At 69.5% G+C, this 56,223-nt stretch carries 52 protein-coding genes (2 of these 52 running past the window's edge); 39 read left to right on the forward strand and 13 right to left on the reverse strand.

The window, feature by feature from the left end; all coding sequences use genetic code 11:
* The 3 genes from LR948_RS15045 to LR948_RS15055 all read left to right on the forward strand — a co-directional run.
* On the forward strand, positions 1–1,681 hold the 3' portion of the coding sequence (locus LR948_RS15045; RefSeq protein ID WP_232754903.1) for an ATP-binding protein. The gene continues 398 nt to the left of window position 1, outside the view; the window shows 1,681 of its 2,079 coding nt (coding positions 399–2,079); the start codon falls outside the window, past its left edge; the stop codon is at positions 1,679–1,681.
* Entirely contained in the window at positions 1,659–2,024 is a 366-nt protein-coding gene (locus LR948_RS15050; protein WP_232754904.1) for a response regulator, read from the forward strand. The genes LR948_RS15045 and LR948_RS15050 overlap by 23 nt, the downstream gene beginning before the upstream one ends.
* Positions 2,025–2,554: 530 nt before the next feature.
* Positions 2,555–3,661 (forward strand): TauD/TfdA family dioxygenase, encoded by a 1,107-nt coding sequence (locus tag LR948_RS15055; protein ID WP_232754905.1) that lies wholly within the window; start codon positions 2,555–2,557, stop codon positions 3,659–3,661.
* Between the two features lie 286 nt (positions 3,662–3,947).
* Here LR948_RS15055 and LR948_RS15060 read toward each other — a convergent pair whose 3' ends face one another.
* On the reverse strand, positions 3,948–4,448 hold the full coding sequence (locus LR948_RS15060) for a toxin-activating lysine-acyltransferase (protein ID WP_232754906.1): 501 nt from the start codon (positions 4,446–4,448) through the stop codon (positions 3,948–3,950).
* 88 nt (positions 4,449–4,536) lie between these two features.
* Here LR948_RS15060 and LR948_RS15065 point away from each other — a divergent pair, with 88 nt between their 5' ends.
* The 3 genes from LR948_RS15065 to preA all read left to right on the forward strand — a co-directional run bounded on the left by LR948_RS15065 (position 4,537) and on the right by preA (position 7,635).
* A complete protein-coding gene (locus LR948_RS15065; RefSeq protein ID WP_232754907.1) occupies positions 4,537–4,686 on the forward strand; it encodes a hypothetical protein in 150 nt (49 codons plus the stop codon).
* Between the two features lie 288 nt (positions 4,687–4,974).
* Positions 4,975–6,303 carry an NAD(P)-dependent oxidoreductase gene (locus tag LR948_RS15070; RefSeq protein ID WP_232754908.1) on the forward strand — a complete coding sequence of 443 codons (1,329 nt, stop codon included), beginning with the start codon at positions 4,975–4,977 and terminating at the stop codon, positions 6,301–6,303.
* Positions 6,304–6,327: 24 nt separating this feature from the next.
* Complete coding sequence (gene preA, locus LR948_RS15075) at positions 6,328–7,635, forward strand: NAD-dependent dihydropyrimidine dehydrogenase subunit PreA (protein ID WP_232754909.1); 1,308 nt, start codon at positions 6,328–6,330, stop codon at positions 7,633–7,635.
* A 338-nt stretch (positions 7,636–7,973) separates the two neighbouring features.
* Here preA and LR948_RS15080 read toward each other — a convergent pair whose 3' ends face one another.
* On the reverse strand, positions 7,974–8,210 hold the full coding sequence (locus LR948_RS15080) for an N-(5'-phosphoribosyl)anthranilate isomerase (protein ID WP_232754910.1): 237 nt from the start codon (positions 8,208–8,210) through the stop codon (positions 7,974–7,976).
* Between the two features lie 36 nt (positions 8,211–8,246).
* Entirely contained in the window at positions 8,247–8,924 is a 678-nt protein-coding gene (locus LR948_RS15085; protein ID WP_232754911.1) for a TetR family transcriptional regulator C-terminal domain-containing protein, read from the reverse strand.
* 184 nt (positions 8,925–9,108) lie between these two features.
* Between LR948_RS15085 and LR948_RS15090 the strand changes: the two genes are divergently transcribed.
* From LR948_RS15090 to LR948_RS15160, 15 genes are all read left to right on the forward strand, one after another.
* Positions 9,109–10,359 carry a Zn-dependent hydrolase gene (locus LR948_RS15090; RefSeq protein ID WP_232754912.1) on the forward strand — a complete coding sequence of 417 codons (1,251 nt, stop codon included), beginning with the start codon at positions 9,109–9,111 and terminating at the stop codon, positions 10,357–10,359.
* Positions 10,356–10,580 carry a hypothetical protein gene (locus LR948_RS15095; protein WP_232754913.1) on the forward strand — a complete coding sequence of 75 codons (225 nt, stop codon included), beginning with the start codon at positions 10,356–10,358 and terminating at the stop codon, positions 10,578–10,580. Before LR948_RS15090 ends, LR948_RS15095 begins: the two co-directional genes overlap by 4 nt.
* Before the next feature lie 77 nt (positions 10,581–10,657).
* Positions 10,658–12,118: a dihydropyrimidinase gene (gene hydA / locus LR948_RS15100; RefSeq protein ID WP_232754914.1), complete on the forward strand. Its 1,461-nt coding sequence runs from the start codon at positions 10,658–10,660 to the stop codon at positions 12,116–12,118.
* A 45-nt stretch (positions 12,119–12,163) separates the two neighbouring features.
* Complete coding sequence (locus tag LR948_RS15105) at positions 12,164–12,946, forward strand: ABC transporter ATP-binding protein (protein ID WP_232754915.1); 783 nt, start codon at positions 12,164–12,166, stop codon at positions 12,944–12,946.
* The gene (locus LR948_RS15110) at positions 12,943–13,944 is read left to right on the forward strand and encodes an ABC transporter permease (RefSeq protein WP_232754916.1); all 1,002 of its coding nucleotides are present in this window, start codon (positions 12,943–12,945) and stop codon (positions 13,942–13,944) included. Before LR948_RS15105 ends, LR948_RS15110 begins: the two co-directional genes overlap by 4 nt.
* Positions 13,945–14,047: 103 nt before the next feature.
* Entirely contained in the window at positions 14,048–14,893 is an 846-nt protein-coding gene (locus LR948_RS15115) for an ABC transporter permease (protein ID WP_232754917.1), read from the forward strand.
* 41 nt (positions 14,894–14,934) lie between these two features.
* Positions 14,935–15,936, forward strand: a complete 1,002-nt coding sequence (locus tag LR948_RS15120; protein WP_232754918.1) for an ABC transporter substrate-binding protein — start codon at positions 14,935–14,937, stop codon at positions 15,934–15,936.
* A 276-nt stretch (positions 15,937–16,212) separates the two neighbouring features.
* On the forward strand, positions 16,213–17,826 hold the full coding sequence (locus tag LR948_RS15125; protein WP_232754919.1) for a thiamine pyrophosphate-binding protein: 1,614 nt from the start codon (positions 16,213–16,215) through the stop codon (positions 17,824–17,826).
* Positions 17,810–19,024, forward strand: a complete 1,215-nt coding sequence (locus LR948_RS15130) for a CaiB/BaiF CoA-transferase family protein (RefSeq protein ID WP_232754920.1) — start codon at positions 17,810–17,812, stop codon at positions 19,022–19,024. The genes LR948_RS15125 and LR948_RS15130 overlap by 17 nt, the downstream gene beginning before the upstream one ends.
* Positions 19,025–19,139: 115 nt before the next feature.
* The gene (locus LR948_RS15135; protein WP_232754921.1) at positions 19,140–20,498 is read left to right on the forward strand and encodes a tetratricopeptide repeat protein; all 1,359 of its coding nucleotides are present in this window, start codon (positions 19,140–19,142) and stop codon (positions 20,496–20,498) included.
* A gap of 22 nt (positions 20,499–20,520) precedes the next feature.
* Positions 20,521–21,744 carry an OpgC family protein gene (locus LR948_RS15140; RefSeq protein ID WP_232754922.1) on the forward strand — a complete coding sequence of 408 codons (1,224 nt, stop codon included), beginning with the start codon at positions 20,521–20,523 and terminating at the stop codon, positions 21,742–21,744.
* 7 nt (positions 21,745–21,751) lie between these two features.
* Entirely contained in the window at positions 21,752–23,299 is a 1,548-nt protein-coding gene (locus LR948_RS15145; RefSeq protein ID WP_232754923.1) for a glucan biosynthesis protein, read from the forward strand.
* A complete protein-coding gene (mdoH, locus tag LR948_RS15150; RefSeq protein ID WP_232754924.1) occupies positions 23,296–25,182 on the forward strand; it encodes a glucans biosynthesis glucosyltransferase MdoH in 1,887 nt (628 codons plus the stop codon). The genes LR948_RS15145 and mdoH overlap by 4 nt, the downstream gene beginning before the upstream one ends.
* Positions 25,183–25,701: 519 nt before the next feature.
* Positions 25,702–26,223, forward strand: coding sequence for a YHS domain-containing (seleno)protein (locus LR948_RS15155; protein WP_232754925.1), 522 nt, complete (start codon positions 25,702–25,704; stop codon positions 26,221–26,223).
* Positions 26,224–26,273: 50 nt separating this feature from the next.
* Complete coding sequence (locus tag LR948_RS15160; RefSeq protein WP_232754926.1) at positions 26,274–27,116, forward strand: PHB depolymerase family esterase; 843 nt, start codon at positions 26,274–26,276, stop codon at positions 27,114–27,116.
* A gap of 131 nt (positions 27,117–27,247) precedes the next feature.
* Here the strand turns inward: LR948_RS15160 and LR948_RS15165 are convergent, their stop codons facing one another.
* The 3 genes from LR948_RS15165 to LR948_RS15175 form a co-directional block, all read right to left on the reverse strand.
* On the reverse strand, positions 27,248–27,796 hold the full coding sequence (locus tag LR948_RS15165; RefSeq protein WP_232754927.1) for a hypothetical protein: 549 nt from the start codon (positions 27,794–27,796) through the stop codon (positions 27,248–27,250).
* A gap of 738 nt (positions 27,797–28,534) precedes the next feature.
* Positions 28,535–29,596: an ABC transporter ATP-binding protein gene (locus LR948_RS15170; RefSeq protein WP_232754928.1), complete on the reverse strand. Its 1,062-nt coding sequence runs from the start codon at positions 29,594–29,596 to the stop codon at positions 28,535–28,537.
* 13 nt (positions 29,597–29,609) lie between these two features.
* Positions 29,610–30,407, reverse strand: coding sequence for an IclR family transcriptional regulator (locus LR948_RS15175; RefSeq protein ID WP_232754929.1), 798 nt, complete (start codon positions 30,405–30,407; stop codon positions 29,610–29,612).
* A gap of 138 nt (positions 30,408–30,545) precedes the next feature.
* On the opposite strand from LR948_RS15175, the gene LR948_RS15180 reads away from it, so the two are divergent.
* The 12 genes from LR948_RS15180 (at position 30,546) to LR948_RS15235 (ending at position 43,912) form a co-directional block, all read left to right on the forward strand.
* Positions 30,546–31,805, forward strand: a complete 1,260-nt coding sequence (locus LR948_RS15180) for an ABC transporter substrate-binding protein (RefSeq protein WP_232754930.1) — start codon at positions 30,546–30,548, stop codon at positions 31,803–31,805.
* Between the two features lie 180 nt (positions 31,806–31,985).
* Positions 31,986–32,846, forward strand: a complete 861-nt coding sequence (locus tag LR948_RS15185; RefSeq protein WP_370634982.1) for a carbohydrate ABC transporter permease — start codon at positions 31,986–31,988, stop codon at positions 32,844–32,846.
* A gap of 1 nt (position 32,847) precedes the next feature.
* Positions 32,848–33,210, forward strand: coding sequence for an MmcQ/YjbR family DNA-binding protein (locus LR948_RS15190; RefSeq protein ID WP_232754932.1), 363 nt, complete (start codon positions 32,848–32,850; stop codon positions 33,208–33,210).
* Positions 33,210–34,058 (forward strand): carbohydrate ABC transporter permease, encoded by an 849-nt coding sequence (locus LR948_RS15195; protein WP_232754933.1) that lies wholly within the window; start codon positions 33,210–33,212, stop codon positions 34,056–34,058. Before LR948_RS15190 ends, LR948_RS15195 begins: the two co-directional genes overlap by 1 nt.
* Before the next feature lie 16 nt (positions 34,059–34,074).
* Entirely contained in the window at positions 34,075–35,415 is a 1,341-nt protein-coding gene (locus LR948_RS15200) for an alpha-glucosidase/alpha-galactosidase (RefSeq protein WP_232754934.1), read from the forward strand.
* A 172-nt stretch (positions 35,416–35,587) separates the two neighbouring features.
* A complete protein-coding gene (locus LR948_RS15205) occupies positions 35,588–37,303 on the forward strand; it encodes an IlvD/Edd family dehydratase (protein ID WP_232754935.1) in 1,716 nt (571 codons plus the stop codon).
* Positions 37,303–38,073, forward strand: a complete 771-nt coding sequence (locus LR948_RS15210; RefSeq protein ID WP_232754936.1) for an SDR family NAD(P)-dependent oxidoreductase — start codon at positions 37,303–37,305, stop codon at positions 38,071–38,073. Before LR948_RS15205 ends, LR948_RS15210 begins: the two co-directional genes overlap by 1 nt.
* Positions 38,073–38,984, forward strand: a complete 912-nt coding sequence (locus tag LR948_RS15215) for a 2-dehydro-3-deoxygalactonokinase (RefSeq protein ID WP_232754937.1) — start codon at positions 38,073–38,075, stop codon at positions 38,982–38,984. Before LR948_RS15210 ends, LR948_RS15215 begins: the two co-directional genes overlap by 1 nt.
* A complete protein-coding gene (locus LR948_RS15220) occupies positions 38,981–39,586 on the forward strand; it encodes a 2-dehydro-3-deoxy-6-phosphogalactonate aldolase (RefSeq protein ID WP_232754938.1) in 606 nt (201 codons plus the stop codon). Before LR948_RS15215 ends, LR948_RS15220 begins: the two co-directional genes overlap by 4 nt.
* 41 nt (positions 39,587–39,627) lie before the next feature.
* The gene (locus LR948_RS15225) at positions 39,628–41,529 is read left to right on the forward strand and encodes a beta-galactosidase (protein WP_232754939.1); all 1,902 of its coding nucleotides are present in this window, start codon (positions 39,628–39,630) and stop codon (positions 41,527–41,529) included.
* A 443-nt stretch (positions 41,530–41,972) separates the two neighbouring features.
* Positions 41,973–42,749 (forward strand): SDR family NAD(P)-dependent oxidoreductase, encoded by a 777-nt coding sequence (locus LR948_RS15230; RefSeq protein ID WP_232754940.1) that lies wholly within the window; start codon positions 41,973–41,975, stop codon positions 42,747–42,749.
* Positions 42,746–43,912: an FAD-binding oxidoreductase gene (locus LR948_RS15235; protein WP_232754941.1), complete on the forward strand. Its 1,167-nt coding sequence runs from the start codon at positions 42,746–42,748 to the stop codon at positions 43,910–43,912. Before LR948_RS15230 ends, LR948_RS15235 begins: the two co-directional genes overlap by 4 nt.
* Before the next feature lie 115 nt (positions 43,913–44,027).
* Here LR948_RS15235 and LR948_RS15240 read toward each other — a convergent pair whose 3' ends face one another.
* Positions 44,028–44,207, reverse strand: coding sequence for a hypothetical protein (locus LR948_RS15240; RefSeq protein WP_232754942.1), 180 nt, complete (start codon positions 44,205–44,207; stop codon positions 44,028–44,030).
* Positions 44,208–44,209: 2 nt separating this feature from the next.
* A complete protein-coding gene (gene hpt / locus LR948_RS15245; RefSeq protein ID WP_232754943.1) occupies positions 44,210–44,749 on the reverse strand; it encodes a hypoxanthine phosphoribosyltransferase in 540 nt (179 codons plus the stop codon).
* Positions 44,750–44,817: 68 nt separating this feature from the next.
* On the opposite strand from hpt, the gene LR948_RS15250 reads away from it, so the two are divergent.
* On the forward strand, positions 44,818–45,261 hold the full coding sequence (locus tag LR948_RS15250) for a type II toxin-antitoxin system RatA family toxin (RefSeq protein WP_232754944.1): 444 nt from the start codon (positions 44,818–44,820) through the stop codon (positions 45,259–45,261).
* 211 nt (positions 45,262–45,472) lie between these two features.
* On the opposite strand, the gene LR948_RS15255 is transcribed toward LR948_RS15250, so the two are convergent.
* The 5 genes from LR948_RS15255 to ispD form a co-directional block, all read right to left on the reverse strand.
* Positions 45,473–46,651 carry an ammonium transporter gene (locus LR948_RS15255; RefSeq protein WP_232754945.1) on the reverse strand — a complete coding sequence of 393 codons (1,179 nt, stop codon included), beginning with the start codon at positions 46,649–46,651 and terminating at the stop codon, positions 45,473–45,475.
* 194 nt (positions 46,652–46,845) lie between these two features.
* The gene (locus tag LR948_RS15260; RefSeq protein WP_232754946.1) at positions 46,846–47,313 is read right to left on the reverse strand and encodes a CinA family protein; all 468 of its coding nucleotides are present in this window, start codon (positions 47,311–47,313) and stop codon (positions 46,846–46,848) included.
* On the reverse strand, positions 47,310–47,798 hold the full coding sequence (locus tag LR948_RS15265) for a phosphatidylglycerophosphatase A (protein WP_232754947.1): 489 nt from the start codon (positions 47,796–47,798) through the stop codon (positions 47,310–47,312). Before LR948_RS15265 ends, LR948_RS15260 begins: the two co-directional genes overlap by 4 nt.
* The gene (gene ispF, locus LR948_RS19025; RefSeq protein WP_370634979.1) at positions 47,795–48,274 is read right to left on the reverse strand and encodes a 2-C-methyl-D-erythritol 2,4-cyclodiphosphate synthase; all 480 of its coding nucleotides are present in this window, start codon (positions 48,272–48,274) and stop codon (positions 47,795–47,797) included. The genes LR948_RS15265 and ispF overlap by 4 nt, the downstream gene beginning before the upstream one ends.
* Positions 48,255–48,926 carry a 2-C-methyl-D-erythritol 4-phosphate cytidylyltransferase gene (gene ispD / locus LR948_RS19030; protein WP_370634980.1) on the reverse strand — a complete coding sequence of 224 codons (672 nt, stop codon included), beginning with the start codon at positions 48,924–48,926 and terminating at the stop codon, positions 48,255–48,257. The genes ispF and ispD overlap by 20 nt, the downstream gene beginning before the upstream one ends.
* A 189-nt stretch (positions 48,927–49,115) precedes the next feature.
* On the opposite strand from ispD, the gene dusB reads away from it, so the two are divergent.
* From dusB to LR948_RS15295, 5 genes are all read left to right on the forward strand, one after another.
* Positions 49,116–50,093 carry a tRNA dihydrouridine synthase DusB gene (dusB, locus tag LR948_RS15275; RefSeq protein WP_232754948.1) on the forward strand — a complete coding sequence of 326 codons (978 nt, stop codon included), beginning with the start codon at positions 49,116–49,118 and terminating at the stop codon, positions 50,091–50,093.
* Complete coding sequence (locus LR948_RS15280; protein WP_232754949.1) at positions 50,090–51,175, forward strand: nitrogen regulation protein NR(II); 1,086 nt, start codon at positions 50,090–50,092, stop codon at positions 51,173–51,175. The genes dusB and LR948_RS15280 overlap by 4 nt, the downstream gene beginning before the upstream one ends.
* A complete protein-coding gene (locus tag LR948_RS15285; RefSeq protein WP_232754950.1) occupies positions 51,175–52,545 on the forward strand; it encodes a response regulator in 1,371 nt (456 codons plus the stop codon). The genes LR948_RS15280 and LR948_RS15285 overlap by 1 nt, the downstream gene beginning before the upstream one ends.
* A gap of 154 nt (positions 52,546–52,699) precedes the next feature.
* Complete coding sequence (locus tag LR948_RS15290) at positions 52,700–54,928, forward strand: PAS domain-containing sensor histidine kinase (protein ID WP_232754983.1); 2,229 nt, start codon at positions 52,700–52,702, stop codon at positions 54,926–54,928.
* A 17-nt stretch (positions 54,929–54,945) separates the two neighbouring features.
* Positions 54,946–56,223: the 5' portion of a sigma-54 dependent transcriptional regulator gene (locus LR948_RS15295; RefSeq protein WP_232754951.1), read on the forward strand. The gene runs 156 nt beyond the window's last position; the window shows 1,278 of its 1,434 coding nt (coding positions 1–1,278); the start codon lies at positions 54,946–54,948; its stop codon lies beyond the right edge, outside the window.

Raw genomic sequence — 56,223 nt, forward strand, 5'->3', positions numbered from 1 at the left:
GGCCAGCACCGCGCCGCTCATCGGCGTCGACGTGGGCGACCGGGCCTATTTCCGCGACGCCACTGCGCTGCCCGCCGGGCGGCACACGCTGGGGGTGCCGATCACCGCGCGCACGCTCGACACCCAGGTGACGCCGGTCGCCTGGCCGATCCGCTCGCCGGACGGCGGGCTGCGCGGGGTCATCGCCTCCTCGCTCGACGCGGCCTATTTCGAGGCGCTCCTGGCGCGCACGCGGCTCGACCCCGAGATGCTGGTCGAGATCGTCTCGGCCCAGGGGCCCATCGCCTTCTCCTCGGCCGGGCCCGAGATCGCCCCCGAGGGCGCGGCGCTGATCGAAAGCCAGCGCGGCATCCCCGGTTCGGACCTTTCGACCCGGGTCGCGGTGCCGCGCGGCGAGGCGCTCGAGGGCTTCTGGCTGCGCTCGGTCTCCTTCGCGGCCATCGCGCTGTCGCTCTATGCCTGCGCGCTTGCCGCCGCCTTCATCGCCGAGAAACGCGCCGTGGCCCTGGCCCGGGCGCTGGCGCGGCTGCGCGACGAGGCCGCCCGCGCGGTGGCCGCCGGCAACCAGTTCCAGGCGATCTTCCAGAACGTCGACGACGGCATCGTGGTCTTCGACGAGGCCGGCGCCGTGGCCAATGCCAACCGCCGCGCCCGGGAACTCTTGGGCGTCAGGAACGCCGAGGCCGCCGTGGCGCTGGTCAAGCCGCACCGCCCGGGCCAGGACGCGGGCCAAGTGTCGGGCCAGCCCGCCGACCAGAACGCGGGCCAGGGCCGCAAGCGCACCACCGTGGCGCTCTCGCGCCGGGTCGAGGGCCAGACGCGCGAGCTGCGCTGCCGCATCAGCCATGTCGGAAATGTCGAGGGCGACGCCTATTACTGCGTCCTGAGCGATGTCACCGCCGAGGAGCGGCTGGCGCGCACGCGGGGCCGTTTCGTGCAGTCGATCAACCACGAGCTGCGCACGCCGCTGACCGCCATGGCGGGCTCGCTCGACCTGTTCCTGACCCGCTTCGGCGGCGAACTGGTCCCGAGCGGGCGCAAGCTGGTGGAACTCTCCAAGGGCAACGCCGACCGCATGCTGATGCTGGTCGACGACATCCTGACGCTGCAGGCCATCGACCAGAACCAGCTGGTGATCGAGCCCGCCCCGACCCGCGCGACCGAGATCGTGACCGATGTGGCCGCCGCGCTCGCGGGCTACGCCGAGAACTTCAGCGTCACCCTGCGGGTCGAGCCCGGCGCCGAGGGACGGCTGATCTCCGTCGACCGCCGGCGGGTGCAACAGGCGCTGGTCAACCTTGTGACCAATGCCATCAAGTATTCCCCGCCGGGCGGCGAGGTGGTGCTGGGTGCCAGCGCCCGCCAGGGCGGCGCGCTGGCGCTCTGGGTGCGCGACCAGGGGCCGGGCATCCCAGACCACGCCCGCGCCGCGATCTTCGAGCGTTTCGCCCGGCCCGCCCATGCCCCCGGCGTGCAGGTCACCGGCACCGGGCTGGGCCTGGCCATCGCCCGCGAGCTGGTCGAGCGGCAGGGCGGGGCGGTCGAGCTCGACACGCGCCACGCCGAGGACGGCGCATCGACCGAGACCCAGGGCTCCACCTTCCGGCTGGTCTTTCCCGCTGCCGCGCCGGACACCCCCGAGATTGACGAGGCACGCCATGAAGATCCTGTTGGTCGATAACGAACGCGACATCATCTCGCTCGTGGAGATCGCGCTCGAGATCGAGGACGACATCGAGCTGACCACCGCCACCTCGGGCCGCGAGGGGCTTGCGCTGATCGAGGCGCAGCGCTTCGACGGGTTCCTCTTCGACCTAATGATGCCGAAGCCCGACGGCCACGACCTGCTGGCGGGCGTGCGGGCCTCGGCGCTCAACGCCGACCGCCCGGTGATCATTTGCACCGCGAAATCCGAGGCCCATGCCTCGGCCGAGCTGCAGGCGGCGGGGGCGACGAAGATCCTGCCCAAGCCCTTCGACCCGCGCCGGCTGGCCGATGTGATCCGTTCGGTGGTGGCGGGCTGAGGGCTAGGGTGGTGGCCGGGCCGAAGAGGGTCGGGCAGGGCGGTTGCTCTCTCGGGATTCGGTGAGGCGCGCGGTGACGCTCGGAAAAGGGTCCACCTGCCGCCCCCGGAGCGGCTGATTTTCTGAGAAAATCATGCGCGCCCCGCCGTCACGCGATGCGGGATCGGCGCGCCGCGCACCGCATTCTCACCCCGCGCCATGCGCAACCCGTGGCGCCGTGTCCGTCGTTCGCACCCCGCGCCATAAGCGACCCGCCGCTGTGCGCCCGGCCGCTGCGCTCCGCGCCATGCGCGACCCGCAAGGCCGCGCGGCCCCGCTGCTCCCCGCACCCCCGCCGCGTTTGGTTGCAGCCGCCCCGGCGCCTGTGCTCTATTTGCGCCGGACGAGAAACGACCACGCGATTTGCCATGTGCACCGTTCTGGGAAGATGTCCGGGCCATCCGCATGCGAAGGCCCACGAGTGGTGGCCGCCCCCGCGGGCGGCCCGTCTTCACGCGCCCTGAACGCACTCACAGACAAATGGACAAATCATGCAACCGACTCTCACCACCGGGGCCGAGGGCCTCGACCTCGTCTGGCCTGACGGCACCGCGGGCTTTTTCCCCTACATCTGGCTGCGCGACACCGATCCCGCGGGCTTCCACCCGCAGACCGGCGAACGTGCCTTTGATCTGACGAGCGTGCCGCTCGACGTGGCGCCCGAGAGCGCCGAGCTGGCGCCCGACGCGCTGGTCCTGACCTGGCCCGGCCAGGAGGCGCCGAGCCGCTTCGACCTCGACTGGATCAAGGCCCACCGCCCCGGCCAGCGCCGCGCAGATCCCGCCGACCTCGCGCCGGTGATCTGGCGCCGCGACCTCGGCGCCGCGGGCATCCCGCGCGTCTCGGCTGAGGAGGTGCTGACCACCGAGGAGGGGCTGGCCCACTGGCTGGCCGAGACCAAGCGCTACGGGCTCTCGATCGTGACGGGCCTCGCCGACACCACCGAGGCGGGCATGGATGTCGCCCGCCGCGTCGGTTTCCTGCGCGAGACCAACTTCGGGCGCACCTTCGAGGTCGTCTCCAAGCCCGATCCGAACAACCTGGCCTATACCTCGGACGCGCTGCCGCTGCACACCGATCTGACCAACCAGGAGCTGCCCCCGGGCTACCAGTTCCTGCATTGCCTCGCGAACGAGGCCGAGGGCGGCGGTTCGGTCTTCTGCGACGGCCGCGCCGTGGCCGAGGACCTCAAGGCTGAAGACCCCGAGGCCTTCGAAGTGCTCAGCACCGTCACCGTGCCCTTCCGCTTCCACGACGCGGAGACCGACATCCGGGGCCGCAAGACGGTGATCACCCTCGATGCCCGCGGCGAGGTCTCGGAGATCTGCTTCAACGCGCATCTGGCGGACATCCTCGACCTCGATCCCAAGGACATGGTGCCCTTCTACCGCGCCTACCGCCGCTTCATGGAGCTGACCCGCGACCCGGCCTATTCGGTCTCGCTGAAGCTCTCGGGCGGCGAGATGGTGGTCTTCGACAACCGCCGGGTGCTGCACGGCCGCGAGGCCTTCGACCCGGGCACCGGTTTCCGCCACCTGCACGGCTGCTACGTCGACCGCGGCGAATGGGACAGCCGGCTGCGGGTGTTGTCGCGGTAAGGTTTTGGTTCGTCCCTTGAGTGGGGTTTTGCGCCCCGGCGGCGGGGATGTGTCGCCGGGGTGAGAAGGATCGGCCCGGCCTTGCGGCCGGGCCGACCCGTGCGAGGGCGCTGCCCTCGCGCTCCCGGAGTATTTTGGGCCCGGTCAGGCCTGTATTGGGGGGCGCTTTTTTGGCGGGCTCTGTGCGGGGGATGCTGACCGTGGGAGCCGTGGGAGGCAGAAGGGCGGCGCCAGGTGGTCGGGGCTTGGGGGTGTTCCTGGGCGTTTTTTGTCGGGCGGCGGGCCGTCAGGCGGGCGTGGCGTCGCGGGCGGGGGGCAGTTTGCGCAGGAGGCGCACACCCTCGCGGGTGAAGGCCACGACGCGGCGCTCGCCGCCGGGCGAGGGGCGCAGGACATGCACCCGGGCATCCCCCGCGAAGAGCGGGCCGCGGATGTCGCGCAGGACCGGTTTCAGCGCCGGGCCCTCGGCGATGATGCTCAGGAGCCAGAGATCCGGCCCCGAGGTCCAGGCGGCGAGGTTCGGCAGGCGGCCGTTCTCCAGGTATTCCTCGGTCATCTCGGCATCGAGCCGGGCCCAGATCAGCGCCGCGGCGGGGCGGCCGCGGGGATCGGCATAGAGCCGGAACTGCCCGCTCATCATCGCGCCGTGCAGGATCGAGATCGCGTGATCGAGCCTGTGACGGCCGAAGCTTTCCGTGGTGGCCGCCAGAAGCGCCAGCTGACCGAGGGTCCGGTCGTAGTCCGCGAGCGAGCCCCGCGGATCCGGGGAAAGCGCCGTGAGCGACATGGGTGAAGTTCAAAAGACTTTGTTTTGCGGCCATTCTAGGCCAAACTGCCCGCGCGATCCATGTTCAGAAGTAAGGGGGGATACTTTCATGTCTGACAGCACATCGCGCAGCGAGGCCTACCTGGAAATTCTCAACAAACCCTTGGCCTTTCCATTTCCCAAGAAGGAAGCCCGGATCGAGACCGGGCTGACGGCGGAGCAGCGGTCCGAGCTTCTCGGAATGACCGGTCGCGCCTGAGGGCGGCCGGCCAGGTGACCCGGGCGGGCATCTGCCCTGCACGGCGGTGATGGTGACGGGCGGGCCTTGGGCCCGCCTTTTTTGTTGCCGGGCGGGGTGTTGGCGGGGGTTCGCCTCTGGGCCGGGCGGGTTTGTGCGGGGAGATGCGGCCAGCGCCTCTTTTCCGGGCAGCATGGTCTTCCGTGGCGGGGTGTGAGGCGGAAAATGCCCCGGGATAAAATTTACCGTTTGATAAAAAAATAATCCGTGCCAAGCTTCCCGAAAAAGAGACCAACAGGAGGGAACACCATGGCCGACCCGTTGACACCGGGCATCACCGCCGGCCGTCTGCCGGCCGCGGCGCTTGCGGAGAACTTTGCCGATCTGCACGCGCCGCTCGATCCGCACGAGGCGTCCGTCGCCGCGGATCGCTGCTATTTCTGCTACGACGCGCCCTGCGTCACCGCCTGCCCGACGGAGATCGACATCCCGCTCTTCATCCGGCAGATCGCCACCGGCCAGGCCGAGGCGGCGGGGCGGACGATCTTTGACCAGAACGTCCTGGGCGGCATGTGCGCCCGGGTCTGCCCGACCGAGGATCTCTGCGAGGGCGCCTGCGTCCGCGAGATCGCCGAGGGCAAGCCGGTGGAGATCGGCCGGCTGCAGCGTCATGCCACCGATGCGCTCATGGCGCGCCAGAGCCATCCCTATGCGCGGGCGGCGGAGACCGGCAAGCGCGTGGCGGTGGTCGGCGCGGGCCCGGCGGGCCTCGCTTGCGCGCATCGCCTGGCGATGAAGGGCCACGACGTGGTGGTCTATGAGGCCCGCGAGAAGCCGGGCGGGCTCAACGAGTTCGGCATCGCCGCCTACAAGTCGGTCGAGGATTTCGCCCAGCGCGAGGTCGCCTGGCTGGTCCAGGTGGGCGGCATCACGCTGGACTACGGCAAGGCGCTTGGCCGGGAGATCACGCTCGACGGGCTGAAGGCCGAATATGACGCGGTCTTCCTGGGGCTGGGCCTGGGCGATGTGAACGCGCTTGGCATCCCCGGCGACGATCGCGACGGCGTCGAGGACGCGGTGCGTTTCATCGCCGATCTGCGCCAGGCCTCGGATCTGGCCAGCCTGCCCGTGGGCCGCAACGTGGTGGTGATCGGCGGCGGCATGACCGCCATCGACGCCGCGGTGCAGTCGAAGCTTCTGGGCGCCGAGACGGTGACCATCGCCTACCGCCGGTCGCAGGACCGCATGGGCGCCTCGGAGTTCGAACAGGACCTGGCGACCTCGAAGGGGGTGCGCATCCTCTGCAACGTCCAGCCCAAGGCGGTGCATGGCAACGGCGCGGCGGTGGAGCTTGAGCTCGAGTATACCGCCGATGACGGCAGCGGGCTGAAGGGCACCGGCGAGAGCCTGCGCCTGCAGGCCGACCAGGTCTTCCGCGCCATCGGCCAGACGCTGGTGCCGGTTGCGGGGCTCGAGATGGAGGGCCGCAAGATCCGCGTCACCGGCGCGGGCCGCACCTCGGAGGCGGGCATCTGGGCCGGCGGCGACTGCACGCCGGGCGAGGACCTGACCGTGGTCGCCGTCGCCGAGGGGCGCGACGCGGCCGAGGACATTCACAGCGCGCTAAGCGGCGCCTGAGCCAGGACAAGGGAGATCAGCGACATGGCCAATCTCGAAACCGATTTCGTGGGCATCAAGAGCCCGAACCCCTTCTGGCTCGCCTCGGCGCCGCCGACCGACAAGGAGTACAACGTCCGCCGCGCCTTCGAGGCCGGCTGGGGCGGGGTGGTCTGGAAGACGCTCGGCGCCGAGGGCCCGCCGGTGGTCAACGTCAACGGGCCGCGCTACGGCGCGATCTACGGCGCGGACCGGCGGCTCCTGGGGTTGAACAACATCGAGCTCATCACCGACCGGCCGCTGGAGGTGAACCTCGAGGAGATGGCGCGGGTCAAGGCGGATTATCCTGACCGGGCGCTGATCGCCTCGATCATGGTGCCCTGCGAGGAGGCCGCCTGGAAGGCGATCCTGCCGCGGGTGGCGGAGACCGGCGCGGACGGGATCGAGCTGAACTTCGGCTGCCCGCACGGCATGTCCGAGCGCGGCATGGGCTCGGCCGTGGGCCAGGTGCCGGAATACATCGAGATGGTCACCCGCTGGTGCAAGCAGTATTACGACCGGCCGGTGATCGTGAAGCTCACGCCCAATATCACCGATGTGCGCAAGCCCGCGGCGGCGGCCCGGAACGGCGGGGCCGACGCGGTGTCGCTGATCAACACGATCAACTCGATCACCTCGGTCGACCTCGACCTGATGGCGCCGCAGCCGACGATCGACGGCAAGGGCAGCCACGGCGGCTATTGCGGGCCGGCGGTGAAGCCCATCGCGCTCTCGATGGTCTCGGAGATCGCGCGGGATCCGGCGACGCATGGCATGCCGATCTCGGGCATCGGCGGGGTGACCACCTGGCGCGACGCGGCGGAGTTCCTGTCGCTGGGCGCGGGCAACGTGCAGGTCTGCACCGCGGCCATGACCTACGGCTTCCGCATCGTCGAGGAGATGGCGCGCGGGCTCTCGGCCTGGATGGACGAGAAGGGCTACAGCTCGGTCTCCGAGGTGGTCGGCCGCGCGGTGCCCAATGTCACCGACTGGCAGTATCTGAACCTCAACTACGTGACCAAGGCGCGCATCGACCAGGAGGCCTGCATCCAGTGCGGGCGCTGCTACGCGGCCTGCGAGGACACCTCGCACCAGGCGATCGCGATGAAGGAAGGCCGGGTCTTCGAGGTGATCGACGAGGAATGCGTGGCCTGTAACCTCTGCGTGGACGTCTGCCCGGTGGAGGATTGCATCACCATGGTCGAGATGGCGCCCGGGGCGGTGGATCCGCGGACCGGCAAGACGGTCGAGAAGGACTACGCCAACTGGACGACGCATCCGAACAACCCCGCGGCGGTGGCTGCGGCGGAGTGAGCGGTGAGGACCGGCGCGGCGGCGGTCGCGCCGGTTTTTTTGATGAGGGTTGGGGTTGTGTGTTGGATGCGTTTTTCGTTGGGCTGAGGTGTTCGGCTCTACCCAGCACTTGTGGACTTTTGCTTGGGCGCGCACGCATCTTCGCGCCCTTAAGTCGAGAAAATTAGATAATTTTCTCGACCACGATGTTAGATAACATCGTGGTCTAGTCAGCTGGGCAGAGGAAGACGGGCTCCGGCCAGATCGCAATCTGCCTTGCCTGACCCGTAACCGATAGCCTGCCACCCCGGAACCGCGCACGCCCCGGGCCAACCATCCTCCCTCTTACACCTCACCCCTCACACATGCAGCTTCACCTTCCCGCTATTGCAGATCACGATGAACTGCCCGCCGCATTCCACAAGGTGAAATCCCCGCATCCGCACCTCGCGCAAAAACGCCTCCCGCCCGATCATCCGCTGCACGTCCCGGACCGAGCGGCGCACCACGCCGCCCTTGGCGACCGCCTTGGCGCCAAACAATTGCGCCAGCCATTGATCCCGCGTGGGATGCGCATTGATACGGGGCATATCCATGCCCGCGATCCTGCCGCGCGCAGGGTGAATATTGCGTTAAGCCTTGGGCGTAGCCGGGGGCGCAGGCACATCGGGCGGCGTCAGCATCTGGCGGAACATCGCGTCCACATGCGCCGTGGCGGTGGTCCAGCGCGGCCGCTCCTCGGGCATCAGGACCGCGATCTGCGCCTCGAAGTCGGCGTAATGCTGGGTCACCGCCCAGATCGTCATCAGGAGGTGCTCGGGCGCCACCGGCGCGATCCGGCCGGCCTCGATCCACTGGCGGATCAGCGCGCATTTCTCCTCGAACAGGGGCTTCAGCCCGCGCTCGAGATGCGGACCCATGCGCGGCGCGCCCTGCAGCACCTCGTTGGCGAAGAGCCGGCTCTGGCGTGGCATGGTGCGGCTCATTTCGAGCTTCTTGTGCACATAGCCCATCAGCGCCTCGAGCGGCGGATCATCCGCCCCGAGCGCGCGCAGGGGCGCCACCCAGCTTTCCATCAGCGCGTTCAGAAGCGCCACGTGGATCGCCGCCTTGCTGTCGAAGTAATACAGCATGTTGGGCTTCGACATCTCCGCCCGCGCGGCGATCTGGTCGAGCGTCGCGCCGCGGAATCCCTCGGCCGCGAAGACGTCGAGCGCGGCATCGAGGATGCGCTTGCGGTTCTTCTCCTGGATCCGGCTGCGGCGCTTGCCGGAGCGGGCAGGGATCGGGGCAGTCCCGTCTTCGGCCATAGGCGTCGTCCCGTCGATGCCTTACTGTGCAGCAAGGGGGTGGTTTTCGCGATGATCCGGCGCTTGGGGACGACGCTCGCTTGACAGGGGCGCGACCCGTTGCAATCGTGACTTGACCAAATGGTAAAAAACCGACGCGAGAAAGGTCAAGAAGGCCGCGCGCGACAAAAGACAGGGATGTGACATGGCAGCACCGGGAGAGAACCTCCGCATCGACGGGGATCGGCTCTGGGAGAGCATAATGGAGATGGCCAAGATCGGCCCCGGGGTCGCGGGCGGCAACAACCGCCAGACCGTGACCGACGAGGACGGCGAGGGGCGCGCGCTCTTCCAGTCCTGGTGCGAGGCCGCGGGCTGCTCCATGGGGCTCGACCAGATGGGCAACATGTTCGCCCGCCGCGAGGGCACCGACCCCGAGGCCCTGCCGGTCTATGTCGGCAGCCACCTCGACACCCAGCCGACGGGGGGCAAATACGACGGCGTCCTGGGGGTGCTCGGCGGGCTCGAGATCCTGCGCACGCTCAATGACCTGGGCATCAAGACCCGCCACCCGATCGTGGTGACCAATTTCACCAACGAAGAGGGCACGCGCTTCGCCCCGGCCATGCTGTCCTCGGGCGTCTTCGCCGGCGTCCACAGCCAGGACTGGGCCTATGAGCGCGAGGATGCCCAGGGCAAGCGCTTCGGCGACGAGCTCAAGCGCATCGGCTGGCGCGGCGAGGAAGAGGTCGGCCAGCGCAAGATGCATGCCTTCTTCGAGCTGCACATCGAACAGGGTCCGATCCTCGAGGCCGAGCGCAAGGACATCGGCGTGGTCACCCACGGCCAGGGCCTCTCCTGGACCCAGGTCACCGTGACCGGCAAGGAAAGCCACACCGGCTCCACGCCCATGCCGATGCGCAAGAACGCCGGGCTCTGCATGGCGCGCATCCTCGACAAGGTCGACGAGATCGCCTGGTCGCACAAACCCCATGCGGTGGGCGCCGCGGGCCATATCGACATCTACCCCAACTCGCGCAACGTGATCCCCGGCAAGGCGGTCTTCACCGTCGACTTCCGCTCGCCCGACCTGTCGGTGATCGAGGACATGGAACGGCGCCTGCGCGACGAGGGCGGCCAGATCGCCAAGGACATGGGCCTCGAGATCGCCTTCGAGAAGGTCGGCGGCTTCGACCCGGTCGAGTTCGACAAGACCTGCGTGACCGCGGTGCGCGATGCCGCCGAACGGCTCGGTTACTCGCACCAGGACATCATCTCGGGCGCGGGCCACGACGCCTGCTGGATCAACCAGGTGGCGCCCACGGCGATGATCATGTGCCCCTGCGTCGACGGGCTGTCGCACAACGAGGCCGAGGAGATCACCAAGGACTGGGCGCGCGCCGGGGCCGATGTGCTCATGCATGCGGTGGTCGAAACCGCGGGGATCGTCGAGTGAGACCCGCGCTCATCCTCCTTCTCGCGCTTGGCGCCGCGGCCTGCGGACGCGGCGGGGTGGGGGATGCGCTGCGGGTTCTGCCCGACGGCACCGCGATCCTGAACGACACCAGCGACGCCCAGCTCATCGTCGACGCGCGGGGCTGCCAGAGCGTCGTGCCCGCCAGCGGCGGCCCGGCCGAGCCGGTCACCGACGCCGACGGCAACCAGGTCTGCGCCTGAGCCCGCCTCCGGGCCGCGCGCGCCGAAGATCAACGACCGGGGCCACCCCGGCAGACAAGACAACAGGGAGTATTCACATGACCAAGGTCATCAAGAACGGCACGATCGTCACCGCCGACCGCACCTGGAAGGCCGACATCCTCATCGAGGGCGAGACGATCAAGCAGATCGGCGAGGACCTGAAGGGCGACGAGGTGATCGACGCCGAGGGCGCCTATGTCATCCCCGGCGGCATCGACCCGCATACCCACATGGAGATGCCCTTCATGGGCACCACCGCCGCCGAGACCTTCGAGACCGGCACCTGGGCGGCGGCCTGCGGCGGCACCACGATGACCGTGGACTTCGTGCTGCCCGGCGCCGACGGCTCGATCAAGAACGCGATCAACGAATGGCACCGCAAGTCGGCGCCGCAGATCTGTTCCGACATCGGCTACCACGTCGCGGTGACCGGCTGGAACGAGACCATCTTCAACGAGATGAAGGACGCCGTCGACATGGGCGTCAATTCCTTCAAGCACTTCATGGCCTACAAGGGCGCGCTGATGATCGAGGACGACGAGATGTTCGCCTCCTTCAAGCGCTGCAAGGAGCTGGGCGCGCTGCCCATGGTGCATGCCGAGAACGGCGACCTGGTGGCCGACATGCAGCAGCAGATGCTCGAACAGGGCATCACCGGCCCCGAGGGCCACGCCTATTCGCGCCCGCCCGAGTTCGAGGGCGAGGCCGCCAACCGCGCGATCACCATCGCCGATGCCGCGGGCGTCCCGCTTTATATCGTGCATGTCTCCTGCGAGCAGGCACATGAAGCCATCCGCCGCGCCCGCCAGAAGGGCATGCGGGTCTACGGCGAGCCGCTGGCGCAGTTCCTGACCCTCGACGAGAGCGAGTATTTCAACAAGGACTGGGACCACGCCGCGCGCCGGGTGATGTCGCCGCCCTTCCGCAACAAGGAACACCAGGACAGCCTCTGGGCGGGTCTCCAGGCCGGCAGCCTGCAGGTTGTGGCCACCGACCACGCCGCCTTCTCGACCGAGCAGAAGCGCATGGGCGTCGGCGATTTCACCAAGATCCCCAACGGCTCGAACGGCCTCGAGGAGCGCCTCGCGGTGCTCTGGACCTTCGGGGTCGAGACCGGGCGCCTGACCATGAACGAGTTCGTCGCGGTGACCTCCTCGAACGTGGCGAAGATCCTCAACATCTACCCCAAGAAAGGCGCGATCGTCGAAGGCGCGGATGCCGACCTGGTGGTCTGGGACCCGAAGATCACCAAGACCATCTCGGCTTCGAACCACCATTCGATCCTCGATTACAACGTCTTCGAGGGCTTCGAGGTGAAGGCCCAGCCGCGCTACACGCTGAGCCGCGGCGAGGTGATCTGGGCCTGGGGGCAGAACTCCCAGCCGCAGCCCGGACGGGGCCGCTTTGTGCCGCGCCCGGCCTTCCCCTCTGCGCATGAGGCGCTGTCGAAGTGGAAGGCGCTGACCGCGCCCAAGCAGATCCACCGCGATCCGATGAACATTCCGGCGGGCGTCTGAGCCCGCCCCAGCCCCTCACGCAGCCAGTCCCGGAGGACCAGCCCTGTGACAGCCAGTCCCGTGATCCGTGCCAAGGGTCTCAATCTCACCTTCCAGACCAATGACGGTCCGGTCCATGCGCTGAAGGATGTCGACCTCGACGTCTCGAAGGGCGAATTCGTCTCTTTCATCGGGCCTTCGGGCTGCGGCAAGACCACCTTCCTGCGCTGCGTCGCGGGGCTGGAGACCCCGACCGGCGGCGAGCTGAGCGTGGACGGCATGAGCCCCGAGGAGGCCCGCAAGGCGCGCGCCTACGGCTATGTCTTCCAGGCCGCCGGGCTCTATCCCTGGCGGACCATCGGCGGCAACATCCGCCTGCCGCTGGAGATCATGGGCTATTCCCGCGAGGAAAAGGCCGAGCGCGTCAAGAACACCCTCGAACTCGTTGATCTTGCAGGCTTCGAGAAGAAGTTTCCCTGGCAGCTCTCGGGGGGCATGCAGCAGCGCGCCTCGATCGCCCGGGCGCTGAGCTTCGACGCGCCGATCCTGTTGATGGACGAGCCCTTCGGGGCGCTCGACGAGATCGTCCGCGACCGCCTCAACGAAGAGCTCCTGGCGCTCTGGGCGCGGACCGAGAAGACCATGCTCTTCGTCACCCATTCGATCCCCGAGGCGGTCTATCTCTCGACCAAGATCGTGGTGATGAGCCCGCGTCCGGGGCGGATCTCGGACGTGATCGAGAGCCCGCTGCCGCGCGAGCGGCCGCTCGACATCCGCGACAGCCGCGAGTTCATCGAGGTCGCCCACCGGGTCCGCGAGGGCCTGCGGGCGGGGATGGAAGCGGCATGAGTGACACCGCTCCCATCGCCGCCCAGGGGGCGGGCGTCGGCCGGTCGGGGCGGGTGGCGCTCTGGGCCCGGTCGCTCGGCGGCGGGCTGGCGCCGGTCCTGACCGTGGTCGCGGCGCTGGTCGCGCTCTGGTATCTCGCCTGCATCCCGATGAACGCCTCGCAATCGGTGCTCGACGCGAGCCGCGCGGGCATCGAGGTCACCCCGGCCTCGCCGAGCGACCGGCGCGGCATGTCGGGCACGGCGCTCGCCTTGCAGAACCCCGGGGTCGCGCTGTCGAACGCCTATGTGCAGGACCGCCCGAAGCTGCCCGCGCCGCACCAGGTGGCGGCCGAGCTCTGGACCGGGCTTGCAGGCGCGGCGCCGACCTCGCCGCGCAGCCTGATCTACCACGGCTGGGTGACGCTTTCGGCCACCGGTCTCGGCTTCGCCATCGGCACGGTCATGGGCATTCTTCTCGCCGTCGGCATCGTGCACAGCCGGGTCATGGACATGAGCGTCATGCCCTGGGCGATCATCTCTCAGACCATCCCGATCATCGCCATCGCGCCGATGATCATCGTGGTGCTCTACTCGGTGGGGATCCAGGGGCTGGTGCCCAAGGCGATCATCTCGGCCTATCTGTCCTTCTTCCCGGTGGTGGTCGGCATGGTGAAGGGGCTGCGCTCGCCCGATGCCATGCAGATCGACCTCCTGCGGACCTATGGGGCGAGCCGGGGCGAGATGTTCTGGAAGCTGCGGCTGCCCTCCTCGATGCCCTACCTCTTCGCCTCGCTGAAGATCGGCTTCGCGGCCTCGCTGGTGGGCGCCATCGTCGGTGAGCTGCCGACCGGGGCGACCGCGGGCCTGGGCGCGCGGCTCCTGGCGGGCAGCTACTACGGGCAGACCATCCAGATCTGGTCGGCGCTCTTCGCCGCGGCGATCCTTGCGGCGCTCTCGGTCGGCGTGATCGGCGCGCTCGAGCGCGGGCTGCTGGCCCGCATGGGGATGCGGCGATGAGCGGTGCGAAGACACCCCCGCGCGGCCGTCTCGGGACGGGCGCAAAAGCGCGCCGCCCGGGCCGCAAGACAGACCAAATGAACGCATCGAAGGAGGGCAGGGCATGGCATTGGTGATCGCGGCGCTTGTCCTCTGGGCGCTTGGCTGGACGCTCAACGCACGGCTGGCCAACGGGCCGCAGGCCGGGCTGCCCCTGGTGCAACTGGCGGTGCCGGTGATCTTCGGCCTGACGCTCATCGCCATGTGGGAGCTGATCGTCCGCGGCCTGTCGGTGCCCGGGGTGATCCTGCCCGCGCCGACGGTGATCGCGGCGACCTTCGCGGCCCAGGCCGGCACCCTCTGGCAGGACTTCGTGCAGACCTTCGTGAAAGGCGCGCTCTCGGGCTTCCTGATCGGCTGCGCGGCGGCCTTCGCGGTGGCGATCCTGGCCGATAGGACCGAGTTCCTGCGCCGGGGCATCCTGCCGGTGGGCAACTTCATGGCGGCCCTGCCGATCGTCGGCACCGCGCCGATCCTGGTGATGTGGTTCGGCTTCGACTGGCATTCCAAGGCCGCGGTCGTGGTGGTCATGGTCTTCTTCCCGATGCTGGTGAACACCGTCGCGGGGCTGGCCGACACCGGGCCCATGCAGCGCGACCTGATGCGCACCTACGGGGCGAGCTACCTGCAGACCCTGGTGAAGCTGCGGCTGCCCGCGGCCATGCCCTTCATCTTCAACGGCTTGAAGATTTCCACGACACTGGCGCTGATCGGTGCCATCGTTGCCGAGTTTTTCGGCTCCCCGATCCGCGGGGTCGGCTTCCGCATCTCCACATCGGTCGGGCAGCTTGCGCTCGACATGGTCTGGGCCGAGATTGTGGTCGCCGCGCTCGCGGGCACGCTCTTCTACGGCGCGGTCGCCGCGCTCGAGAAACGGGTCACGTTCTGGCACCCGTCGCACCGGCGCTAAAGACGCCGGGCGGAAGACAGGACCGACATGGAGGTAACGCAATGAAAACGAAACTGATTGGTGCGGCCCTGGCCTTCGGCCTCGCGGCACCCATGGCCCAGGCCCAGGACCTCGACGAGGTGACCCTGCAGCTCAAGTGGGTCACTCAGGCGCAGTTCGCCGGCTATTACGTCGCCGAGGCGCAGGGCTTCTACGAGGAAGAGGGCCTCGACGTGACGATCAAGCCGGGCGGCCCGGACATCGCGCCCGAGCAGGTGATCGCCGGCGGCGGCGCCGATGTGATCGTGACCTGGATGGCCGCGGGCCTCGCCGCGCGCGAGCGCGGAGTGCCGCTGGTGAACATCGCCCAGCCTTTCGCCACCGGCGGGCTGCAGCTCACCTGCCTCAAGGAGACCGGCGTCGAGAGCCCCGAGGACTTCCCCGGCCGCACCCTGGGCGTCTGGTTCTTCGGCAACGAATATCCCTTCTACGCCTGGATGGCGCAGCTCGGCGTCGACACCGACGGTGCCGACGAGGACGGGGTGACGGTCCTGAAGCAGGCCTTCAACGTCGATCCGCTCCTGCAGGGGCAGGCGGACTGCATCTCGACCATGACCTACAACGAATACGGCCAGGTGCTGGACGCGGGCTACACCGCTGATGACCTGGTGAACTTCAACTACCTCGAGGAAGGCGTCGGCATGCTCGAGGACGGGCTCTACGTCATGGAAGAGAACCTCGAGGACGAGGCCTTCCAGGACAAGATGGTCCGCTTCGTGCGCGCCTCGATGAAAGGCTGGAAATACGCCGAGGAGAACCCCGAGGAGGCCGCGCAGATCGTCGTCGACAACGACATGACCGGCGCGCAGACCATCGACCACCAGGTCTACATGATGGGCGAGGTCGCCAAGCTGACCGCGGGGTCCAACGGCGCGCTGCGCGAAGAGGACTACCGGCAGACGGTGGACACGCTGCTCTCGGCGGTCTCCGAGGACAACCCGGCGATCACCGAGGAGCCCGAGGGCGCCTGGACCCATGCGATCACCGACCAGGCGCTGAACTGAGCGCCCGGGCCTGACAAGGGCTGATCTTCGCCGCCGCCGGGTCACCCCCGGCGGCGGTTTTCGTTGACGAAGGGGTGAACGGCGCGCGGCGGGCCTTGTCATTCGGGCGCCCGCGGGCTTCCCCTCTTGGCAAGACGCCCGACGCCCGACGCCCGACGCCCGACGCCCGACGCCCGACGCCCGACGCCCGACGCCCGACGCCCGACGCCCGACGCCCGACGCCCGACGCCCGACGCCCGACGCCCCGCATCCCTCCGCCGCAGGAAAGGCCCGCCCGTGACCGAGACCCGCACCGCCGACATCCTCGCCCGCCGCCTGGCCGACGCCGGCTGCCGCCATGCCTTCGGGATGCCCGGCGGCGAGGTGCTGACCCTGCTCGACGCCTTCGAGGCCGCGGGCCTGGCCTTCCACCTCGTCCGCCACGAGAACGCCGGCGGCTTCATGGCCGAGGGCGTGCACCACCGCGACGGCGCGCCGGGGGTGCTGCTGGCGACCGTGGGGCCGGGGGCGCTCAACGCCGTCAACGTGGCCGAGAACGCCCGCCAGGACCGGGTGCCGCTGATCCTCGTGACCGGCTGCGTCGATGCCGACGAGGCGCAGCGCTACACCCACCAGGTGCTCGACCAGCGCGCGGTCTTCGGCGCGGTCTGCAAGGCGAGCTTCACGCTCACCGCAGGCGCCGCCGAGGTCATCGCCGACAAGGCGCTGGCCATCGCGACCGAGGGCCAGCCGGGCCCGGTGCATATCGACGTGCCGGTGGGCGTGGCCGATGCGCCCGCCAAAGCCGCGCCCGGGCTGCGCCGCCGCGACACCCTGCCGCTAGCGCCCGCGCCGGGGCCGGGCTGGGAGGCCGCGCGCGCCGCGCTTTCCAAGGCGCGCCGTCCGCTGATCGTCGCGGGCGTCGACGCGGTGAACCAGGCGGCGGGGCCCGAGCTGCGCGCCGCGGTCGAGCGGCTCGGCGCGCCGCTGGTCACCACCTACAAGGGCAAGGGGCTCCTGCCCGAGGATCACCCGCTGGCGCTTGGCGGGGCGGGGCTCTCGCCCCTGGCCGACCGGCACCTTCTGCCGCTGGTGCGCGAGGCCGACGTGGTGGTTCTGGCGGGCTACGACCCGATCGAGATGCGCCCGGGCTGGCAGGATGCCGTCGACCCCGAAGCGCAGATGGTCATCGACATCTCCGCCGTGCCGAACAGCCACTACATGCACCAGGGCAGCGTGAACCTGCAGGGCAGCCTCGGCCCGACGCTCACCGCACTGACCGAAGGGGCTGGGCTGAGCGACGGCTGGGGCGCGCGCATCGCCGAGACCAAGGCGGCGCTCGCCCGGGCCTTCGCGCCGGAAGCCGATTGGGGCCCCAGCGTGGTGATCGATACCTGCCGCCGGGTGTTGCCGCCCGGGACGCTCGCCAGCGCCGACAGCGGGGCGCATCGCATCCTCCTCAGCCAGATGTGGCGCTGCGAGGCGCCGCGCGGGCTGGTGCAAAGCTCGGGCCTCTGCACCATGGGCTGCGCGGTGCCGCTGGCGATCGGCATGGCGCTCGCGGAACCCGCCCGCCCGGTGATTTCCTTCTCGGGCGACGCGGGCCTGATGATGGTCGCGGGCGAGCTGGCGACCGCGGCGGAACTGGGCGTGCGGCCGATCTTCCTGGTCTTCGCCGACCGCTCGCTGGCGCTGATCGAGAAGAAGCAGCGCGAGAGACAGCTCGGCAACGCCGGCGTCGATTTCGCGGGCACGGATTTCGCGGCGCTGGCGCGCTCCATGGGCGGGGCAGGGCGCAGCGTGCGCAATGCGGATGAGCTGGAGGCCGCGCTGACCGAGGCGCTGGAGGCGCCGACCTTCACCCTGATCGCCGCTGAGATCGACCGGAGGGCCTATGACGGACGCATCTGAGAGCAAGGGACCGCTCGACGGCATCACGATCTGCGACCTCAGCCGCATCCTCGCGGGGCCGACCGCGACCCAGCTCATGGGCGACCTCGGCGCCACGGTCCTGAAGATCGAGAACCCCAAGTCCGGCGGCGACGACACCCGCGCCTGGGGCCCGCCCTATGCCGAGACCGAGGACGGCACCCGCGACCTCTCGGCCTATTTCATGGCCGCGAACCGCAACAAATACAGCGTCGCCGCCGACATCTCGACCGAGGAGGGTGCGGCCCTGGTGCGCGAGATCGCCGCCGCCTCGGACGTGGTGATCGAGAACTTCAAACCCGGCGGGCTGGAGAAATACGGGCTCGACCACGGTACGCTCTGCGCGGCGCATCCCGGGCTGGTCTATTGCTCGATCTCGGGCTTCGGGCAGACCGGGCCGAACCGGCATCTCGCGGGCTATGACCTCATGGCCCAGGGCTACGGCGGGATCATGTCGCTGACCGGCCCGGCAGAGGGCGCGCCGCACAAGGTCGGCGTGGGCATCGCCGACGTCATGTGCGGCATGTATGCGACCATCGGCATCCTCGCCGCGCTGCGCCACCGCGACGCCACGGGCGAGGGCCAGCACATCGACTTGGCGCTGGTCGACGCCCAGATGGCCTGGCTGATCAACGAGGGCACCAATTACCTGACCTCGGGCCGCGACCCCGAGCGGCGCGGCAACGCCCATCCGAACATCTGCCCCTATGACGTCTTCGCCTGCGCCGACGGCCATGTGATCCTGGCGGTGGGCAACGACGGCCAGTTCCGCCGCTTCGCCGAAGCCATGGGCCGGCCCGAGCTGGGCTCCGAGCCGCGCTTTGCCACCAACCCCGAGCGGCTGGCGCACCGGGAAGAGCTGACGGAAATTATTACAGAAATGCTCGCGGGGCAGCCCGCGCGCCGGATTCTGCAGCAGTTGTCCGAGGTCGGCGTGCCCGCCGGGCCGATCCATTCGGTCGCCGAGGCGCTTGGCTCGGACCAGGCGCAGGCGCGCGGCGGGGTGATCGAGATGGCCCGCGGGGGCGCCCTGAAGGGTGCCGTGCAACTCCTTGGAAACCCTCTGAAATTCTCGCGCACCCCGGTGGCCTACCGGCAGCCGCCGCCGCGCATGGGCGAACATACCGGGGCGGTCAGGGGCCTCCTCGACCGGATCCTCGCGCGCCGAGGGCGGCGCTGAGCGGGGTCTGACGGGCGGTCACAAACGCGCGCTTTCACGCCGAACTGACGTGGGATGCGCGCCCCCTGGACGTAGAGTGGGCCCCGAGACTTCTGCACATCGTCCAGGGAATTTCATGCGACACGATATCTGCCGCGCCGCCGTCGATTTCTCCGACCCCGAGGCCCTGGCGGCCTGGAACGCCATGACGCGCTCGTTCCTGGCCCATGGCGCCGAGGCGCCGGACCACCTGGCCCGGGTGCTGGAGCGCGCGCCCGACGCGGTGCTGCCCTTGGCCGCCAAGGGGCTTTTCTGCCTGATGCTGGGCCGCGCCGAGACGGTGACCGCCGCCCATGAAGCGGCCCGCGCCGCGCGGCAGCGCGCGGGCGAGGGGCTGCCCGCCCGCGTCACCGCCTGGCTCGCGGCGCTGGAAGCCTGGCTGTCGGGCCAGCCTTCGGGGGCGCGTTTCCACCTCGAGGGGGTGCTGGTGCGGACCCCCGAGGACACGCTGACGATGAAGATCGTGCATGGCATCCGCTTCATCCTCGGCGATGCGGGCGGCATGCGGCGCTCGCTCGACCGGGTGATCGCGGCGCATGACGCCGAGCATCCGCTGGCGGGCTTCGCCTTCGGCTGTCGCGCCTTCGCGCTGGAGGAGACCGGCGATTACGACGCGGCCGAGACCTCGGGCCTGCGCGCGCTGGAGCTGGCGCCCGACGACGCCTGGGGGCTGCACGCGGTGGCCCATGTCTACGACATGACCCATCGGCCCGACCGGGGCATCGCGCTCATCGACGAGAACGGCGCGGCCTGGGGGCATTGCAACAATTTCCGCTACCACGTCTGGTGGCACAAGGCGCTCCTGCATCTCGACCGGGGCGAGATCGACGCGGTGCTGGCCCTCTACGACGATAAGATCCGCGCCGAGAAGACCGACGACTACCGCGACATCGCCAATGCCTCCTCGCTCCTGATGCGGCTCGAGCTGGAAGGCGTGGCCTGCGGCGCCCGCTGGGACGAGCTCGCCGATCTCTCCGAGGCGCGGAGCGACGACGGCGTGCTGGTCTTCGCGGATCTGCATTACCTCCTGGCGCTGACCGGCGCGGGCCGGCCCGAGGCGGCGGGGCGGCTGGCCGGGCGCATCGCCCTGACCGGGCAGGAGCACAACGAGCCCGGCCGCGTCGCGGCCCATCCCGGCGCCGCCGCCGCGCGCGGGCTCGCCGCCTTCGGAGAGGGGCGCTACGCCGAGGCCTTCGCCGATCTCAACGCCGCGCGCGCGCACATGCAGACCATCGGCGGCAGCCACGCGCAGCGCGACATCTTCGAGCGCATGACCGTGGATGCGGGCCTCAGGGCCGGGCGGCTCGACGCCTGCGCGCGCATCCTCTCCGAGCGCACGCGGCTGCGCGCCGGTCTGCCCGATGCCTTTGCCGATGCGCGGCGATCCGCCATCGACGAGGCGCGCCGCACCGCGGCGCTTTACGCCGCCCAGTGACCGGGGCAGGAACCGCTCCGTTATGAGTACGATCGAACCGCCGATGACGGCACAGACGGACAAGACGGCAGCGACCCGGACCACGACCGCGCTCGGGGACCGGACCACGGGCCTGCGCGACCCGCGGCTGGATTTCTTCCGCGGCATCGCGATGTTCATCATCCTGATCGCCCATGTGCCCGGCAACGCCTGGACGCTCTGGATCCCGGCGCGTTTCGGCTTCTCCGACGCGACCGAGATCTTCGTCTTCTGCTCGGGCATGGCCTCGGCCATCGCCTTCGGGAAGGTCTTCCGCGACCAGAGCTGGCGCATGGGCACGGCCCGCGTCGCCTACCGCTGCTGGCAGGTCTACTGGGCCCATATCGGGCTGTTCCTCGCGGTGGCCACGGCCATGGTGGCGCTGAACGCCATCGGCACGCTTGAGCGCGACTACGTGGGCCAGCTCAACCTCTATCCGTTCTTCAAGGATCCCCAGACCAACCTCCTGGGCCTGATGACGCTGAGCTACGTGCCGAACTACTTCGACATCCTGCCGATGTACCTGGTGATCCTGGCGATGATGCCGGTCTTCGTGGCGCTGGCCGGGGTGCACCGGGCGCTGGCGGCGGCGGGGGTGCTCATCCTCTGGGGGCTGGCGCAGGCGGATCTCCTGGCCTTTCCCGCCGAGCCCTGGTCCGAGCGCGAGTGGTTCTTCAATCCCTTCGGCTGGCAGCTGATCTTCTTCACCGGCTTCGCCTTCATGTCCGGGCTCCTGCCCGCGCCGCCGGTCGACCGGCGGCTGGTGATCCTGGCCGCGGCGCTGGTGCTGGTGATCCTGCCTTTCGCCTATTTCCGGGTGATCGGGGCGGTGCCCTTCATCCGCGAATGGCGCTCGGACTACGCGCTCCTGATCGCCAAGACCGACTTCGGGGTTCTGCGCTACGTGCACTTCCTGGCGCTGGCCTATCTGGCCTGGGTCGCCGCCGGCGCGCGCGGCACCCGGCTCCTGCCCGGAGAGGGCGCCGGCCTCGCCCCCGAGGTCTGGCGGCGGGTTCTTGCCGTCATCATGAAGGTCGGTCAGCAATCCCTCGCCGTTTTCATCGCCTCGATGTTCCTGGCACGGCTGATGGGGGCCGCACTGGACCTTTTCGAGCGGAACCCTCTGACCACATTGCTTGTTAACGCAACCGGAATGGCGCTGCTCGTGGCCACCGCCTATGGGGCGGGATGGTTCAAATCCCAGCCCTGGCGGCGCGCGAGACGATGAGGAACCTATGCTGAGACGGGAACTGCTGATGGGGCTGGCCGGGCTGGTCGCCACCCGGGCCGCGGCCGAGGGCGGCACGGGCGAAAGCGCGCCTGCGGCCGAGGCCGAGCCCGGGATGCAGCTGGGCGCGCCCAGCTCCTTTTCGCGCGCCGATGTGACCCGCATGGCCCGCGACCTGGCCGCCAAGTCCTTTGAGGCGCCCGCGCGCATCCCCGAGGCCTGGACCAACATCAGCTACGACGACTACCGCGCGATCTGGTTCGACCACCGCAACGCGCTCTGGGAGCCCGAGGGCGAGCTGCCCTTCCGCGTCGATTTCTTCGCGCCGGGGCTCTATTTCCCGACGCCCATCGAGGTCTCGGTCGTCGATGGGGGCGAGGCGCGCCCGGTGCTTTTCGACATGGGCGTCTTCGACACCTCCGACCGCTTCCCCGATCTGCCGGTCGACGAGAGCCTGGGCTATTCCGGCCTGCGGCTCCGGGCCGAGCTCGACACGCCGGGCATCTTCACCGAGTTCGCGGTCTTCCAGGGGGCCAGCTACTTCCGCGGCATCGGCGCCGGGCAGACCTACGGGCTCTCGGCGCGCGGGCTGGCGGTCGACACCGCGGAGCCCTCGGGCGAGGAGTTCCCCGAGTTCCGCCGCTTCTGGATCGAGCGCCCCGCCGCCCGCGACGCCGAGATCGTGGTGCATGCGCTGCTCGACGGGCCCTCGGCCAGCGGCGCCTACCGCTTCCGCATCCGCCCCGGCGAGCGGCTCGACATCCGGGTCGAGGCCGAGATCTTCGCCCGGACGCGGCTGCGCCACTATGGCATCGCGCCGCTGACCTCGATGTTCCAGTTCGACGAGACCAACCGCCACCGCTTCTCGGACTTCCGCTCGGCGGTGCATGACAGCGACGGGCTCTTGATCCTGAACGGCGGCGGCGAGACCATCTGGCGGCCGCTCGCCAATCCCGCGCAGCTGCAGATCAGCGGCTTCCAGGACAACAACCCGCGCGGCTTCGGCCTCATGCAGCGGGCCCGCGGGTTCGAGGATTTCGGCGACCTCGAAGCGCATTACCACCGCCGCCCCTCGCTCTGGATCGTGCCGGGCGAGGAATGGGGGCCGGGCGAGGTCACGCTGGTGGAGATCCCCACCGACGACGAGATCTACGACAATATCGTCGCCTACTGGCGCCCGCGGGTGCCGCTGGAGCCGGGCCAGTCGGCGGCCTTCAGCTACGACATGAGCTGGGGCGCGCGGGGCGTGCATGGCGAAGGGCTCGCGGTGATCAACACCCGCTCGGGCAAGGACCGGGGCGGCGGGCTGCGCTTCACCATCGATTTTGCCCCCGACCCCGAGGAACCGCTCGACCTCGACCAGCTGGTGCCGCTGGTGCGCGCCAGCGCCGGCGAGGTCGTCGCCCCGATCGTCGAGCGCAATCCCGAGACCGGCGGCGTGCGGCTGGGCTTCAAGCTCCTGCCGGGCGACGCCCAGGTCATCGAGATGCGCGCGCAACTGAGATCCGAGGAAGCCGGCCTCTCCGAGGTCTGGCTCTACAGGTGGACCGCATGAGCCTATCCGAGCCCGAGACCATGATGCCGCCCCGCGCGCCGATGCCGCTGCGCAAGCAGAGCTTCGGCGCCTGCGAGATCCCGCGCCAGGGGCCCGGGCGGCTGACATGGCGCGACGTGCTCTGGCGGGCCGGGGCCTTCGGGCCGGCGCTCCTGATCACGGTCTCGCTGATCGTCGGCATCATCCGCTGGTTCGACGCCGGCGGCTTCACCCTGCAGGAGGGTCTCGTGACCCTCTTGATCGGGCTGACCTTCGTCTGGGTCTCGCTCTCGGTCTCGGCGGTGCTGCTGGCGGTGCTGCGGCTGATCCTCGGCAAGCGCGCCGAGACCCGGCCGCGCGGCGCGGCGCAGAAGATCGCGCTTCTGGTGCCGGTCTACAACGAAAGCCCCAGCGACGTGATGGGCAATGTCGCCGCCATGCGCCGCGAGCTCGAACAGGGCCGGCGGACCGACGATTTTGCCTTCTTCATCCTGTCCGACACCCAGGACCCCGAGATCGCCGAGGCCGAGGCCCGCGCCTTCCGCCACCTCAAGGCCGCGACCGGCCACGACATCCCGGTCTATTACCGCCGCCGGGCGCGCAACACCGACAAGAAGGTCGGCAACATCAACGGCTGGATCGCCGAATACGGCGCGGCCTGGGATGCCATGGTGGTGCTCGATGCCGACAGCCTGATGACCGGGGCGGGCATCCGCCAGCTTGCCGATGCGCTCTCGCGCGATCCCGCCGCCGGGCTGATCCAGAGCTTCCCGGTGCTGATCTCGGCCGAGACGCTCTTTGGCCGTATGCAGCAGTTCGCCACCTCGGTATATGGCTGGCTTCTGGCCGAGGGCCTGGCGCTCTGGTCCCAGAGCGAGGGCAACTACTGGGGCCACAACGCCATCATCCGCACCCGCGCCTTCGCCGACAGCGCCCAGCTGCCGCATCTCAAGGGCCGGGGCGGCCAGGACCAGCTGATCCTGAGCCATGATTTCGTCGAGGCCGGCATGCTGCGCCGCGCCGGGTGGGCGGTGCGCTTCCTGCCGCGGCTCGGCGGCTCCTTCGAGGAAACCCCGGCCTCGCTCATCGACTATGTGCTGCGCGACCGGCGCTGGTGCCAGGGCAACCTGCAGCACCTGCGCATCCTCGGCGCCCGCGGCTTCCACCCGATCTCGCGGTTCCACCTGTTGCAGGGGGCCTTCGCTTACCTCTTGTCGCCGGCCTGGTTCGTGCTCCTGGTGATCTGGTCGGCCTTCCTGCCGCTCGCGCAGCAGGACCAGGTGATCTACTTCCACCCCTCGAACCCCTTCCACCCGGTCTGGCCGCAGGTCAGCCAGATCGACGGACTGTGGTTCCTGGTCTTCATCTACACCATGCTGCTCTTGCCGAAGATCGTGGCGGCGGGGTTGCTGGCGGCCTCGCGCGGGGTGGTGCGGCTTTACGGCGGCGCGACGCGTTTCGCGCTGACCACCGGCTACGAGATCGCGCTGGCCATCCTCTATGCGCCGATCCTCATGGTTCAGCAGACCACGGCGGTGCTGCGGGCGCTGGCCGGGGCCCCCAACGCCTGGTCGCCGCAGCGGCGCGGGACCACGCATTACGGCTGGCGGGTGCTATTGCGGTTCCACTGGCTCGAGACGGTGCTGGGCGCGGGGATGATCCTCGGGATGGCCTCGGGGCTCCTGTCGCTCTGGCTCACGCCGGTGGCGGTGAGCCTGGCGGCGGCGCCGGTCCTGTCCTGGCTCTCCTCGGCGCGGGTGGCGGACCTGAGCCTCGCCCCGCTGCGCCTCGAGACGCCGCTGTCGCTGCGCGAGCCCCGGGTGCAGACCCGCGCCCGCGCCGAACGCGCCGCGCTGCGCGATGCGCTGGAGACCCCCGAGCCCGCCGCCATGGCGGCGGAGTGAGGGGGCTGGGGTTGGGGGCTGCTGGGCGAGGCGGTAGTGCCGGCCCCACCCACGTCACCACCCCGCGCAACAGAGGGCGCGCACCGGACCGGGGGCCGGCGCTACTGACCTGTGAGCGAGGCGCTTTATCCACGCAAGGTCAGGGCTAGCGACGATCTATACGCCTCGCCCACAAGAGCGCCGGCCCAAGGGGCCGGTCCGGCGCGCGCCCGGCATCTTCGATGCTGTTCGGGCGCAAGGGGGAGGCGTTGCGCCGGGAGGCCTGGCGGGCGGGCAGGGGGGAAGTGTTGCGGTGCTCCGGGTGAAACGTCGCCGCGTGGTGCCAAGATCAGCGCCCACCAGCGCTTCTCATCGCCATCACCGCCACGCCATGACCATACACCTCTCCTCCTTCCCCAGCCCCCCCTGAAACAAACCACACCACCGCCCCACGGCCCCTCACGAAGCGCGGAGGGGGGCTGCCCGGAGCGCGCGCCCGCCGCTAGCCTCGCTCCCACGCAGTCCAGGAGGAGACACGCCATGCGCCCGACCGCCACACTGATCGCCGCTCTCGCCTTCGCCGCCCCCGGCCTCGCCGCCGCGGGCGAGCAATACGTCGACCCCACCGGCTTCGCCGTCTCGGGCTACGACGTGGTCGCCTATTTCGACCTGCCGCAGGCCGCGCCCGGCGCGCCCCAGCCCGAGGCCGTCCCGGGCCGCGCGGGCATCACCGCCGAGCACAACGGCGCCACCTTCGCCTTCGCCTCGGAGGAAAACCGCGCGCGCTTCCTCGCGGACCCGGCCGCCTATGTCCCGCAATACGACGGCCATTGCGCCTATGGCGTGGCCAAGGGCGGCAAGGTGCCGGGCAATCCCAACCTCTGGCGTATCGTCGACGGCAAGCTCTATCTCAACATCACCGAGGCGGTGGTGGGCTTCTGGGAAGAGGACATCCCCGGCAACATCGACCTCGCCCAGGGCAACTGGCCGGGCATCGAGCCGCAGGGCGCCTCGTCCCGGGCGATCCCGCAGTTCAGCTCCGCCGCGCCGCTGGCGCGCTGAGCAGGGCGCGCTAGCCTCCCGCCCATGACAGCCAGTCCGGGAGCCCGCCCATGAACCTCAAGACCGCGACGCTGGCCCTCGGCCTGAACCTCGCCGCATCCCCCGCGCTCGCGCTCTGCGGCGGGGCCGAGCCCGCCTGCGAGATCCCGGGCGGCAGCTACCACGCCGAACTGCCCGAGGATCTTGCCGAAGGCGCCCCGGCGCTGGTCTTTCTGCACGGCTGGGGCTCGACCGGCGCAGGCACGCTGACGATGCGCGGCATGGTCGAGGCGGCCCTGGCGCGCGGCTACGCGGTGATCGCCCCCGACGGCATCCCGCGCCAGGGGCGCGGCGGGCGGACCTGGGCCTTCCACCCCGACCGCCCCGGCCCGCGCGACGAGGCCGCCTTCCTGCGCGCGGTCCGCGACGACGCCGCCGCGCGCTTCGGGCTCGACCCCGAGAGGATGCTGCTCGCGGGCTTCTCCATCGGGGGCTCCATGGTGAGCTACCTCGCCTGCGACGCGCCCGGGAGATTCGCGGGCTACGCCCCGGTCGCGGGCAGCTTCTGGCGCCCGCATCCCGAGGGCTGCGCCGGCCCCGCGCCGCTTCTGCACACCCATGGCTGGCGCGACGGAACGGTGCCGCTCGAAGGGCGGCTCCTGCGCGGCGAGAGCCCCGAGGCCCCGGGCGCGGTGGTCCAGGGCGACGTCTGGCACGCCATGACGCTCTGGCGCGCCGCCAACGGCTGCCGGCTGCAGGCCGGGGCCTTCGAGAGCGACGAGACCTATTGGCGGAAGCGCTGGACCAATTGCAACGGCGCGCCGCTGGAGATGGCGCTGTTCGACGGCGGCCACGGGATTCCGCCCGGCTGGGCGGAGATGGCACTCGATTGGTTCGAGGGGCTGGCGGAGTAGGCGGGAGGCTGTCGGGGCAGAGGCCCTTTGGGTCACCTTTCTGTGGTGCGCGTTTCAGTGAGCACGTGCGCCGCGCTGGCGTGGGAGGCCCTCTCAGCCCCTATACGCCAATTTCGCTCCGCCCGCCCGGCTCACTCCGCGACCGCACCGCCCGCCCTGAGCGCCCGCGCCTGCATCCGCGGCATCCAGTCGTAGCGCGGATCCGCCCCCGGCGCGCCCCAGTAGAGCACCCCGCCGTGGCGCCAGGGATCAAGCAGCACGCCCTCTTCGAGCGGCGCGCCCCGGGCCGAGATCACCGCGGAATGGTGGATCACCCGGAAGCCCTCGGCGGGCGAGGTCGCCCAGTGCAGCTCAAGCGTCTCGAAGCCCTCCTGGCGGAGCCGGGTGATCATCGCCTCGGCCCAGTCGTTGCAGAGGCCCTTCTCGCGGAGCCCGTTGCGCACCTTGGCGTTATGGACCAGCGGCGAAGAGGTGACCTGCCAATCCTCGGCGAGCTGCAAGGGGTATTCATAAGCGATCCGCGCGGCGCGCTGCGCCTCCTCCGGGTCGACGCTTGGCCCGAGCGCCGCGATCTCCGCGGCAAGCTTCGGGATCTCGCTCCGGTCCGGTTCGGGCGCGCCCGCGCAGGCGGCCAGAAGCGCGAGGATCGGCAGGAGAAGAAGCGGCGCGAGGCGGTGCATGGGGGCTCCGGGGCAGGGGGCTGGCTCAGGAGTGGCCGGTTTTGCGGGGTGCTGCAAGAGGGAGGCTTTGCCGCGGTCGCTCCGCATCGCTGGGTGTTCCGGTCACGGCCAGGCACCCCCTTGCGCCCGAACAGCACCGAAGGTGCCGGGCGCGCGCCGGACCGGCCCCTTGGGCCGGCGCTCCTTGGGGTGGCGTGCGTAGCTCACCTCTAGTCCTGACCTTGCGTTGATAAAACGCATAGCCCCGAGGTCAGCAGCGCCGGCCCCCGGTCCGACGCGCGCCCTCTGGTGGGGTGTGCGGCGAGGGCGGTGGGCCTGTGGTGAGCAGTCGCAGCAGTCGCCCGAAGGCGGGCGCTTGTGGCGAGGGGAGGCAAGCCGCCTGGTCGCGCGCTGCTAGGGCCAGCATCCCGCGCAGCACTAGGCCCCTTACCGCCAGGCACCCCCTTGCGCCCGAACAGCATCGAAGATGCCGGGCGCGCGCCGGACCGGCCCGATGGGCCGGCGCTCCTTCGGATGGCGCGCTTAGCCTGTCGCTAGCCCTGACCTTGCTGGGATAAAGCGCCTTGCTCAGAGGTCAGCAGCGCCGGCCCCCGGTCCGGCGCGCGCCCTCTGGTGGGGCGTGTGGCGCGGGTGGTGGGCCTGTGGTCAGCGGTTGAGCATTGGCCCAGCAGCATCCCCGGCCCGACAGACCGCAACGGCAGCGCGACACCCCCAAGGCCCCGCGCCACCACCCGCTCTTCACCGCAGCCGCTGCTCGGTCTCTCCGTCGAAGAACAGCGCCTCGGCGGGGTCGAAGACCAGCCGCACCTCGGTGCCCTCGGGGATGTCCTCGTCCGAGCGGGTCTCGACCACGATCCGGGCGTCCTTGCCGTCGACGAGGTAGTCGTAGGCCACCCCGCCCAGCCGTTCGCGGATGTCGAGGCGCAGCGGCGACGAGCCTTCCTCGACCGACAGCGCCTGGGGGCGCAGGCCGACCAGCACTCGGGCGCCCTCGGCGGGCAGGGCGACCGAGGTCTCGATCGGCGTCTCGCCCAGAAGCGGGCAGGCCACCTTGCCGCCGGTCACCACGCCCTCGAGGAAGTTCATCGAAGGCGAGCCGATGAAGCCCGCCACGAAGCGGTTGTCGGGGTCGTTGTAGAGATGCATGGGCGAGCCGACCTGCTCGATATGGCCGGCGCGCAGCACCACGATCTTGTCGGCCAGGGTCATCGCCTCGACCTGGTCGTGGGTGACATAGATCATCGTCGCGCCGATCTCCTTGTGCAGGCGCGCGATCTCGACCCGCATGTCGACGCGCAGCTCGGCGTCGAGGTTCGACAGGGGCTCGTCGAAGAGGAAGACCTCGGGCCCGCGCACGATGGCGCGGCCGATGGCGACCCGCTGGCGCTGGCCGCCGGACAGCGCCTTGGGCTTGCGCTTGAGGTAATCGCCGAGCTTCAGGATCCGCGCCGCCTCGGCGACCTTCTCCTGGATCTCGGCCTTCGGGTGGCCGGTCATCTTCAGCCCGAAACCCATGTTCTCGGCCACGCTCATATGCGGGTAGAGCGCGTAGCTCTGGAACACCATGGCGACGCCCCGGTCGGCGGCATCGACGCGGGTCACGTCGCGGGCGCCGATGCGGATGGTGCCGTCCGAGGTCTCCTCGAGCCCCGCGATCATCCGCAGCAGCGTCGACTTCCCGCAGCCCGAGGGGCCGACGAAGACGCAGAACTCGCCTTCCTTGATGTCCAGGTCGAGCCCGTGGATGACTTCGACCTCGCCGTATTTCTTGACGGCCTTTTCCAGTGTGACGCCGCTCATCGGCTCCTCCTCCTCAAATCTCGGCTTTGTCGGGAAACTGCCAGGCCGCGGTGGCCTCGGCGATCTCCCGCGCGGTTTCGATCAGCCGGGGCTTCAGCCCGGCCAGATCCTCGAGCCCGCGCCGCTCGGTCGACGTGGTGATCGAGAGCGCCCCCATGACCCTGCCGCCGGGCGACAGGATCGGGGCGGCGATGCAGATGATGCCGGGCTCGTGTTCCTCGCGGTCGTAGGCGATGCCCTCGGCGCGAATCGCGGCGCATTCCTCCTCCAGGGCCTCGGCGCTGGTGATGGTGCGCGCGGTGTGCCGGAAGAAGGCCTGCAGGGGCAGGGCGGCGGCGCGCTCCTCCTCGGGCAGATGCGCAAGCATGGCCTTGCCGACGCCGGTGCAATAGCCCGGCCCGACCTTGCCGGCGGCCGAGAACATCTCGAGCGGCTGGCTGGCATTGCGCTTGTCGACGTAAAGCACCTGGCCGCGGTCGAGCTGGGCGAGGTGAATGGTCTCGCAGACCTCGGCCGAGAGCCGGTCGAGGAAGGGCCGCGCGATGGGCGCCAGCGAAGAGCGCGCCCAGGCCGCATGGGCCAGCCGCACCAGCCGCAGGCCCGGCGCATAGGCGCCGGTCTCGGCGTCGAGGCGCAGCATGCCCTGGTTCACCAGCGTCTGCACCAGCCGGTAGAGCGTCGCCTTGGGCAGCGGCGAGAGCGCCTGCAGCTCGGCAAAGCGGATCGGCGCGCCATGGGCGGCCACGAGGTCGAGCACGTCCAGCGCCTTGCCGACGGTGCCGTCGCCCTGCCTCGGTGAGATCGCGTTCATGCCCCTGTCTCCTCCCTCGTGCGGCCAGCACGTCCCGGATGGCCTGTTGACAGCGATACGACGAATCCCGCATAGTTTCAATAGTTGGACTCAAGTTTCAAATAATGAGACAAGGGTTCCGAGCTAAGGGAGGACTTCATGCTCAGAACGCAACTCACCGCGGCAGCCGCGCTGTCGCTGGCCGCGGGCGGCGCCTTCGCGGCGGCCCATGAGACCCCGCTCAGCGGGACGCTCACGATCTTTTCGGACATGTCGAACCCGGCGCCCCGCGCCGTGATGGAGGGCATGGCGCAGCGCTTCGACGAGATGCACCCCGATCTCGACGTCGAGCTGACGGTCATCGACCGCGAGGCCTACAAGACCCAGATCCGCAACTTCCTGACCGCCAATCCGCCCGACGTGGCGAACTGGTATGCCGCCAACCGCATGGCGCCCTATGTCGACGCGGGCCTCTTCGAGGATGTCTCGGACCTCTGGGCCGAGCCCGAGATCGCCGACAACCTGGCCTCGACCAAGGGCGCGATGACCATCGACGGCAAGCAGTGGGGCGTGCCCTATACCTACTACCAGTGGGGCGTGTACTACCGCGAGGACATCTACAACGAGCTCGGCCTGAGCGAGCCCGCCACCTGGGACGAGTTCAAGGCCAACTGCCAGGCGATCCTCGACTCGGGCAAGAAGTGCTTCACCATCGGCTCGAAGTTCCTCTGGACCGCCGCCGGCTGGTTCGACTACCTCAACATGCGCACCAACGGCTATGACTTCCACATGGCCCTGACGCAGGGCGAGGTGGAATGGACCGACGACCGCGTCCGTCAGACCTTCGCCAACTGGCGCGAGCTGATCGACATGGGCGCCTATATCGACAACCACCAGTCCTACTCCTGGCAGGAGGCGCTGCCCTTCATGGTGAACGGCGAGGCCGCCGCCTACCTGATGGGCAACTTCGCCGTGGCGCCGCTGCGCGAGGCGGGCCTGGGCGACGACCAGCTCGACTTCTACCAGTTCCCGGCGATCAACCCCGAGGTGGAACTGGCCGAGGACGCGCCGACCGACACCTTCCACATCCCCTCGGGTGCGGAGAACAAGGAAGCCGCGCGCGCCTTCCTGCGCTTCGTGGTCTCGGCCGAGAACCAGACCACGATCAACTCGGGCGGTGCGCTCGGGCAGCTGCCGGTCAACGCGCAGAGCTCGGTCGACGACGACGAGATGCTGAACCAGGGCTTCGAGATGCTCTCCTCGAACAGCCCCGGCGGCATCGCGCAGTTCTTCGACCGCGACGCGCCCGCCGAGATGGCCTCGGTCGCCATGGAAGGCTTCCAGGAGTTCATGGTCTTCCCCGACAACCTCGAGGATATCCTCCAACGCCTCGAGCAGGCGCGCCAGCGGATCTACTGATCCCGACGCGCCATCCGGGCGGCCCCGCGCGGGCCGCCCGCACCTTCGGGCGGCCGGGCCCCGCGCCGGGCCCGGCCCCGACGACGCCCTGAACGAGCGGAGCGGCTTTCCATGACCACGGCCACCCTTCCCGACACCCATGCCGACAGCGGCGGGCCCGGCTTCCTCCGGCGCCACCGCATGACGCTGGCGCCCCTGCTGTTCCTTGCGCCGGGCGTGCTGTTCTTCCTGGTCTACGTGATCTTCCCGATCTTCCAGAGCTTCCAGGTCTCCTTCTACCGCTGGGACGGCCTCGGCCAGCCCGAGTTCATCGGGCTGCAGAACTACCAGGAGCTGGCCACCGACCGGGCCTTCGAGGTCTCGCTCTGGAACAACATGAAATGGCTGGTGCTCTACCTGCTGGCGATCCCGGGCGGGCTGTTCATCGCGCTCTTCCTGAACCAGACGGTCGCGGGCATCCGCATCTACAAGTCGTTGTTCTTCTTCCCCTTCGTGATCTCGCAGGTGGTGGTCGGCCTGGTCTTCACCTGGTTCTACGACCCGACCTTCGGGCTGTTGAACACGCTTCTGGAGAGCATCGGCCTGCCGGCGATCAACGTCCTCGGCGACCCGACGCTCGCGACCTACGGGATCATCGCCGCGGGCCTCTGGCCGCAGATCGCCTATTGCATGATCCTCTATCTCACCGGCTTGAACGCCGTGGACCCCGAGCAGATCGAGGCCGCGCGTCTCGACGGGGCCAAGGGGCTCAGGATGCTCTGGCACGTGATCCTGCCGCAGCTGCGCCCGGCGACCTTCATCGCCTTCGTGGTGACGATCATCGGCGCGCTCCGCTCCTTCGACCTGATCTCGATCATGACCAACGGCGGGCCCTTCGGCTCCACCCGGGTCCTGTCCTTCTACATGTTCGAGAAGGCACTGTCGGAATACGGCTTCCGCATGGGCTACGGGGCGGCCATCGCGGTGGTGCTCTTCCTGATCATGCTCTGCTTCATTGCCTATTTCCTCTGGTCGATGTGGCGCCAGGAGCGGGGGCGCTGAGATGGCCGTGACCCGCCAAGAGATCGACGGCATCTGCGCCGCGCTGCCCGGCGCGGTGCTGGCCGAACCGCCGGGCCAGCTTCTGAGCTGGAAGGTCGGAGGCAAGATGTTCGCCTGTTTCGGCGACTTCGAGGACAGTGGCGGCGTGTCGGTGAAATGCCCCGACCTCGACACCGCCGAGATGCTGATCGAGGCCGGAGCCGCCGAGCGCGCGCCCTATTTCCACCGCTCCTGGGTGCGGCTCCCCTACGACCGGACCGCGCCCGAGGAGGCGCGCCACCGGCTCACCGTCTCTTATGACACCGTGCGGGCGGGCCTCAGCAAGGCCCTGCGCGCCACCCTGCCAAACCGGGAGGACGCCTGATGTTCCCGAGACCGATCCAGCAGGCCTCGCGGCCGGCCCAGATCACCTACCAGTCGCTGATCCCCGTGGCGCTTCTGATGTGGCTCCTGCCGCTCGTGGCCGTGGCGATCTTCTCGATCAAGCCCGACACCGACTTCACCGCCGGCAACTACTGGGGCTGGCCCTCGAGCTTCCAGGGGCTCGCGAACTACGGCAAGGTCTTCTTCGAAAGCGACATGCCGCGCTACCTGATGAACTCGGTGCTGATCACCGTGCCCACGGTGATCGGCGCGGTGGCGCTGTCGTGCATGACCGGCTTCGCGCTGGGGGTCTACAAGTTCCGCGGCAACCTCTGGCTGTTCTTCATGTTCGTCGCGGGCAACTTCGTGCCTTTCCAGATCCTCATGGTGCCGGTCCGCGACCTGACGCTGGACCTGGGGCTCTACAACACCAAGATGGGGCTGGTGCTGTTCCACGTCGCCTTCCAGACCGGCTTCTGCACGCTCTTCATGCGCAACTTCATCCGCGCGCTGCCCTTCGAGCTGATCGAGGCCGCCCGGGTCGAGGGCGTGGCCGAATGGCGGATCTTCTGGTTCGTCGTCCTGCCCCTGATGAAGCCCGCGATCGCGGCGCTCTCGGTGCTGATCTTCACCTTCATCTGGAACGACTACTTCTGGGCGGTGGTGCTGACGCAGGGCGCCGAAAGCCAGCCCGTCACCGCCGGCATCACCTCGTTCAACGCGCAATACCGCGCCGCCTATCACCTGATGAGCGCCGGCTCGATCGTCGCGGCCCTGCCGCCGGTCGCGATGTTCTTCCTCATGCAACGCCACTTCATCGCCGGCCTGACGCTGGGAGCGGTGAAATAAGACACCCGGAGAGACCATGACACGTATCGCCTTCATCGGCGCCGGTTCGACGATCTTCATGAAGAACATCCTCGGGGACTGCCTGCATTTCCCCGCGCTCGAAGGGGTGACCTTCGCGCTGATGGACATCGACGCGGGCCGGCTCGAGGAAAGCGCGCTGGTCGCGCGCAAGCTGATCGCCGCCTCGGGCCGCCAGGCCCGGGTGGAGACCACGCTCGACCGGCGCGCGGCGCTCGACGGGGCGGATTTCGTCGTCACCGCCTTCCAGGTCGGGGGCTACAAGCCCTCGACGGTGATCGACTTCGAGATCCCGCGCCAATACGGGCTGCGCCAGACCATCGCCGACACGCTGGGCGTGGGCGGCATCATGCGAGGCTTGCGCACCGTGCCGCACCTCTGGGACGTGGCCCGCGACATGGCCGAGCTCTGCCCCGAGGCGACGCTTCTGCAATACGTGAACCCCATGGCGATCAACACCTGGGCGCTCGCCGAGGCCTTCCCGAAGCTGCGCCAGGTCGGGCTTTGCCATTCGGTGCAGAACACCGTGGAGGAGCTGGCGCATGACCTTGAGCTGCCGAAGGACGAGATCCGCTACCGCGTCGCCGGGGTGAACCACGTCGCTTTCTTCCTCGAGCTGACCCATGGCGGGCAGGATCTTTACCCGCGTCTGCGCGACGGCTACCGCGCCGGGCGGCTGCCGAAGCCGCCGCTCCTGATGCCGCGCTGCTGGAACAAGGTGCGCTACGAGGCGATGGAGCACCTGGGCTATTTCTGCACCGAAAGCTCGGAGCATTTCGCCGAATACGTGCCCTGGTTCATCAAGTCGGGCCGCGAGGACCTGATCGAGGAGTTCAAGATCCCGCTCGACGAATACCCCCAGCGCTGCGTCGAGCAGATGGCCGACTGGTCCGCCCAGGCCAAAGCCTACCGCGAGACCGAGACCATCGCCTTCGAGAAGAGCCACGAGTTCGCCGCCGAGATCATCAACGCCATGGTCACCGACACGCCCTATCCGATCTACGGCAACCTGCCGAACCGGGGCCAGGCGCCGCAGCTGCCCAATGGCGCGGCGGTCGAGGTGCCTTGCATGGTCGATGCCAACGGCGTGCAGCCCACCGTGGTCGACGACATCCCGCCGCAGCTCGTGGCGCTGATGCGCAGCCAGATCAACGTGCAGGAGCTGGTGGTCCGGGCGCTGATGGAAGAGAACGTCGAACACGTCTATCACGCCGCCATGATGGACCCGCATACCGCCGCCGAGCTGGACCTGCGCCAGATCCGCGCGCTGGTCGACGACCTGCTGGCCGCCCATGGCGAGATGCTTCCGGCCTTTGCGCAAAGGCGCCGGGCCGCCTGAGGCCCGCGACCTTCGGCGCAAGGGCCGGGCCGGGCAGGGGCCGGACGCCCCGGCCTGGCCGGCTGAGTGACATTCCGCCCGCGCCCGATGTCCGGGCGGGCAAGACACGACAGGCCGCGGGGCCCCGGCACGGGGCTGCCGCCGCCACAGAAGAGCAAATGATGGGACAGAGATGACCAAGACCCGCCGCTCCGCCAACTGGTATGGCAAGCTCGACAAGGATGGCTTCATCCACCGCTCCTGGATGAAGAACCAGGGCTTCCCCGACCACGCCTTCGACGGCCGCTCGGTGATCGGGATCTGCAACACCTGGTCCGAGCTGACCCCCTGCAACGCCGGGCTGCGCGACCTCGCCGAGGCGGTGAAGCGCGGCGTCTGGGAGGCCGGCGGCTTCCCGGTGGAATTCCCGGTCATGTCGCTGGGCGAGACCCAGATGAAGCCCACCGCCATGCTGTTCCGCAACCTCCTGTCCATGGACGTGGAGGAATCGATCCGCGCCTACGGCATGGACGGCGTCGTGCTCCTGGGCGGCTGCGACAAGACCACGCCGGGGCAGGTCATGGGCGCGGCCTCGGTCGATCTGCCCTCGATCGTGGTCTCCTCGGGGCCGATGCTGAACGGCAAGTGGAAGGGCCGCGACATCGGCTCGGGCACCGACGTCTGGAAGTTCTCCGAGGCGGTGCGCGCGGGCGAGATGACGCTGCAGGACTTCATGGCCGCGGAATCGGGCATGTCGCGCTCGGTCGGGGTCTGCATGACCATGGGCACCGCCTCGACCATGGCCTCGCTTTGCGAGGCGATGGGCCTGTCGCTGCCCACCAATGCCGCGCTTCCCGCGGTCGATGCCCGGCGCAAGGCGCTGGCGCATCTGACCGGCAAGCGCATCGTCGAGATGGTCGAGGAGGACCTGCGGCCCTCGCAGATCCTGACCCGCGAGGCCTTCCTGAACGCGATCCGCGCCAATGCCGCGGTCGGCGGTTCGACCAACGCGGTGGTGCACCTTCTGGCCATCGCGGGAAGGGTCGGGGTGGACCTCGACCTTTCGGCCTTCGAGGACGGCTCCGAGGTGCCGCTGCTGGCCAACTGCATGCCCTCGGGCAAATACCTGATGGAGGATTTCTGCTACGCCGGCGGCATGCCGGTGATCCTCAACGAGCTGATGCAGAAGGGCCTTCTGGAGACCGCGCAGACGGTGCTGGGGCAGGACATCTCGGCCTATGGGACCGGCGCGGAATGCCACAACCGCGACGTGATCCACAGTTTCGACGCGCCGGTGAAACCGGCGGCGGGGCTGCGTGTCCTGCGCGGCAATCTCGCGCCCGACGGGGCCATCGTGAAGCCCTCGGCGGCCTCGGACCACCTGCTGGAGCACGAGGGCGAAGCCTATGTCTTCGAGAACATCGAGGAGCTGAAGGCCAATATCGACCGCGACGACCTGCCGGTCACGCCCGAGACCATCCTGGTGCTCAAGGGCTGCGGGCCCAAGGGCTACCCGGGCATGGCCGAGGTCGGCAACATGCCGATCCCGGGCAAGCTCGTGAAAGAGGGCGTGCGCGACATGATCCGTGTCTCGGACGCGCGCATGTCGGGCACCGCCTTCGGCACGGTGATCCTGCACGTCAGCCCGGAGGCCCAGGCCGGCGGCCCGCTGGCGCTGGTCCAGACCGGCGACCGCATCCGCGTCAGCGCCTCGAAAGGGCAGCTCGAGCTCATGGTCTCCGAGGACGAACTCGAGGCCCGGCGCGCGCGTTGGGCGCCTGAACCGCCGCGCTACGAGCGCGGCTACGCGAAACTCTATATCGACCACGTGCTGCAGGCCGACCGGGGGGCGGATCTCGACTTCCTCGTCGGCAAGGACACGCGGCCCGTCACCAGGGAGAGCCACTGATGAGCGACACCGCAACCTATCCCGACCTCAAGGACGCCTCGGTCTTCATCACCGGCGGCGGTTCGGGCATCGGCGCCGCGCTGACCGAGGGCTTCCTGCGCCAGGGCGCCAAGGTCGCCTTCGTCGGCCGCTCCGACGCCTCGGAGTTCGTCGAGGAGGTCACGGCTTCGACCGGCAACCGGCCGCTCTTCATCCAGTGCGACATCACCGATGTCGCGGCGCTGAAAGCCGCCATCGAGACCGCCGCCAAGGCGCATGGCCCAATCACCCGGCTGGTCAACAACGCCGCCAACGACCAGCGCCACAGCGCGCTCGAGGTCACCGAGGAGTTCTGGGACTGGTCCCAGGACATCAACCTCAAGGCCTATTTCTTCGCCTGCCAGGCGGTGATCCCGGGCATGCAGAAGGCCGGCGGCGGGCGCATCGTGAACTTCACCTCGATCAGCTACATGATGGGCAACGCGGGTTATCCCGCCTATACGACCGCCAATGCCGGCATCAACGGTATGACCCGCAGCCTCGCCCGCGAGTTCGGGCCCGACCGGATCGCCGTGAACGCGCTGGCGCCGGGCTGGGTGCTGACCCAGAAGCAGCTCGACAAATGGGCCGAGCCCGCCGCGCTCGAGGCGCATCTCGGCAAGCAGTGCCTGAAGGACCACCTCGGCCCCGAGGACATCGTGGCGCCGACGCTTTTCCTGTCCTCCGCGGCCAGCCGGATGATGACCGGCCAGGCGCTGGTGGTCGACGGCGGCGTGGTGGTGACGGGCTGATGGCGGCGCTCGACTGGATCGCGGTCGACTGGGGCACCTCGAACCTGCGGGCCTGGCTGATCGGCCAGGACGGCGCGGTGGCCGACCGGCGCAGCTCGGACCAGGGGATGAACCGGCTCGACCGGGCGGGCTTCGAGCCGGCGCTCCTGGACCTGGTGGGCGATGCCTTGCCCGCCGACCGGGCGGTGCCGGTGGTGGTCTGCGGCATGGCGGGCTCGCGCCAGGGCTGGGCCGAGGCGCCGTATCGCGCGGTGCCCTGCGCGCCGCCGGGCCTTGACGCCGCGACCGAGGTCGCGACCGAGGATCCGCGCCTCGCGGTGCGCATACTGCCCGGGATCAAGCAGGCCCAGCCCGCCGACGTCATGCGCGGCGAGGAGACCCAGATCGCCGGGATCTTCGCCGCCCGGCCCGAGTTCGACGGCACCATCTGCCTGCCCGGCACGCACACCAAGTGGGTGCAATGTTCGGCCCGCGAGGTGGTGAGCTTCCGCACCTATATGACCGGCGAGATCTTCGCGCTCCTGCGCGACGCCTCGGTGCTGCGCCATTCGCTCGGCACCGAGGGCTGGGACGCCGCGGCCTTCGACGCCGCGGTCTCGGACGCCATGTCGCGGCCCGCGCCGCTGGCCGCCAACCTCTTTTCGCTGCGCGCCGAGGCGCTCCTGGCCGATCTGCCGCCCGAGACGGCGCTGGCGCGGCTTTCCGGGCAGCTCATCGGCATGGAGCTCGCCGGGGCCCGCGCCTATTGGCTGGGCCAGCCGGTGATCGTCGCCGGCAACGGCGGCCAGGCCGAGGCCTATGCCCGCGCGCTCGAAGCCCAGGGCGCCGCCGTCGACCGGCTCGACGCCGAGGACATCACGCTTGCCGGGCTGACCGCCGCCCGGGCCCAACTCAGAAAGGCCGCATCATGAGCCGCAAGGTCATCGCCATCCTGCGCGGGATCACCCCCGACGAGGCCGTGCCGATCTGCGAGGCGCTGCTCGAGCAGGGCATCGACCGGATCGAGGTGCCACTGAACTCGCCCGATCCCTTCGACAGCATCGAACGCATGGTCGGCGCCTGCGGCGACCGCGCGCTGATCGGCGCGGGCACGGTGCTCGATCCGGCGGCGGTCGACAGGCTCGCGGGGATCGGCGCGGGCATGGTCGTCTCGCCCGACTGCTGCCCCGAGGTGATCCGCGCCACGAAAGCCGCGGGCATGCAATCCTACCCCGGCGTCTTCACCGCGACCGAGTGTTTCGCCGCTCTGCGCGCCGGGGCCGACGGGCTGAAGCTCTTTCCCGCCTTCAAGCTCGGCACCGACGGGCTCAAGGCGCTTGCCGCCGTCCTGCCGCCCGAGGCCGAGACCTATGCCGTGGGCGGCGTCGGCGCCGAGGATTTCGCCGACTGGCGCGCCGCGGGCGTGACCGGCTTCGGCATGGGCACCAGCCTCTACAAGCCCGGCTTCACCCCCGAGGAGGTCGCCCGGCGCGCCGCCCAGGTCGTCGCGGCCTGGGACGCGCTGCCCGGCTGATCCGTCGCCCCCCCCACATTCCCTGACCGCGAGAGCCCCCGATGCGCCGCACGCTTGGCACCTGCTATTACCCCGAACACTGGCCCCGCGAGATCTGGGAAGAGGACGCCCGGCGCATGGTCGAAGCGGGCCTCACCTGGGTCCGCATCGGCGAGTTCGCCTGGTCGCGGCTCGAGCCCGCACCGGGGCGCTTCGAGTGGGACTGGCTCGATACCGCCATGCATGTGCTGGGGCAGGCGGGGCTGAAGGTCGTCCTCGGCACGCCCACCGCCACGCCGCCGCGCTGGGTGGTCGACAAACACCCCGACATGCTGGCCCGCGACGTCGAAGGCCGCCCGCGCGGCTATGGCTCGCGGCGGCACTACTGCTTTTCGCATGAGGGCTACCTGGCCGAATGCCGCCGGATCGTGACCGCCCTGGCCGATCGCTACGGCCATCACCCGCATCTCGCGGCCTGGCAGACCGACAACGAATACGGCTGCCACGACACCGCGGTCTCTTATTCCGAGGCGGCGCGGGACGCCTTCCGCGACTGGCTGGCGCAGCGTTACCAGTCGGTCGAGGCGCTGAACCGCGCCTGGGGCAATGTCTTCTGGTCGATGGACTACGACAGCTTCGACCAGATCGAGCTGCCGAACCTGACCGTGACCGAGCCCAACCCGGCCCATAGCCTGGCCTTCCGGCGCTTTTCCTCGGACCAGGTGGCGCGCTTCAACCGTGTGCAGGTCGAGATCATCCGCGCCCGCTCCAAGGCGCCGATCTCGCACAACTACATGGGCCGCGAGACCGGCTTCGATCACTACAAGGTCGGCGAAGACCTCGATTTCGTGACCTGGGATTCCTATCCCCTGGGCTTTCTCGAGGACAGGGTCGGCGCGGATGCCCAGACCCAGCGCCGCTACGCCCGGCAGGGCGAGCCGGATTTCCAGGCCTTCCACCACGACCTCTACCGCGCCACGGGGCGGGGGCGCTGGTGGGTCATGGAGCAGCAGCCCGGGCCGGTGAACTGGGCGCCGCACAATCCATCGCCACTGCCCGGCATGGTGCGCTTCTGGACCTGGGAGGCCTTTGCCCACGGTGCCGAGGCGGTCTGTTACTTCCGCTGGCGCCAGGCGCCTTTCGCCCAGGAGCAGCTGCACACCGGCATGTTGCGCCCCGACAGCGCCGAGGCGCCGGCCTACGGCGAGGCGCAGCAGGTGGCCCGCGAGCTCTCCGCGCGCCCCGAGGTGACGGCGGCCCGCGCCCCGGTCGCGCTGATCTTCGATTTCGACGCGGCCTGGGCCTGGGAGGTGCAGCCGCATGGGGCGGGGCTGTCCTATTTCGACCTGGTGCTCGATCACTACCGGGCGCTGCGCCGGGCCGGGCTCAGCATCGACATCCTGCCGCCCGAGGGGGATCTTTCGGGCTATGCCATGGTGCTGGCGCCGGGGCTGAACCGCATGCCCGAGGAGCTGAAGGCGCGGCTGAGCGGTTGCGGTGCCGAGGTGCTGATCGGCCCCCGGAGCGGCGCGCGGGACGGCGAGTTCTCCATCCCCGTGCCGCTGCCGCCCGCGATGCCCGGGCTCGACCTGCGGGTGACCCGGGTCGAGAGCCTGCGCCCCGACATGCCCCTGCCGCTTGAAGGCGGCGGCGGCGCGACGCGCTACCTCGAGGAGATCGAGGGCGGGGCCGAGGTGGTGCTGGCCAGCGAGGCGGGCCAGCCCGTCGCCATGCGCGGAGGGCGGGTGCTTTACATGGGCGGCTGGGGCGATGCCGCGGCGCTCGATCGGCTGGTGGCCGGGATGGCCGCGCGCGCCGGGGTGGCGCTGCGGGATATGCCCGAGGGCGTCCGCTGCCGCGAGACCGCGACCGAGCGCTTCTGGTTCAACCACAACGCCGAGGCGGTGGAGGCCGAGGTTGGTGTCATCGGGCCGGCGGATTTCCTGGTGGAGGAGCTGGGGTAGGGGTGGCTTGCACCCTCAGCTTGGGCCTTTGGTGAGGGTGGCGGACGCGCTTTTTGCGGAAGCCCGCCAAGACCGGCGTTTGCATGAGTGCGATCGGTTGAATCTGGCTCCTCTTGCGCCCGAATAGCACCGAAGGTGCCGGGCGCGCGCCGGACCGGCCCGATGGGCCGGCGCTCCTTGGGCTGGCGTGCATAGCGTTTCTCTAGTCCTGACCTTGCTGGGATAAAGCGCCTCGCTCAGAACTCAGCAGCGCCGGCCCCCGGTCCGGCGCGCGCCCTCTGGTGGGGCGTGTCGAGAGGGTGCCGGGGTGGCCTGTGCGGGAGACGCGCCGGATCGATGTCCGGCAGCTCCGCAAGCCTCGCGCCTCCCCCCCAATCCCGGGCTTGCGCCCCAGGACGAGCCTGTCACAGTGGCGCAAAATTCCCCCATCAAGGAGCCGCCATATGCGAGAGACCGACCGCGCCGTGATCGTGACAGGGGCCGCCCAGGGCCTCGGGCTGGCCTGTGCCGAACGCTTCATCGCCGACGGCGACCGGGTGCTCATGGTCGACGTCAAGGAAGAGGCGCTGCTCGCCGCCGCGGACCGGCTGGGCGCAAACGCCGTCGCCCATGCGGCCGACCTCTCGACGCTGAACGCCGAGGGCGCGGCAGGGATCGTCGCCGCCTGCCGCGAGGCCTTCGGGCGCTGCGACGTGCTGATCAACAACGCCGGCATCATCGTCCAGGCCGATTTCGTCGACTTCCCCGAGGACGGCTTCGACCAGACCATGGCGGTCAACCTCAAGGCGCCCTTCCTGCTGGGCCAGGCCGCCGCGCGGGCGATGATCGACCAGGGCGAAGGCGGGGCCATCGTCAACATGTCCTCGGTCAACGCCGAGCTCGCGATCCCCAATACCGTCGCCTATGCCTGCTCCAAGGGCGGCATGAAGCAGCTCACCGCGGTCATGTCGATCGGGCTGATCAAGCACGGCATCCGCGTCAATGCCATCGGGCCGGGCACGATCCTGACCGACATGGTGCGCCAGTCGGTCATGCAGTCCGACGCGGCGCGCAACACCATCCTGTCGCGGACGCCCGCGGGGCGCTGCGGGGAACCCTCCGAGGTGGCCTCGGTCGCGGCCTTCCTCTGCGGGCCGGATGCCTCCTACGTGGTCGGCCAGACGATCTATCCCGACGGCGGGCGCATGGTGCTGAACTACACCGTGCCCGTGCCCGAGTGAGCGCGGCGCGCAGCTCCGGGACCACCCGCGTCGTCATCCTCGGCGGCGCGGCCATGGGCTCGTTCTGCGCCATGTCGCTGCGGGATCAGGGCTTCACCGGGCCGATCACCGTGGTCGAGCGCGACCCGAGCTATGCCCGCGCCTCGACGGCGCTCTCGGCGGCGGGGATCCGCACCCAGTTCGACACGCCGCTCCTGGTCGAGATGTCGCTTTTCGGCGCCGACTACCTGCGCCAGACGGGCGAGATCATGGCCTTCCGCGAGGAGGGCTACCTGGTCCTCGCCGATGCAGGCAGGGCCGAGCACCGCGCCCGGCTGGCCGAGATGCAGACCGCCACCGGCGCCGAGGTGGCGCTGCTCGACCGCGCCGAGCTCTCCCGCCGCTTCCCGCATCTGAACACCGGGGACCTGGCCTGCGGCACTCTCGGCACCCGGAACGAGGGTTGGTTCGACGCCTGGTCGATGCTGACCCAGGCCCGGGCGCGGGCGCGGGAGGCGGGCGTCGACTACCTGACCGGCGAGGTCACGGGGCTCGAAGCCCAGGCCGGCGCTGTAACGGGCGTGGTGCTGAAGGACGGCACGACCTTGCCCTGCGACTGGTGCGTCCTGGCCGCGGGCGCGCATTCCGCGCCGCTCGTCGCGGGCCTCGGGATCGAGCTGCCGGTCGTGGCCAAGAAGCGCACCGCCTTCGCCTTCCGCGCGCCGGTCGATCCGGCGGGGCTGCCGCTCACCTGCGATGTCTCGGGCTTCTGGCTGCGTCCCGAGGGGCAGGGCTTCATCGGCGGCATCCAGCCTCCGCCCGAGCGCGACGACCACCCGCCCGAGGACCTCGAGCCCGACCATGACCTGCTGCTCGACCTCTTCTGGCCCAACCTCGCGCACCGGGTACCGGCCATGGAGGAGCTGCGGCTCGACCGCACCTGGGCAGGGCACTACGAGATGAACATGCTCGACCAGAACGCGGTGATCGGCCCGCATGACCGCTTCGGCAACCTGGTCTTCTGCACCGGCTTCTCGGGCCATGGCGTGCAGCACGCGCCCGCGGCGGGGCGGGGCGTGGCGGAATGGATCCGCCACGGCGCCTACCGCAGCCTCGACCTCGGCCCGCTCGGCTGGGCGCGGGTCCGCGACGGGCAGCCGCTCTCCGAAGGCATGGTGTTCTGAAGGCGGATCGCCTCGGGCGGTGAGGTTTGGGGCAGGGGGCGCCGGTCACGCCGTGTGCGCGTCATGCCCAAACCCTCCCGAAGGCCGCACGACAACGCCTGCCAAGCCCCCGCGCCTAGCGCGACACCCGGTTCGGCGGCGAATAGGCCTCGAAGGTCAGCGCCTCGGGCCAGCCGATCCAGCGCTCCACCGCGTAAAGCGCCAGGCAGATCCCGACGATGCCCAGCAGGATCTTCACCTGCTTTTCGCTCTTCGGACGTTGCGCCCAGAGCCGCATCCTCAGAAGCCAGCGCATGCTCACTCCGTGAAGCGGACCTTGCCGATGAAGCCCAGGTTGCGGTTGCGCTGCGCGTAGTCGATGCCGTAGCCGACCACGAATTCGTCGGGGATCTCGAAGCCGATCCAGTCGGCGCGGATGTCCACCTCGCGGCGCGTCGGCTTGTCGAGGAGCGCGATGGTCCGAAGCTGCCGGGGCGCGCGGCTTTCCAGAAGCTTGATGACGTGGCTCAGCGTGTAGCCAGTGTCGACGATATCTTCGACGACCAGCACGTCGCGGCCCTCGATGCCGGTGCGCAGGTCCTTCAGGATCCGCACCTCGCGGCTCGATTCCATCGCATCGCCGTAAGAGGAGACTTCGAGGAAATCCACCTCCACCGGCAGGCCAAGCTCGCGGACGAGGTCCGCGATGAAGACGAAAGACCCCCGCAAGAGGCCGACCACGACCAGCTTGTTGGTGTCCTTGAAGTCCTTCTCGATCTCTTGCGCCAGCGCCTCGATGCGCGCCGCGATGGCCTTGGCCGAGATCATCTCGTCGATCACGTAACTAGGTTGGGACATCTCGTTCCCTTGATTTTGTCTCGCCTCTATACGACATGACGAGCGGTTGTCACCAGCGGAGCGAGGCAGTGCCAAAGCATTCCGAAACCAAGACTTTGCCCTATGCGGCGGACGATATGTACCGGCTCGTCGCGGATGTCGAATCCTACCCGGACTTCCTGCCATGGTGCGCCGCCGCGCGCATCCGCTCGACCGAGGAGAAAGCCGACAGAAAGGTCATGCTGGCCGACCTGGTGATCTCGTTCCGGGTCTTCCGCGAGCGTTTCGGCAGCCGGGTGACGCTGTTCCCCGAAGACCGCAAGATCGACACCGAGTATCTCGACGGGCCGTTCCGCTACATGGAGAGCCGCTGGGCCTTCCGCGACGTCGAGGGCGGCTGCGAGGTCAGCTTCCACGTCGATTTCGAGTTCAAGAACCGCATCCTGCAGGGCGCGGCGGGGATGTTCTTCTACGAGGCGATGCAGCGCATCGTGCGCGCCTTCGAGCGCCGGGCGGCCGAGCTTTACGGCTAGGGCCGGGGCTTAGCTTTGCGGGCTGGGCTAAAGCGTGTGTTTGGGCCCGCGAAGCGCGCGGGGCAGGGCGGCGCTGGGTAGCCTTGCCTGAGACGCGAGATGAAGGCGCCGGACAGCCTCACGCTGCAAGACCCCATCGATTACCCTCTGAGCCAAAGAAAAAGGCGGGCCGCTTGGACCCGCCTTCTCGCCGTTCGCTGTGTGTGGGGCCTCAGCTCGCCACGTCGTAGGCCCGCTCGCCGTGCACCGAGATGTCGAGCCCGTTGTGCTCGTCCTCCTCGGTGACGCGCAGCGGCGTGATCGCCCGGCAGACGATGACCAGCACCAGCGTCACGACCAGGGTGAAGACCCCGACGATCACCAGGCTGCCGAGCTGCGCGGCCCAGCTGCCCGCGCCGAAGGCCGCGATCATCACCGTGCCGAAGATGCCGCCGACGCCGTGCACCGCGAAGACGTCGAGCGTGTCGTCGATCTTCAGGCGGTTGCGGATCAGGTTCACCGCCTCCTGGCAGAGGATGCCCGCGACCGCGCCAATGATCAGCGCCTCGACGGGGCCGACGAAGCCCGAGGCCGGGGTGATCGAGGCCAGGCCCGCGATGGTGCCGGTGACCATGCCCACGAGGCTCGCCTTGCCGAACTTCAGCTTCTCCCAGAGCGCCCAGGTCAGCGAGGCGGTGGCCGCCGAGATATGCGTCACCGTCAGCGCCATGGCCGCGCCGCCGTCGGCGGCGAGCTGCGAGCCGCCGTTGAAGCCGAACCAGCCGACCCAGAGCATGGCCGCGCCGATCATCGTGTAGCCGGGGTTGTGCGGCGGGATGGTGTTCTTCTTCCGCGGCCCCAGGAAGACCGCGAGGATCAGCGCCGCGATGCCCGCGGTCTCATGCACCACGATGCCGCCGGCGAAGTCGCGCACGCCGATCTCGCCGAAGATGCCGCCGTCGGCCAGCATGCCGCCGCCCCAGACCCAGTGCACCACCGGCGCGTAGCACAGGAGCATCCAGAGCCCCGAGAACAGCAGCACGAAGCCGAAGCCCACGCGCTCGACGTAGGCGCCGACGATCAGCGCGGGCGTGATGATCGCGAAGGTCATCTGGAAGGCGAAGAACAGCACCTCGGGCAGGGTGCCCGACAGGCTGTCGGCGGTGACCCCGCTGAGGAAGACCTTGCCCAGCCCGCCCCAGAGCGCGCCGCCGTCGCCGAAGGCGATGGAATAGCCGAAGGCGAACCACAAGACGCTCATCAGGCAGGCGATGGCGTAACAATGCATGAAGACGCTGAGCACGTTGCGGGCCCGCACGAGCCCTCCGTAAAACAGCGCCAGCCCCGGCAGCGTCATGAACAAGACAAGCGCGGTGGCGGTGATGATCCAGGCGGTATCCGCTCCGTTCATTGGTCCCTCTTCCTCCGTTGACCTCGGTGGCGGCGGAGAAAGCGGAAAAGCGCTGCGCGAAAAAGCGGCAGGGGGCCACGGGGGCGCTGAAAACACGGTCATTTTGCGAAATGCGCCGAATTTGAGCGCAAATCATGGGCAGGCGCCCGTTTTATGGGCGGTTTGCGAAGGGTTCCGCGCGGGCGCCGGGGTGGTCAGTCGAGCGCGGCGATCAGGAGCCGCAGCGCGTGGTCCACCGTGGCGCGGCGCACCTCGGCGCGGCCCAGGGCGCCGAAGTCCACCGTCTCGCTCCGGGTGCCCTGCGGCGTGGCGAGGCCAAAGCAGACCCGGCCCTCGGGCTTGTGCTCGGAGCCGCCGGGCCCCGCGATGCCGGTGACCGAGACCGCGAGGTCGGCGGCCGAGCGGGCGAGCGCGCCCGCCGCCATCTCCTGCGCGACCGGTTCGGAGACCGCGCCATGCGCCTCGAGCGTGGCGGGGGCGACCCCCAGCATCTCGGTCTTGGCGGCGTTGGAATAGGTGACGAAGCCCCGGTCGAAGATCGCCGAGGAGCCCGCCACATCGGTGATCGCCCCGGCGATCAGCCCGCCGGTGCAGCTTTCCGCGGTGGCCAGCACCCGGCCTTCGGCGCGGGCGCGGGTCATGAGCTCCTCGGCGGCACTCATAGCAGCACCAGGTGCCAGGCCGCGCCAAGCGCAAAGGTCGCGAGCGCCGCGAAGACCCCGGCGATCAGGTCGTCGAGCATGACGCCGAAGGGCGTGCCCATGCGGTCCGCGCGGCCCACGAGCCAGGGCTTCCAGATGTCGAAAAGCCGGAAGAAGAGCAGCCCCGCGACCCAGCCGGGCCAAAGCGCCAGCACGTCCGCGCCGGTGAAGAAGGCCCCGTAACCCACTGGAAAAAGGGCAATCCACTGGCCCGCCACCTCGTCGATCACGATCTCGGAGGGGTCGTGGTCCTCGCGGCCCGCGGTCTCGCGGGCGATGGCCCAGGTGCCAAGCGGCACCAGCAGAAGCGTGGCGATCAGTGTCAGCGCCAGCCCGCCGAGCTCATAGAGCGCGAAGTAAAGCGGCAGGGCGGCCAGCGAGCCCCAGGTGCCCGGCGCGGGGCGCAGGTGGCCGACCCCGAAGAGCGTGGCGATCAGCGCGCTCATGCCGCCACCAGAGCGGCGGTGGCAAGCGCCGCGATGCCCTCTTCGCGGCCGGTGAAGCCGAGCCGCTCGGATGTGGTCGCCTTGACCGAGACGCGGGCTGCGTCGAGCATCATCAGCTCCGCCATTTTCGCTTGCATATCAGCGCCATGCGGGCCGATCTTCGGGCGCTCGCAGATCAGCGTGACGTCGATATTGGCGATCCGGTAGCCGCGGCTGGCCGCCAGTTCGACCGCGTGGCGCAGGAAGATCTCGCTCTCGGCGCCTTTCCACTGCGGGTCCGAAGGCGGGAAGTGCCGGCCGATGTCGCCCTCGGCCAGCGCACCGTAGATCGCATCGGTCACCGCATGCATGCCCACGTCCGCGTCGGAATGCCCGTCGAGCGCGCGGTCATGCGGCACCCGCACCCCGCAGAGCATGACGTGGTCGCCCTCGCGAAAGCGGTGCACGTCGAAGCCGTTACCGAGCCGGATGTCCATTCTGCCTCTCCAGGATGTCGCGCGCGCGGTCGAAATCGCCGGGCGCGGTGATTTTCAGGTTGTCCTCGGCGCCCGCGACGATGGCGACGCTGAGGCCTGCGGCGCGGGCCACCTCCACGTCGTCGGCGGCGGTGCCGTCATGGCCGCGATGGGCCGCCAGGATCTGCGCGAAGCGGAAGCCCTGGGGCGTCTGCGCGCGAAACAGCCCGTCGCGCGGCTGGGTGCCGGTGACCCGCCCCTCGGCGCCGGTCCAGAGCGCGTCGGTGACCGCCAGAGCCGGGGCCGCGCCATCGGAAAAATCGAGCGCGGCCAGCACGTTGTCGATCACCTCTGAGGTGACGCAGGGGCGCGCCACGTCATGGATCAGCACCCGGTCCGGCGGGTCCGAAGCCAGCGCCTCGAGCCCGGCGCGGACCGAGGCGGCGCGGCTCTCGCCGCCCGCGACCAGCTCGGCGCCGAGGCCCGAAAGCTCGCGCGCGGCCTGGTCCATGTCCTCGGGATGCACCGCCACGATGCGCCGCGCGGCAGCGGCGAAGCGCCCGACGGTCCAGCGCGCCACGCTCTGGCCCGCCAGCGCGCGCCACTGCTTCGGCACCGGTCCCCCGGCGCGGGCGCCGCGTCCCGCGGCCACGATGATCACGGCGTAGTCCATGCGCTTCCCTTTCCCCAAGGCCTTCATTAAGAGACAGCCCGTGGCTTCGCAACGCCAGCGCAATTGCCCAAAAATTGGGCGCTCGCCCGGTTTTGCGGCGGCTCCGCCCCCCGCAGGCCCCCCGCAGGCGTTGAATATGCGCCGTGGCGGGTTTAGCCCAGATCCATGCACAACGAATAGGCATCCGGCGTGAACCTCGGAGAGACCCGCATCGACATTCCCGTGTTCCTGGCCCCGCTGGCGGGAATCACAGATCTGCCCTACCGCGCGCTGGTCTCGCGGTTCGGCGCCGGGCTGGTGGTCAGCGAGATGGTCGCGAGCCAGGAGCTGGTGCAGGGCAAATGGGCCACCCGCGAGAAGGCGGAGCTGGGCTTCGGGCTCGAGAACACCTCGGTGCAGCTCGCCGGCCGCGATCCCTACTGGATGGCCGAGGCGGCGCGCTTCGTGGAGGCCTCGGGTGCGCGCATCGTCGACATCAACATGGGCTGCCCCGCCAAGAAGGTGGTCGGCGGCTACTCGGGCTCGGCGCTTCTGCGCGACCTCGATCACGCGCTGCGGCTGATCGAGGCGGTGGCGGGCGCAGTCTCGATCCCGGTGACGCTGAAGACCCGGCTCGGCTGGGACCACGACTGCCTGAACGCCCCCGACCTGGCCCAACGCGCCGAAGGGGCAGGCGTGCGGATGATCGTGATCCACGGCCGCACCCGCTGCCAGTTCTACAAGGGCGCCGCCGACTGGGGCGCGATCCGCGCGGTGAAAGAGGCGGTCTCGATCCCGGTGGTGGCCAATGGCGACATCACCGACAGCACGCGGGCGCGGCAGGCGCTGGCGCTTTCGGGCGGCGACGGGGTGATGATCGGCCGCGGCGCGCAAGGCCGGCCCTGGCTCCTGGCCGAGGTCGCCGCCGACCTCCAAGGTCAGCCGCAGCCCGCACGCCCCGAGGGGCAGGAATTTTCCGACATGGTATCAGAGCATTACGAGGCGATGTTGAGCTTCTACGGCGCCGATCTGGGCCTGCGCGTCGCGCGCAAGCACCTGGGCTGGTACATGGATCATGCGGGCACGCACGGGGCGCTCCGGCGCGAGATCCTGACCGCCCGCAGCCCCGCCGAGGTGCTCTCGGGCCTGCCGCAGGCGCTGCTCGGCGCCGAACGGGTCGCGGCATGAACACCGCGCTCGCCCTCTCGCTCTGGTCCTCGCTTCCGGTGCCGGCGCTTCTGATCGACGCCTCGGACAATATCGCCGACATGAACCCCGCCGCCGAGGGCTTCATGAACAACTCGGCGAAATGGATCGTCGGCCAGCCGATCTGGGACCGTCTCGCCGTCGACGCCCCGATCGAGGAGAGCTTCCTGCGCGCCCGCCGCAACGGCACGCCGCTTTTCGTCAACGACGTCGACGTTGGCACCGGCTCGCGCCCGCCGCTGGTCTGTTCGCTGCATATCGCGCCCTTGGCAGGGCAGCCCGACTGGATGGTGGTGCTGATTTCCCCGCGCGAGCTGGCGGGCCGGATCACCCAGAGCCATTCGGTGAAATCCGCGGCGAAATCGGCGATCGGCATGGCCGAGATGCTGGCCCATGAGATCAAGAACCCGCTCGCCGGCATCACCGGGGCGGCGCAGCTTCTGTCGATGAACCTCGAGGCCGAGGACCTGGAGCTCACCGACCTGATCGTCAGCGAGACCCGGCGCATCGTGAAGCTGCTCGAACAGGTGGAGCAGTTCGGCAACCTCTCGCTGCCGGAACGGCGCGCGGTCAACATCCACGACGTGCTCGACCGGGCGCGGCGCTCGGCGCTTCTGGGCTTCGGCGGGCATATGACCATGATCGAGGATTACGACCCCTCGCTGCCCCTGGCCCATGGCGACCCCGATCAGCTTCTGCAGGTGGTGCTGAACCTTCTGAAGAACGCCTCCGAGGCCGCCGACCCCAAGGAGGGCGGGCGCATCCGGCTGCACACCTTCTACGAGCACAGCTTCCGGCTGCGGCGCTCGGACGGCTCGGGCCAGCTTCTGCCCTTGCAGATCGAGATCATCGACGACGGCCCGGGCCTGCCCGAGGACATCAAGGGCGACATCTTCGACCCCTTCGTCTCGGGCAAGGAGAACGGCACCGGGCTGGGCCTGGCGCTGGTCTCCAAGATCGTCTCGGACCACGACGGCTGGATCTCGGTCGAGAGCGTGCCCGGCCGCACGCTCTTCCGCATCTCGCTGCCGCTGGCCCCCAAACACGCAAAGGAAGGTGAGTGATGGATGGCACGGTTCTGGTCGCGGACGACGACCGCACGATCCGCACGGTTCTGACCCAGGCGCTGACCCGCGCCGGCTGCAAGGTCCATGCGACCTCCTCGCTGACGACGCTGATGCGCTGGGTGGCCGAGGGCAAGGGCGACGTGGTGATCTCGGATGTGGTCATGCCCGACGGCAACGGGCTCGAGATGCTGCCGAAGATCGCCCAGGACCGGCCCGACCTGCCGGTGATCGTGATCTCGGCGCAGAACACCATCATGACCGCGATCCAGGCCGCCGAGGCCGAAGCCTACGACTACCTGCCGAAGCCCTTCGACCTGCCGGACCTGATGAAGCGCACCGCCAAGGCGCTCGACAACCGCAACCGCGCGCCGCGCCGCGACGAGCCGGCCGAGAACGCCGACGGGCCGGACGAGCTGCCGCTGGTCGGCAAGACGGCGGCCATGCAGGCGCTCTACCGGCTGGTCGCCAAGGTGATGAACACCGACCTGCCGGTGCTGATCTCGGGCGAGTCCGGCACCGGGAAAAGCCTCATCGCGCGGGCGATCCACGACTTCTCGGACCGCCGCACGCTGCCCTTCGTAACCGTGACCGGGGCGGATCTGTCCGACCTCGAGGGCCCGGCGCGGGTGCTGGCGCGGGTCAAGGGCGGCACGCTCCTGATCGACGAGGTGGGCGACATCGACGACGAGGTGCAGGCGCGCATCGTGCGGATGATGGATGTGCCCGGAGATCACGCGCCGCGCTTCATGGCCACGAGCCAGGGCGACCTCGGCATCGAGGTCGAAGAAGGCAAGGTGCGCCGCGACCTCTACTACCGGCTCTCGGGCGCGACCATCCAGGTGCCGGCCCTGCGCGAGCGGGTCGACGACATCGCGCTTCTGAGCGAGCATTTCCTGTCGCGCATCGAACGCGAGGGCGGCACCCAGCGCTGGCTCTCCGAGGAGGCGGGCGAGATCTTCCGCGCCTATTCCTGGCCCGGCAACGTGCGCCAGCTCGAGAACACCGTGCGGCGCCTGTCGCTGACCAGCCGCGCCGAAGAGATCACCCGCACCGAGGTCGAGGCGGTGCTGGGCAACCAGCCCGAGACCGGCCCGATCCTGAAAAGCGGCGAGGGCGAGAAGCTCGGCACCTCGGTGGCGCGGCACCTGCGGCGCTACTTCGACCTGCACGGCAACATGCTGCCGCCGCCGGGCCTTTATGCCCGCATCCTGCGCGAGGTCGAGGCGCCGCTGATCGAGATCGCGCTGGAGGCCACGGGCGGCAACCAGGCGAAATGCGCCGACCTGCTCGGAATCAACCGAAATACGCTTCGCAAAAAGATCACCGACCTCGATATCCGCGTGACACGCCGCCGCAAATTGATGTAAACCGGCAACATAACCGTGGCGGCGCTGCCCCTGGCAGCGGTCAGACCACAAGATATGGCGGTTGGCCGAGCAGATCGGCCGTAAATCACGAGGGGCGGCTGTGGCCACTCGGGCACGGAACTGGAGCTGGGCGCGTATGGCCCAGCTAAGGCGGATGCGCCGCGTGCAGAACGCGGCAACCCTGGGCCTGGTTCTTCTGGGGCCCGTCCTCGCCGTTCTGACCTATCTTGTATTAGGCCCGATGCAGGGCGACGACACCGACCTGTCGCTGCGCCTCGTGCTCCTGGCCGATCTTGTCTACGTCCTCCTGCTGGCGGCGCTGGTCCTGAGCCGCGTCGCCGCGCTGATCGCCGCGCGGCGGGCGAAATCGGCGGGCTCGCGGCTGCACCTGCGGCTGACCGGGGTCTTCGCGCTCATGGCGCTTCTGCCGACGATCACCGTGGCGGTCTTTGCGGTGCTGACCATCAACATCGGCCTCGAGACCTGGTTCTCGACCCGGGTGCAGAACGTGGTGGGCGCCTCGCTCTCGGCGGCGGTCGCCTACGAGGAGGAGCACCGCGGCGACCTGATCGAGGACGCCGAGGCCCTGGCGCGCTTCCTCGACGCCAACCGCCGGGCGCAGGCCTTCATGGACGACGGCGAGCTGCGCCAGCTTCTGGGCGCGGGGCAGGCGCAGATCCAGCGCGGGCTGCGCGAGGCCTTCGTGATCGACGGCGAGGGCGAGATCCTGGCCCGCGGCGACCGCTCCTATCTTTTCGACTTCGAGGCCCCGCCGCCCGAGGCGCTGGTGGCGGCGCGGCGCGACGGGGTGGCGGTGATCGAGGACTGGAACAACAACGAGTTCCGCGCCCTGGTGCCGCTTGGCGCCTTCGTGGACCGTTTCCTCTATGTCAGCCGCGAGGTCGACGGCGGCATCCTCAACCTTCTGGACGACACCCAGGAGACCGCGCGCTTCTACCAGCAGCAGGAAAGCGAACGCGGCCGCCGGGTCTTCGACTTCGCGCTTCTCTACCTGGGTTTCGCGGTCCTTCTGATCCTCGCGGCGGTCTGGCTGGGGCTCTGGTTCGCCGAACGGCTGTCGCGGCCCGTGGGCCAGCTCACCGGCGCGGCGCAAAGGGTTGGGGCAGGGGACCTCGACGTGCAGGTGCGCGAGGACGAGGCCGACGACGAGATCGCCATGCTGGGGCGCTACTTCAACCAGATGACCCGGCAGCTCAAAGGCCAGCGCGAGCGGCTCCTGGAGAACACCCGCCAGATCGAGCGCCGCCAGCGGCTCTTCGACAGCGTGCTGACCAATGTGACCTCGGGGGTCGCGGGGCTCGATGCCGAGGGGCGCATGACCTTCGTGAACCGCTCCGCCGAGCGGCTGCTCGATGTGGGCGACGACAAGGCGCGCTACCCGATCCATGTCGCCGTGCCCGAGTTCGGCCCGCTCTTCGACCGGCTGATCGACAGCGGCTCCGAGGTGGTGCAGGAAGAGATCAAGGTCAGCCGCGACGGTCGGCTCGAGAACCTGCTGGTGCGGATGTCGACCCGGCGCCGCGACGACGGCAGCCTCGAGGGCTACGTGGTGGCCTTCGACGATGTGACCGACCTTGTCTCGGCGCAGCGCATGGCCGCCTGGGGCGATGTCGCCCGGCGCATCGCCCATGAGATCAAGAACCCGCTGACGCCGATCCAGCTGTCGGCCGAACGCATCCGGCGCAAGTTCTCGCGCGGGCTCGAGCCGCCCGAGGCCGAGCGGCTGGAGCAGATGACCGAGGTGATCATCCGCCAGACCGGCGACCTGCGCCGGATCGTCGACGAGTTTTCCAAGTTCGCCCGGATGCCCGAACCCGAGCGCCGGCCCGAGAACCTGACCGAGCTCTTGCGCGGCGCGGTGCTGCTGCAGGAGACCGGCCAGCCCGAGGTGCGCTTCGAGGCCGATCTGCCCGACATGCCGATCGAGGCCGAGCTTGACGCGACGATGATCTCGCAGGCGCTCACCAATCTGATCAAGAATGCCGGCGAGGCGATCGAGAGCCGCCGCGAGGCGGGCGCGCTGCCCGACGACGTGGCGCCCGAGATCCGCGTCGCCATGCGGCTCGGGCCCGAGGGCCGCGCCGAGATCACCATCGCCGACAACGGCATCGGCCTGCCCGAGGACCGCGCGCGGCTCTTCGAGCCCTACGTGACGACGCGTGACAAGGGCACCGGGCTGGGCCTGCCGATCGTCAAGAAGATCATCGAGGAGCATGGCGGCACGCTGGCCCTCGAGGATGCCGACCCCTTTGGCGGGGACGGGCACCGGGGCGCCATGGCGGTCATCCGCCTGCCGGCCTCCGAAGCGCCGGGGCAGGGGCCGAGCGAGGGCTCCGGCGAACGCGCGGAAGAAACGGTTTGAAGGAAGGGAATTGAACGATGGGCGACATTCTGATCGTGGACGACGAGCGGGACATCCGCGAGTTGATCGGGGACATCCTCGAGGACGAGGGCTTCAGCATCCGGCTGGCCGGCAATTCCAACGAGGCGATGAGCGAGATCAACGGCGAGCCGCCGGCGCTGATCATCCTCGATATCTGGCTGAAAGACAGCAAGATGGACGGGATCGACATCCTCAAGACCGTCAAGCGCGACAATCCCGACATTCCCGTGGTCATCATTTCGGGCCATGGCAATATCGAGATCGCCGTGGCCGCGATCAAGCAGGGCGCCTATGACTTCATCGAGAAGCCCTTCAACATCGACCAGCTGCTGGTGGTGATCCGCCGCGCCATGGAGACCGCACGGCTGCGCCGCGAGAACCAGAAGCTGAAGCGCCGCGAGACCGAGGTGGCCGAGATGATCGGCGACAGCCCGGCCTTCCGTAACCTGGTGAGCCAGCTCGACAAGGTGACGAAATCCAACGGCCGGGTGATGCTGACCGGCCCCGCGGGCTGCGGCAAGGAGGTCGCCGCGCGCTACATCCACGCCCGCTCGAACCGCGCGCAGGGGCCCTTCGTGACGGTCAACTGCGCGGGCGTCATGCCCGAGTCGATGGAAGAGGTGCTGTTCGGCCGCGAAACCCCCGACCGGGGTGTCGAGCCGGGCCTTCTCGAGCAGGCCCATGGCGGGATCGTCTATTTCGACGAGGTGGCCGACATGCCCTCGGGCACCCAGTCGAAGATCCTGCGCGTGCTGGTCGACCAGCAATTCACCCGCGTCGGCGGGCAGGACAAGGTGCGCGTCGACCTGCGGGTGATCTCTTCGACGAACCGCGACCTGGAGACCGAGATTTCCGCCGGCCGCTTCCGCGAGGAGCTGTATCACCGGCTGAACGTGGTGCCGATCCCGGTGCCCTCGCTCGAGGACCGGCGCGAGGACATCCCCGGGCTCGCCACGCATTTCATCGAGCTCTGCAACCGTGCCCAGGGCCTGCCGCGCCGGGCGCTGTCGGAAGATGCGGTGGCGCTTCTGCAGACGATGATCTGGCCGGGCAACGTGCGGCAGCTGAAGAACCTGATCGAACGGGTGCTGATCCTCGGCGACGGCACCGGCCCGATCGAGGCGGCTGAGCTGCCGCAGGAGGCCACCCCGGGCGCCGAGGGCGAGGGCCGGGTGGTGCTCTCGGGCACGCTGGCGACCATGCCGCTGCGGGAGGCCCGCGAGGCCTTTGAGCGGGAATACCTGCTGACCCAGATCAACCGCTTCGGCGGCAAC

Origin of the sequence: Roseivivax sp. GX 12232 (assembly GCF_021272185.1) — a bacterium.
Taxonomy (GTDB): Bacteria; Pseudomonadota; Alphaproteobacteria; order Rhodobacterales; family Rhodobacteraceae; genus Roseivivax.

Bases quoted from the DNA above. Each gene is read 5' to 3' on its own strand.
- LR948_RS15050 (WP_232754904.1), top strand. From the start codon at position 1,659: ATGAAGATCCTGTTGGTCGATAACGAACGCGACATCATCTCGCTCGTG.
- LR948_RS15055 (WP_232754905.1), top strand. From the start codon at position 2,555: ATGCAACCGACTCTCACCACCGGGGCCGAGGGCCTCGACCTCGTCTGG.
- LR948_RS15060 (WP_232754906.1), bottom strand. From the start codon at position 4,448: ATGTCGCTCACGGCGCTTTCCCCGGATCCGCGGGGCTCGCTCGCGGAC.
- LR948_RS15065 (WP_232754907.1), top strand. From the start codon at position 4,537: ATGTCTGACAGCACATCGCGCAGCGAGGCCTACCTGGAAATTCTCAAC.
- LR948_RS15070 (WP_232754908.1), top strand. From the start codon at position 4,975: ATGGCCGACCCGTTGACACCGGGCATCACCGCCGGCCGTCTGCCGGCC.
- preA (WP_232754909.1), top strand. From the start codon at position 6,328: ATGGCCAATCTCGAAACCGATTTCGTGGGCATCAAGAGCCCGAACCCC.
- LR948_RS15080 (WP_232754910.1), bottom strand. From the start codon at position 8,210: ATGGATATGCCCCGTATCAATGCGCATCCCACGCGGGATCAATGGCTG.
- LR948_RS15085 (WP_232754911.1), bottom strand. From the start codon at position 8,924: ATGGCCGAAGACGGGACTGCCCCGATCCCTGCCCGCTCCGGCAAGCGC.
- LR948_RS15090 (WP_232754912.1), top strand. From the start codon at position 9,109: ATGGCAGCACCGGGAGAGAACCTCCGCATCGACGGGGATCGGCTCTGG.
- hydA (WP_232754914.1), top strand. From the start codon at position 10,658: ATGACCAAGGTCATCAAGAACGGCACGATCGTCACCGCCGACCGCACC.
- LR948_RS15110 (WP_232754916.1), top strand. From the start codon at position 12,943: ATGAGTGACACCGCTCCCATCGCCGCCCAGGGGGCGGGCGTCGGCCGG.
- LR948_RS15115 (WP_232754917.1), top strand. From the start codon at position 14,048: ATGGCATTGGTGATCGCGGCGCTTGTCCTCTGGGCGCTTGGCTGGACG.
- LR948_RS15120 (WP_232754918.1), top strand. From the start codon at position 14,935: ATGAAAACGAAACTGATTGGTGCGGCCCTGGCCTTCGGCCTCGCGGCA.
- LR948_RS15130 (WP_232754920.1), top strand. From the start codon at position 17,810: ATGACGGACGCATCTGAGAGCAAGGGACCGCTCGACGGCATCACGATC.
- LR948_RS15135 (WP_232754921.1), top strand. From the start codon at position 19,140: ATGCGACACGATATCTGCCGCGCCGCCGTCGATTTCTCCGACCCCGAG.
- LR948_RS15140 (WP_232754922.1), top strand. From the start codon at position 20,521: ATGAGTACGATCGAACCGCCGATGACGGCACAGACGGACAAGACGGCA.
- LR948_RS15145 (WP_232754923.1), top strand. From the start codon at position 21,752: ATGCTGAGACGGGAACTGCTGATGGGGCTGGCCGGGCTGGTCGCCACC.
- mdoH (WP_232754924.1), top strand. From the start codon at position 23,296: ATGAGCCTATCCGAGCCCGAGACCATGATGCCGCCCCGCGCGCCGATG.
- LR948_RS15155 (WP_232754925.1), top strand. From the start codon at position 25,702: ATGCGCCCGACCGCCACACTGATCGCCGCTCTCGCCTTCGCCGCCCCC.
- LR948_RS15160 (WP_232754926.1), top strand. From the start codon at position 26,274: ATGAACCTCAAGACCGCGACGCTGGCCCTCGGCCTGAACCTCGCCGCA.
- LR948_RS15165 (WP_232754927.1), bottom strand. From the start codon at position 27,796: ATGCACCGCCTCGCGCCGCTTCTTCTCCTGCCGATCCTCGCGCTTCTG.
- LR948_RS15170 (WP_232754928.1), bottom strand. From the start codon at position 29,596: ATGAGCGGCGTCACACTGGAAAAGGCCGTCAAGAAATACGGCGAGGTC.
- LR948_RS15175 (WP_232754929.1), bottom strand. From the start codon at position 30,407: ATGAACGCGATCTCACCGAGGCAGGGCGACGGCACCGTCGGCAAGGCG.
- LR948_RS15180 (WP_232754930.1), top strand. From the start codon at position 30,546: ATGCTCAGAACGCAACTCACCGCGGCAGCCGCGCTGTCGCTGGCCGCG.
- LR948_RS15185 (WP_370634982.1), top strand. From the start codon at position 31,986: ATGACGCTGGCGCCCCTGCTGTTCCTTGCGCCGGGCGTGCTGTTCTTC.
- LR948_RS15190 (WP_232754932.1), top strand. From the start codon at position 32,848: ATGGCCGTGACCCGCCAAGAGATCGACGGCATCTGCGCCGCGCTGCCC.
- LR948_RS15195 (WP_232754933.1), top strand. From the start codon at position 33,210: ATGTTCCCGAGACCGATCCAGCAGGCCTCGCGGCCGGCCCAGATCACC.
- LR948_RS15200 (WP_232754934.1), top strand. From the start codon at position 34,075: ATGACACGTATCGCCTTCATCGGCGCCGGTTCGACGATCTTCATGAAG.
- LR948_RS15205 (WP_232754935.1), top strand. From the start codon at position 35,588: ATGACCAAGACCCGCCGCTCCGCCAACTGGTATGGCAAGCTCGACAAG.
- LR948_RS15210 (WP_232754936.1), top strand. From the start codon at position 37,303: ATGAGCGACACCGCAACCTATCCCGACCTCAAGGACGCCTCGGTCTTC.
- LR948_RS15215 (WP_232754937.1), top strand. From the start codon at position 38,073: ATGGCGGCGCTCGACTGGATCGCGGTCGACTGGGGCACCTCGAACCTG.
- LR948_RS15220 (WP_232754938.1), top strand. From the start codon at position 38,981: ATGAGCCGCAAGGTCATCGCCATCCTGCGCGGGATCACCCCCGACGAG.
- LR948_RS15225 (WP_232754939.1), top strand. From the start codon at position 39,628: ATGCGCCGCACGCTTGGCACCTGCTATTACCCCGAACACTGGCCCCGC.
- LR948_RS15230 (WP_232754940.1), top strand. From the start codon at position 41,973: ATGCGAGAGACCGACCGCGCCGTGATCGTGACAGGGGCCGCCCAGGGC.
- LR948_RS15240 (WP_232754942.1), bottom strand. From the start codon at position 44,207: ATGCGCTGGCTTCTGAGGATGCGGCTCTGGGCGCAACGTCCGAAGAGC.
- hpt (WP_232754943.1), bottom strand. From the start codon at position 44,749: ATGTCCCAACCTAGTTACGTGATCGACGAGATGATCTCGGCCAAGGCC.
- LR948_RS15255 (WP_232754945.1), bottom strand. From the start codon at position 46,651: ATGAACGGAGCGGATACCGCCTGGATCATCACCGCCACCGCGCTTGTC.
- LR948_RS15260 (WP_232754946.1), bottom strand. From the start codon at position 47,313: ATGAGTGCCGCCGAGGAGCTCATGACCCGCGCCCGCGCCGAAGGCCGG.
- LR948_RS15265 (WP_232754947.1), bottom strand. From the start codon at position 47,798: ATGAGCGCGCTGATCGCCACGCTCTTCGGGGTCGGCCACCTGCGCCCC.
- ispF (WP_370634979.1), bottom strand. From the start codon at position 48,274: ATGGACATCCGGCTCGGTAACGGCTTCGACGTGCACCGCTTTCGCGAG.
- ispD (WP_370634980.1), bottom strand. From the start codon at position 48,926: ATGGACTACGCCGTGATCATCGTGGCCGCGGGACGCGGCGCCCGCGCC.
- LR948_RS15280 (WP_232754949.1), top strand. From the start codon at position 50,090: ATGAACACCGCGCTCGCCCTCTCGCTCTGGTCCTCGCTTCCGGTGCCG.
- LR948_RS15285 (WP_232754950.1), top strand. From the start codon at position 51,175: ATGGATGGCACGGTTCTGGTCGCGGACGACGACCGCACGATCCGCACG.
- LR948_RS15290 (WP_232754983.1), top strand. From the start codon at position 52,700: ATGCGCCGCGTGCAGAACGCGGCAACCCTGGGCCTGGTTCTTCTGGGG.